Source organism: Streptosporangium sp. NPDC049644 (assembly GCF_040675205.1).
Lineage (GTDB): Bacteria > Actinomycetota > Actinomycetes > Streptosporangiales > Streptosporangiaceae > Streptosporangium > Streptosporangium fukuiense.
Genome location: NZ_JBFAOJ010000053.1, coordinates 20,465 through 63,659, shown reverse-complemented (window position 1 = coordinate 63,659; position 43,195 = coordinate 20,465). Strand labels below are relative to the sequence as shown.

Genomic DNA, 43,195 nt, shown 5'->3' with positions numbered 1-43,195 from the left:
CCCAGCAGAATCGGCGACATCGTCAAAGCCGCGCTTGTTCTCACCCATTTCGAACATGGCTACCTGACGTGAAAGTCGCTGAGATCACCTCAGTGGGAGATCGACCTAGAGCCGGAGGTGGAGTCTTGGCTGGATGGACTTCCCTTTCCGCTCTACCAGCGGGTTATGCGGAACGTGGACGACTACCTCCTCACTGGTGGCATCGCTGATGGGGATCACGTGAAGAAGCTGAAGGATGCCGAAGGCGTGCACGAGCTGCGTGTTGCTCTTGACCGCACGACCTGGCGGTTGACCTTCTGGAAGCCTTCCAACAAGGTGATTGTGGTCCTGACGGTCTTCCGCAAGACACAGGACGGGACGCAGAGTGCCGACGTCGACCGAGCGATCGCTGCTAAGAAGCGGTGTGAGGCAGAGCACGACCTAACCACCACGCACGTGTTCGAGAGGAGCGCATGATGGGTCACAGCCGTTGGGAAACCTACAAGGCGAAGCGTCTGCGCGAGATGGAAGCGGACGCGCAGTCCCACTCCGAATACGAGCAGGCGGGCCGCGACCTGGAGCTCGGAGACCAGTTGCGTGAGATTCGTAAGCGCCGAGGCTTGTCTCAGAAGGTCGTAGCGGAGCGCTCCGGGATGTCCCAGCCCGCCCTGTCTCGCATCGAGGGTGGTGGCGGCATTCCGGATATAACGACACTGCTGCGCCTTGGCGCGGCAATGGGGGTTCGCTTCCGCGTCGAGCTCGTCGTCGACGACGACACCACTGAAATCGAGCCTCTAACGGTGCATCACCGACAGCTCGCGAACGCATAAGTTGCAGGCGGCAAATTCGAGGCTCAGTCCGTAGGCTTCCGCTGCTTCTTCCGTGGTAGCTGTCTTCAGCCGCGACAGGCTTGCTCGGGAGTCGTCAGCGCCAGGGGAACGAGAAAAGGCCCAGCTCTAGATCAGATTCTTGATCTGGGCCTTCGGTCTTGGAGCGGGTGACGGGAATCGAACCCGCGCTGTCAGCTTGGGAAGCTGATGTTCTGCCATTGAACTACACCCGCAGCGGTGTGCCGCCCCACCACTGTAGCGGAAGTTGGGTGGCTCTCGTCCACTGTGGAAAGCGGGATCGTGGGTCGTACCGGCGCTCCCGGGACGGGGCTGCGTTGGTAGGTTGCCTCACGTGCTGCTTTCCGATCGTGACATCGTTGCCGAGATCGAGACGGGGAGGGTGAGGATCGATCCCTTCCAGCCGGAGATGATCCAGCCGTCCAGTGTCGACGTACGCCTGGACCGCTACTTCAGGGTCTTCGAGAACCACCGGTACCCGCACATCGATCCGGCGGTCGAGCAGCCCGATCTGACGCGGATGGTGGAGCCGGAGAGGGACGAGCCGTTCATCCTGCACCCGGGGGAGTTCGTGCTGGCGAGCACGTACGAGGTCGTCACGCTGCCGGACGACATCGCCTCGCGGCTGGAGGGGAAGAGTTCGCTGGGCAGGCTCGGCCTGCTGACCCACTCCACGGCCGGGTTCATCGACCCGGGCTTCAGCGGGCACGTCACACTTGAGCTCTCCAACGTCGCCACGTTGCCGATCAAGCTCTGGCCCGGGATGAAGATCGGCCAGCTCTGCATGTTCAGGCTCAGCTCGCCGGCCGAGTATCCCTACGGTTCGGAGAAGTACGGATCCCGCTACCAGGGGCAGCGGGGGCCGACGCCGAGCCGTTCGTACCTCAACTTCCACCGGACGCCGATCTGAGGCCCGGGAGGCGGATTCTCCGCTCAAGGTGAACTAACGGTGAATTCAAAGTGAACTTTCATGCCGGAGTGGGTGGGGTGAACCCTTTGCGGAAGGGGGCGCCCGGGGACTCTGAGGGGCGAGCGGCCACGGGAGGGGGGCTGCGGACGAAGCTGCTGTGAGCAGCCAAAACGCGGTTCAGCGGGCTACCGTGATGGAAATCACCCTGATTCCTCGCGGAGCCCCGCGAACCCTGGCGACCTTGGTGAACCGTGCGGGAAGCGCACCGGAAGCGGGGGTTTCCGGGGGGAGTACGGGGAAGGTGCCGGATGGCGTTCAGGGGTGGAGAAGTCCCATACTTGGCCTGTCTTCGTCATACTGTGGCCGAAAACCAGCAAAACGGTCATCGGAAAGATGCCCTCAAGGCTGCCTCAAGCTGTGTGTCGCCGGGTAGCGACATCGGGAAGAGTGCATGTCTAGCGGGTGAAGTTCGTATTTCCGCTGGTAACCCGTACCCTTCTCTGCGGACCATCCCCGCACATCTGGAGAACGACGTGCGCCTCCGTCTCACACCAAGTGAGGACAGCTACTACGACTTGTTCGCGGATTCGGCGAACAACCTCGTCACAGCGTCCCGTCTGCTGGTAGAGATCATCAGTGACGGATCGGACAGGGAAGCTCTGGCCGAGAAGATGCGCGCATGTGAGCACGCCGGCGACGAGCGTACTCACGCGATCATGAACCGGCTCAACGAGAGCTTCATCACCCCCTTCGACCGCGAGGACATCTACCGTCTCGCCTCGAACCTCGACGACGTGATGGACTACATGGAGGCGGCCGCCGACCTCATCGTCCTCTACCAGATCGATCACCTTCCCAAAGAGGTGGTCCGGCAGGTCGAGGTTCTGGAACGTGCCGCCGAGCTGACCGCCGAGGCGATGCCGCGGCTGCGCTCGATGAAGAACCTCAACGAGTACTGGATCGAGATCAACCGGCTTGAGAACCAGGCCGACCAGGTCTACCGCCGCCTTCTCGCCAAGCTCTTCGGCGGGGAGTACGACGCGTTGACCGTCCTCAAGATGAAGGAGGTCATCGATCAGCTCGAGATGGCCGCCGACGCCTTCGAGCACGTGGCCAACACGATCGAGTCGATCGCGGTCAAGGAAAGCTAAGTGGATCTCACGCTCGCACTCGTCATCGGCGTGGTGGTCGTAGCGTTGGTGTTCGACTACACCAACGGCTTCCACGACGCCGCGAACGCGATCGCGACCTCCGTCTCAACGCGCGCACTGACGCCGAGGGCCGCGCTCTTCATGGCCGCGGCCATGAACTTCCTGGGAGCGCACCTCGGTACGCAGGTGGCCGCGACCGTCGGCAAAGGCATCATCGACGCTCCACAGGGAAGCCACGGCCTCGTCATCGTCGGCTCGGGCCTGGTCGGCGCGATCACCTGGAACCTCGTCACCTGGTACTTCGGGCTCCCCTCCTCAAGCAGTCACGCGCTGATCGGCGGCCTGGTCGGCGCCGCGCTCGCCTCGGCGAGCAACGTCCACTGGGACGGGGTGGTGGAGAAGGTCGTCATCCCGATGATCCTGTCTCCGGTGATCGGCTTCACCCTCGCCGGGCTCATCATGATCGGCATTCTGTGGGGGTTCCGGCGCTCCCAGCCCTCGAAGACCAACCGGGGCTTCCGGCACGCGCAGACCATCTCCGCGGCGGCGATGGCGCTGGGCCACGGCCTCCAGGACGCGCAGAAGACCATGGGCGTCATCTTCCTGGCCCTCGTGGTCGGCGGCTACCAGCATGACGGGGACCCGATCCCGCAGTGGGTCATCCTCGCCGCCGCCACGGCCATCTCGCTCGGCACGTACGCGGGAGGCTGGCGGATCATGCGGACGCTCGGCCGACGGATCATCGCGCTCGACCCCCCGCAGGGGTTCGCCGCGGAGGCGGCCGCCGCGACGGTGCTCTACACCGCGGCCATCGGCTTCGGTGCCCCCATCTCCACCACCCACACGATCACCAGCGCGATCATGGGCGTCGGCGCCACCAAGCGTCTCTCCGCCGTGCGCTGGGGCGTCGCGGGCAACATCGTGACCGCCTGGGTCCTCACGATCCCGGCCGCCGCGTTCGTCGCCGCGCTGTCCTACTTCGCGCTGCACTGGATGATCGAGTAGTACTCCAGGTGGACCAGATCCCTCGGGGGGGACCTGGTCCACCTCAGGTTCGTCAGGCGGTGTCCTTCCGGTACATCACGTCGACGTCCCACCGGGTGAAGCCCAGTCCCCGGTACAGGCGGATCGCCGCCGAGTTGCTCTCGTCGACGTACAGCATCACGTGGGTCAGGCCTCGCGAGCGCAGGTGGGCCAGGCCCGCCAGGGTCAGCGACCTGCCCAGGCCGCCGCCCTGCTCGGCGGGGTCGACGCCGACGACGTAGACCTCGCCGATCGGCTCGTGCGCGTGGTCGCCGTCACCGTGCACCTTGGTCCAGTGGAAACCCACCAGCCGGTCGCGGCCCTCGGGGCCGCCGGGCCGTACGGCGAGGAAGAACCCGGCCGGGTCGAACCAGGGTTCCCGCTCGCGCAGCCCGAGGTCGTCAAGCGTCCACGCGCCCTGCTCCGGGTGGTCGGCGAAGGCCTTGGCGTTGAGGGCGAGCCAGGCCTCCTGGTCCGAGGTGCCGGGTTCGAAGGTGCGGAGCCGTACGCCTTCGGGGAGGTCGAAGGCACCGATGTCGGCGGAGAGCGGGCGGCGCATCTGCCACAGCGACCTCGCCCTTTCGAACCCCTCCGACAGGGCGAGGGCGTCGGCCGCCGGGTGTCCGCCGTGCGCCCACAGACGCAGGTGCCCGCCGGCGCGGTCGAGCACGGCCCGCAGCAGCCGCCGTCCGTATCCCCGCCCGCGGAACGCCGGGTGGACGACCAACTCCCCGCTGGGCCCCTCGACGGGGTCTGTCGGGTCCAGGTGGGCGTAGCCCGCGAGGTCGTCCCCGGCGTACAGGAGCACGGCTCCGGCCCGCTCGTCGCCGCCGTAGCGCAGGTGCAGCATGACATGTTCGTTGAGTGGCCGGACCCCGTCGGCCTTCGTGGCCGCATCCACCACCGTGAGGACCTCGGACACCTCTTGTTCGCCGAGTGCTCCCCGGTGTTCAACACGCGCGTTCATGTTCTGGACTCTAGGCGGGGGCACGTCTCGTGAGAGCACCGGGGACTGGCAAAAGCCGCCAGCTACCGGTCGGGTTAATCGTTATCTCTCGGACATTCCTTGCACAGATAGTCCCCTTAGTGTCGTGGACCATGATGTCTCGTTCCTTCCTGCGGCTGGCCATGGCGTGCGTGCTCGCCGGGGCCGGTGTCACGCTTGCGACAGGGCCGGCCGAGGCGGGCAACAAGCCCGCCAAGACGGTGCCGGTCCGCCTGCTCTCCCTCAACGACTTCCACGGCAACCTCGAACCGCCGACCGGCTCCTCCGGCCGCATGGTCGACGAGACCGGCGCCACGGTCGAGGCGGGAGGTGCCGCCTACGTGGCCACCCACCTCAAGCAGCTGTCCGACAAGAACACGCTGAAGGTCGCCCAGGGCGACCTGATCGGCGCGACCCCCCTGATCTCCGCGGCCTACCACGACGAACCGTCGGTGGAGTTCCTCGGCAAGGTCGGCGTCACCGCCTCCGCCGTGGGCAACCACGAGTTCGACGAGGGGTACGCCGAGCTCAAGCGGATCATGAACGGTGGCTGCCACCCGGTGGACGGCTGCTCGCCCGCGGGCAGGTGGAAGGGCGCGGGCTACAGCTACCTCGGCGCCAACGTCGTCTTCAAGCGGCCGGCGCAGGGCGCGGAGAAGCAGGCGCTGGACGCCCTGGGCGGGACGAACACCGCCTCGCTGCGCGCCCTGCTCAAGGACTACGGCATCCCGGCCCTGCCCCCGGTCGCGATCCGCTGGATGAACGGTGTGCCGATCGGCTTCATCGGCCTGGTCACCGGTAGCACCCCGAGCATCGTCACCTCCGAGGGCATCAAGGACCTCGACTTCATCGACGAGGTGAAGGCCGCGAACGTCGCCTCCAGGCTCCTCAAGATCGTTGGCGTCAAGGCCCAGGTCGTGCTCGTCCACGAGGGTGACCAGGTGACCGCGGGCCAGTCGCCCGACAGCTGCAGCGCCCAGCCGGGCGCGGGCAACCGGATCGCCACGCAGGTCGACGCCGAGGTCGACATGATCCTCAGCGGCCACTCCCACCAGGCCTACCTGTGCACGGTGACCGACCCCAAGGGCGCCGGCCGGCTCTACAGCCAGGGCGGTTCCTTCGGCCGGGTCATCACCAAGGTCGACTTCCAGGTGGACGTCAAGACCCGCGACGTCGTGCGCTCCTCGGTGGTGGCCGACAACCAGGTCGTGACCAGGACCGTCACCCCCGACCCGGAGATCAGCGCGTTCGTCCAGACGTGGAAGGACCGGGTCGCGCCGGTGGCCAACCGGCCGATCGGCAAGATCACCGCGGACATCACCAACACCGCGTCCGCGTCCGGCGAGTCCTCCCTGGGCAACCTGATCGCCGACGGCCAGCTCGCCGCGACCAGGACCGGCGGCAACGCCCAGATCGCCCTGATGAACCCGGGCGGCGTGCGGGCCGGCCTCACCTATGCGGGCTCACCCGCCGGTGAGGGCGACGGGGTGGTGACGTACGGCGAGGCGTTCACGGTCCAGCCGTTCAACAACCTCATGCAGGTGGTCACGCTCACCGGTGCGCAGCTCAAGACCGTTCTGGAGCAGCAGTTCACCGGCGGCCCCAACGCCCAGGCGTTCACCAAGATCCTGCAGCCCTCGTCGAACTTCACCTACACCTACAGCACGAGCGCGCCGTGGGGGTCGAAGATCTCCGCGATGAGGATCGACGGTGTCGACGTGACGGACACCCAGACGATCAGGGTCGCGGCCAACAACTTCCTCGTCGGCGGCGGTGACGCGTTCGCCGCCTTCACCGGTGGCACCGACCTGTGGAGCGGCCCGCTCGACATCGACGCCTTCGCCGCCCACTTCGCGGCGAACCCGTTGATCACGCCCCCGGTTCCCAACCACATCACGGTCGCTCCGTAACAGGGGCGAAAGGCGCGACGCGCGCGTCAGACCTGCCGGACGACTCCGGTGGGTCTGGCGTGACGCCGGGAACCCGTGCCCACGGGTCTCGCGGGCGCCTGTACGGCCGCGGACGCGCGGACTCACCGGCCGGCAGCCGACCTGCCAGCTCAGAGAGGCCGGTGCCGATCGCGGCCGGAGTGCCCTGTCCTACTGGCGGGCGGGCTCGCGCTCCTCGACGGCCTCGTTGCCGCGCTCGGGGACGAACCGGTAGCCGACGTTGCGGACCGTTCCGATCAGTGCCTCGTACTCGGCGCCGAGCTTGGCGCGGAGCCGTCGGACGTGGACGTCCACGGTACGGGTGCCGCCGAAGTAGTCGTATCCCCAGACCTCCTGGAGGAGCTGGGCGCGGGTGAAGACCCTGCCCGGGTGCTGCGCCAGGTATTTCAGGAGCTCGAACTCCTTGAAGGTCAGATCCAGCGCGCGGCCGCGGAGCCGAGCGGTGTAGGTGGCCTCGTCGATCGACAGGTCACCGTTGCGGATCTCGTCCGGCACCTCCTCGGCGGCGGCCAAATTGAGCCTGCCCACGGCCATCCGCAGGCGTGCCTCGACCTCGGCGGGGCCGGCGCTGTCGAGGAGGACGTCGTCGGCACCCCACTCCGCGGTCAGCCCGGCGAGACCGCCCTCGGTGACGATTACCATCAGAGGGCAGGAAACGCCCGTGGTGCGGAGCAGCCTGCACAGGCTCTTGGCCTGGACGAGCTCGCGGCGCGCGTCCACCAGGATCGCGTCGGCGGGCGGGGCGTCGAGCAGGGCGGACGCCTCCGCGGGCACGACACGTACCGAGTGCAACAGCAGCCCCAGCGCCGGGAGCACCTCAGTCGAGGGCTCAAGGGCGTTGGTGAGCAGTAGGAGATTGCTCACAATGCCTCCTTCCCGCGTCATGTCGGCGATAGCCGTACAAACACGTAAGGACCCGGGGGCTACGTTGCCCAGGTCCCGTAGTACGTGAGGATAACCCACGAGGAGTAAGCGTCCAGCGAAGGTCCACCTGGTGAACACCGGTTCTCCGAGTGGATTCGCCGTAATGGCATGGTAACCCTGTGTATGTTCGAGGAGTTGGTTCACAGGTGGCGACGGGCACTGTCAGATATTGGGCCGCGGCCAAGGACGCGGCGGGCATCGCGGAGGAGTCTTTCGAGGCCGAGACCCTTGCCGAGCTGATGACGAAAATCACACCGGGTCGTGAAGAGCTGGCTCGCGTGCTGAGGCGGTCGTCGTTCCTGGTCAACGGGGACCCGGTGGGCAGGCGGGCGCACGAGGCGATAGTCCTGGCCGAGGGGGCGACGGTGGAGGTGCTCCCGCCCTTCGCGGGAGGTTGATCGGGTGCTCGCCGGCACGGAGTTTCGTACAGGATTACAGGGGGAGAGCACGCGAATGGGCACCCCTCGGGCCGGAGAATGAACAGGGAGTCGGATGCGCAAGCTGATCGCTTTTCTGGTCCTGCTGCTCGTTCTCGTCGCGATCCTGGACAGGGTCGCCGTCGCGGGGGTCCAGCGTGAGATCGCCACGCAGGCGACGGCCAAGTACGACCTGGAGTCCCCGCCCGAGGTCACCATCGAGGGCATCCCCTTCCTGACCCAGGCGGTCGCCGGGCGCTACGAGGAGGTCAAGGTCGCCGCGGGCGCGATGACCGTCTCGGGTGTCGCGCTGTCGAGCGTCGACTTCACCCTTTACGGGGTCACCGCGCCGCTCGCGGACCTGGTGCTCCGCCCCCAGCAGGTCGACATGCGCGCCGAGCGCGTGGTGGGATCGGTGGTCGTCCCGCTGGAGACGCTCAGCCGGCGGGCGCCCCGCGGGATCAAGGTCGGTGTCGCGGGCGACGCGCTCAACGTCAGCGGGGAGATCACCGTGCTGGGGCAGAAGGTGCCGGTGAAGGCGGCGCTGAAGGTCGAGATCGTCGAGGGCGGCCTGAAACTCGTCCCCGAGAAGGTGACCCTGGGCGGCGGCATCCCCGTGCCAGAGCCCGAGCGGTTCATCAACTTCCGGATCCCGCTCGGAAAGCTGCCGTACGACGTCAAGCTGACCGACATCAAGGTCACGCCCGAGGGCCTGCGCATCTCGGGTGAGGCCTCCGACGTGCCTCTGCGGGGCTGAACGTGCCCCGTGTCTGAACCGGATCGTCCCGCCGTACGTCGTGGGGATGTGAGTCAAGCCGGAACCGCCGACGAGCAGCTCGTCAGAGCGCTCTTCGACGAGCACGGCGGGCCACTCTACGGTTACGCGCTGCGGCTGACGGGCGACTCGGGGAGAGCGGAGGATGTCGTGCAGGAGACGCTGTTGCGGGCCTGGCGCCATCCGAACGCGTTCGCCGGCCGCTCCATCCGCGCGTGGCTGTTCACCGTGGCCCGCAATCTCGTCGTCGACCAGCATCGGGCCCGGAAGGCACGCCCGCCGGAGACGGGCGACGAGGCGCTCGCCGTGGTGCCCGCCGATGACGAGCTGGAGCGGGCGGTGGAGTCGTGGGCGGTCGCCGAGGCGCTGGCCGCACTGCGGCCCGAGCACCGTGAGGTGCTGGCCGAGGTCTACTACCAGGGGAAATCCGTCGCGGAGGCGGCCGCGTCGCTCGGCATCCCCGCCGGAACGGTCAAGTCGCGCACGTATTACGCGCTTCGGGCGCTCAAGCTGGCGCTGGAGGAGCGGGGGCTCGCGCCATGATGACCTGTGACGAAGTACGGATGTCGCTCGGGGTCTACCTGCTCGGAGCCCTGGAGCCGGACGAGCGCGTGCTCGTCGAGGCCCATCTCGCCGAGTGCACGGAGTGCGCGGCGGAGCTCGCCGAGCTGAGCGGGGTGGCGACGTTCCTCGGCAGGGTGTCCGAGGACGATGTGGCGCAGGTGGCGAGCCCGCCCACGGCGGTGCTGGAGCGGCTGCTCAGCGCCAAGGTCAAGCGGCGTCGCATCACCCGGCTGATGCTCGGCCTGGCGGCCTCGGTCCTGGTGGCCGGGCTCGGCGGCGGGACCATCTGGGCCGTCGTCCAGTCCCCGGATGACGTCATGACGGCCGCCGGACCCGCCGCGCCCGAATCGTCGGCGGCGGACCGGAGCTCCCAGGAGCAGGGCGTTCAGGAACATGCCGAGCCCTTCTCGGCCTCATCCGTGCCCGACGCCAGGGCCAAGGCCGCTCCCACTCCCAGCGCCGACTCGCAGCTCCTGCTCGCCCCGAGCGACCTGCGGGTCACGGGGAGGGACAGCGACGGCACGGTCCGCGCGGTGCTGACCGCCTCCGCCGGGCAGGGGGCGACCACGGTCAAGGTCGTGCTCACCGGTGTGGCCAAGGGCACGCGCTGCCGGCTGGACGTGATCGGGGACGGCGGTGTCAGGGAGACGGCGGGCAACTGGACCGTCAACCGGGCCGCCTATGACGAGTCGGGCGCCTTCACGGGCACCACGACGATCCCGCCGGAGCGCATCACGTCGTTCGAGATCTCCACCGCCGAGGGACGGGTGCTGCTCACGGTCGACGCCCGCTGAGCCTGTCCGGCGCCGCCGGGGGCCGCGCGGCGGGCCAGGGCGGTCCGTGCGGGAGCGTTCCGGGCGAGGGGCGTTCCGGCGGGGCGCGGAAACGGGGCCGGATACGTGAGCGGCGCGGGAACGGCCCGGGAATGGCTCGGGGCGCCCGCCTGTTGTCGTGTTCCGTGACCGGATTGACGGTGGTGGTCGTCACCCTCGCCTTCGCCACGCTCGTGGGCGTGGCGGTACGGCGGCGGAACGGGGTGGCGCGGGAGGTGAGGGGCGAGGTGGAGCGGCTCACGTCCGGCGACATCCACGCGGAGCTGGGGGAGCGGGCCACGCTGGTGCAGTTCTCCAGCTCCTTCTGCCAGCCGTGCCGGGCGACCCGGCGGATCCTCGACGAGGTGGCGGGGATGGTGCCCGGCGTCGCGCACGTGGAGATCGACGCGGAGTCCCACCTCGATCTGGTCCGGTCGCTGAACATTCTGCGCACCCCCACCGTCCTCGTCCTCGACCCGTCGGGACGGGTGGTGCGGCGAGCCTCCGGCCAGCCCAGGAAGGCCGACGTCATCGGCGCTCTCGGTCTGGTGATCGAGTGATGAACGGGGCACCCTATCGTTCCTCGAACGATCACGTCTCAGAAATTGGACAGGGATGTGACAGATGGCGGGACACCGGGGTACTGTCGTGGGCATGAACTCCACGACAGAGCTGCTCACAAAGCGGCGCGCGGTTGATTTCTGCCGCGTGACCACCGCGCTCTGTCGTATTTCCTAAAGGGCGATCTCAAGCGGCCGCCGAGCCGCACCGATCTGCACGACCCTTCAGGAGCATCAAGCGATGCAAGCTGATCCCCGAGCTCTCCGCTTCACCGCGGCCGTCACGACAGTCGTGCTCGCGCTCGTCCTCGTGACGGGCAGCGCGTGGCTGCTGGCCGCACAGGCCGTGGTGTTCGCACTGGGCGTTCTTGGCCTCTCGCCGTACGGGATGGTTTTCAAAGGGATAGTGAAAAGCCCTCCGAAGGAGCTGGAGGACGCCCGCCCGCCGCGCTTCGCGCAGGGAGTCGGACTCGCCTTCGCCCTGGTGGGCCTGGTCGGATACGTCGCACAGATCACGCCGCTGGCCCTCGGGGCCACCGCGGCGGCACTTTTCGCCGGATTTCTCAACGCCGCCTTCGGCTTCTGTCTCGGCTGCGAGATGTTTTTGATCATTCGCCGCCTACTACCCGCCGCACGATGATCCTGGAGGATCAAAATGAGCCGCTCCGCCGTCCTGGTCGACGCCGACTGGGTCGAGGCCAATCTCGACACTCCCGGTGTCGTTCTCGTTGAAGTGGACGAGGATGCCAGCGCATACGACAAGGGCCACATCCGTGGTGCCGTGAAGGTCGACTGGAAGCAGGACCTGCAGGACCCGGTCCGCCGTGACTTCGTCGACCGCGAGGGCTTCGAGGCGCTGCTGTCCGCCCGGGGCATCGCGAACGACGACACCGTGGTCCTCTACGGTGGCAACAACAACTGGTTCGCCGCCTACGCGTACTGGTACTTCAAGCTGTACGGCCACGAGAACGTCAAGCTCCTCGACGGTGGCCGCAAGAAGTGGGAGCTTGACTCCCGCGAGCTGGTCAAGGACGTTCCCAGCCGTTCCGCCACCACCTACAAGGCCACGGAGCAGGACCTGTCCATCCGTGCCTTCCGCGACGAGGTCGTCGCCGCGATCGGCAAGCTCAACCTGGTCGACGTGCGCTCGCCCGACGAGTTCACCGGCAAGCTGCTCGCGCCCGCCCACCTCCCGCAGGAGGCGGCGCAGCGTGGTGGCCACGTGCCCACCGCCCGCAACATCCCGTGGTCGAAGACCGCCAACGACGACGGGACCTTCAAGTCCGACGAAGACCTCAAGGCCCTCTACGAGGGCGCCGGTGTCGACTTCGCCAAGGACACCATCGCCTACTGCCGCATCGGGGAGCGCTCGGCCCACTCGTGGTTCGTGCTGCACGAGATCCTCGACCAGGCCAGCGTCAAGAACTACGACGGTTCATGGACCGAGTACGGCTCGCTCATCGGCGTGCCGATCGAACTGGGAGAGGCTCGATAATGACTCAGGGTTGCGCTGCTCCGGAACAGACGGTTGCCCTTCCGGCCGGGATCGATCTTGCGAGCCAGGCCGTCATCCAGGGCGTGGTCACGGGCGCGGGCACGGCCTACGCCCGTCTGCTCGACCACTCCGGTGAGTTCACCGGCGAGGTCGTGGTGTCCGAGGAGGGAATCTTCCGCTTCTTCGCCGCCCCCGGTGACTGGACCGTCCGCATCATCGCGGGCGGCGGCGTCACCAAGGACATTCCAGCCCAGGCCCGCCTGGGTGAGGTCACCCAGCTCGCCGTGTCCGTCTGACCCTCGGGTCCGACGCACGCCGAGCCGGCTCGACAAGAGGGACCGGCACTCCCCCAGGGGAGTGCCGGTCTTTCTGTTAAGGCAGGTCAGCCGGCCAGCCGGTGCTCGACGCGGTGGAGGGTGTCGAGATATTCGGGCTCGGGGGACATGGCCGCGGCCAGACGCAGGTGTGGCAGGGCCTCGGGGTGGCGGTTGGCGCGTTCGAGGGTCCTGCCCAGCAGGAACCGGGCGTAGTGGTCACCGGGAGTGCGCTCCAGCAGCGATTCCAGCGTCTCGCTCGCCCGGCCGAGCTGGGCCGAACCGAAGTAGGCGCGGGCCGCCAGCAGGCGGACGGCGGGATCGTCGCCGTGCTCGGCCATCAGCGGCTCCAGGGTCCGCAGGGCACCGAGGGGGTCTCTGACATCCAGCAGGGCCTCGGCCTGGCGTAGCCACCTGACCTCGTCGGGGAGTTCCCGCCGGGGGGCGGCGTGCCGCACCAGGTCGGCGAGGACCTCGGGCGGCTGCGCGCCCGCGACCGCCGTGTCACCCACCACGAAGGTCGGCGAGGTGGCGATGCCGACGGCCTTGCCGCGCAGCAGTTCGGAGCGGACCTCTGCCGCCCCCTCGCCGCGCTCCAGCGCCTCGGTCATGCCCCCGAGTCCGGCCTCGGCGGCGAGCGCCGCCAGCGTGTCGCGGTCTCCGATGTCGGAGCCCTCGATGAAGTGGGCACGCAGGATCCGCTCCACGACCGCGCCCTGGAGCGCCGCGCCGCCGCGGCCGTAGGCGAGGGCGATGACCCGGTGGGCGTCGAAGGTGTTCGCCCGCCACACGGCTCCCCAGCGCCGCCCGCCGTCGCCGGCGTGCTCGCCGATCCGCTCCGCGGCGGCGACGCGTGAGACCCGGGCCCGGTTCTCGGCCGGGGTCAGGACGGGGTGGCAGGCCCGCAGGGCCCCCTCGGCGACCGGGTCGCGAAGGGCGTCCCGCAGCGGCTCGGACCGCGCCGGAGCCGTCGGGTCGATGAGGTACGGACGCCAGACGATCTCCACGTCCTCGCCGAGGTCGGCCTGCTCCAGACGTCGCTTGCCGATGTAGGCCCACGCGCAGACCATGTCGGCCCAGACTTCGATGCGCTTCATGGCCGCCATAACAAACGACAGGCGTCGTTTATTCGACAGGTGTCGTTTAAAGTCGACGGTGTGCCCGGAGACGATCCCAGAATTCGCAGAACCCGCGCCCTGCTGCGCTCCGCCGCCCTGGAGCTGGCCGCCGCACGGGATCCCGACTCGGTCACCGTCGCCGAGATCGCCCAGCTGGCCGGGGTGAACCGGGCCACGGTCTACGTTCACTACCGTGACCGCGACGATCTCGTGCTCGACGCCATGGAGGTCGCGATCAAGGAGTTGGCCGCCGAGGCCGCGCGGTGTCCCTACCGGGAGCCGGGGCCGGTGCCGGCGCCGCTGGTCGCGCTGTTCGAGCACGTCGGTGAGCGAGCCCCGCTCTACCGGCGGATGCTCGGGCCATCCGGCAGCGCCCGCTTCTGCGCGCGGCTGCGCGAGGCGTTGGCCGCGGAGCTGAGCGGTCCCTTCGCGGCGGGCTCCCGGCCCCCTGGGCACGACGAGGTGCCACCGGAGATCCACGCCCATCATGTGGCGGGCGCGCTGGTCGGGCTCTTCACGTACTGGCTGGGAGAGCGTCCGCCCCGCCCGGCCGAGGAGATCGCGGCGATGGCATGGAACCTGATCCGCTGATCCGGACCCCGGCGGCCGGGAGCGGACGACACCGGTCCGGCGATCCTCGGCGCCGGCCCCTCGGGGAGGAAGCACGGGGGCGACGACGGTGATCGGTGACGTCCGTCCCACCCGGCTCGTCGATCCCTCAAGTGGTGGTAAAGCTGGGGAAAATACGGCGGATTGACGGGAACGCTGCCCGAATATGATGTCGAACTCTTACGCTGTCTCAGAGGCTTCCGATGAGCCCGACGGCGGAGGGGTTCCGTGGCGGACGTGCATCCCGAGCATGCGCAACTCCAGGCGGACCGGATCTACCTGGGCTGGCAGTATGCGCTGTTGCACCCGGATCCAGGTCCGGCTCCCAAGCGACCCTCGCCGGTGGAGAGTCCCGCGGAGCCCGTCGACCCCGAGTGGGTGCGCAGGGAGCGCCTCAACGAGGACCTGCTGAACCGGCCGGTCAAGATCGTCCGTGCTTTCATGGCCGCGCTCGCCACGCTGATCCTCGTCCTCGGCCTCACCGAGATGCTGAGCTGGTCGTTCGCCGCCGTCGGGGTGATCGCCGCCGGTGGCATCGCGGTGTTCTGCAGCTACGCCGTCCACCAGGGCGACCGGGCGGTCCGCCACCGCATCAGGGAGCGGGAGGTGGCCGGTGACCGGCTACGGGAGGAGCGGGACAGGGAGCTCTTCGCCGCCCAGGAGGAGCACGCCGCCCGCTACCGGGAGTGGGCCGAGAAGAAGGAGCGCCACGACCGCCAGCTGACCTGGTACGCGGTGGCCGTGCCCGACGAGATCGACCGGATCGACGTGGCCGGCGGCACGCTGCCCGGCTGGTCGGCGCTGATCACCCTGCTCGGCGCGACCCGCCTCTACAGCGGTGGCCACCTGACCGTGCTCGACCTGTCCGAGGGGGCGATCGCCAAGGACCTGATCGAGCTGGCGCGCAGGGGCGGTGACGACCCGCTGGTCTGGGTGCTGCCGGTCGACCTCGCCAAGCTCGACCTGGGGGCCACGCTGGCCCCCGAGGCGTTCGCCGACGTCCTCGCCCACGTGGTGAGCGTCAGCGAGGAGCACCGCACGACCAGGGACCTGTCGTTCGACAACGCGATCCTGGAGCGGGTGCTGGAAGTCCTCGGTGAGAGTGCCACGATCAACCAGGTCACCGCCGCGCTGCGGGCCCTGGCCCAGGTCGGCGACCCCCGGGAGGACCTGCGGTGCGGACTGATCACCGCCACCCAGCTGGAGCGGATCGGCACGCTTTTCGGCCGCGGCGTCAGCGACCGTGTGGTGATCGAGCGGGCCTGGGCGCTGGAGTCGCAGCTGCGCAAGCTGGAGACCCTCGGCTCGGAGGCGGTGCGCCTGCCGCCCGCCCGCCTGCGGGTCGTGTCGATGGACCGCCAGGCGGGCGTGTTCGGCAACCGTGTCCTCGGCACGTACGTGGCCACCGCGCTGACCCACATCCTGCGCCAGTCGCCCGCCTCCGAGCGGCCCTGGTATCACACGATCATCGTCGCGGGCGCGGACAAGCTCCGCGGTGACGTGCTGGACCGGCTCATGGACGCCTGCGAGACCTCCAGGACCGGGCTGGTGCTCACCTATCGCTCGCTGACCCCGACCGTGCGGGAACGGCTCGGGCGCGGGCACGCGGCGGTCGCGTTCATGCGGCTCGGCAACGCCGAGGACGCCCGGATCGCCAGCGAGCACGTCGGCACCGAGCACCGCCTGGAGCTCGCCCAGCTCACCGAGACGATCAGTGCCGCCGGGGCCGGCATGGACGGCGGCTACATCTCCACGGTCGGCCAGGCGGAGGAGGGCGACGACGAGCGCGACGTGAGCCGCGCGGACCTCAAGGAGGACATCACCTTCTCCACCGAGTGGGGCCGTCGCGCGACCAAGGCGATGGGGGAGACGGAGCGGGTGTTGCACCGCTCCCGGGAGTTCCTCGTCGAGCCTCACCAGCTCCAGCAGCTTCCCACCACCTCGGTGATCGTCACCGACGCCACCGCCCAGGGGCGCAGGGTCCGTCTCGCCGATGCCAATCCGGCCATACTGACCTTCCCCAAGACGACGCTGGGCGAGTTCGACGAGATCAAGGAAGCCGTGCTGGAGCGCGTGCAGGAGAGCAAGGCCGAGCCACGCGAGCCGAGCCCGTTCGAGGACGCGCCGCCCAACCTCGGCCCGCCCCCGGCGAGGCTCGACTGGCGCCGCCGCCAATGAGATCCGGGCCCGCGCCGCCGACGAGTCGGCGGGCGGGGATTCGGCCGGTGGGGATCCGGGTAGCGATGATCCCGTCGGGGACGGTATCGCCGGGCATGCCAACGGGGCGTCCGTATGTCGTAATGGGATGGTCAATGTGGAGGTGCGAGCCCCGAGTCAGGTTCGACCGTGGTTACGGGGGTGACCTACCCCCGATTACGCGTCGGCCGGTATGGCGGAGTGATCCGTGAAGCGTCAACCCTCCGGCCTGGAGCCGGGTCCCCCGGGTGGAGACCAAATGCAGCCAAGTGTGTCCCGTCCGCCCAACGCCCTGACCGGTCCCTGGTACAGAATCCAGGCGATCACAGCGCCCTCGCGCAGTTCCTCCGCCGAGTGGGACTTCGTCACGGTCCTGCCCGCCGTGCTCTCCACGGCCCAGCGCAACCGGCCCTTCGTGGTCGGCTGGCTCTCCCGGGGATCCGGCGCCCCGCTGGAGCTGATCACCAACGCGGGGCCGCTGACTCCGCCGCGCCCGCCCCGCAGGGCCGCCACCGAGGTCGAGCACGCCCCCGGCGGCCCCGAGCCGCTGCTCTTTCCCAGCGGTGCCCGTGGCGTCCGGATCGGCGACGAGTGGCTCCGCGACCTGTCCGACCTGGTGTGGACCGTCTGCCCCGGCCGGCAGGCCCCGCCGCTCGGCGGCCGTCGCGAGCCGGACGCCGACGAGATCAGGCGGCCCACGCTTTTCGAGTCGACGCTGGTCACGCTCATGTCCCGGCCGTTCGCCTGGCTGGTGGTGGCCGAGCAGACCGACCTGCTGGACGCCGAGGTCGCGCACCTGCGCACCCAGCTCAACGTGTTGCGGCAGTACGGCGACGCCTCCGAACGCTCCCGCTACGACGCGGAGCGGGCCGAGCGGCGCATGCAGGAACTGGACGCCTTCCGCGAGGCGGGGCTGTGGAACGTCCGACTGCTGGCCGGGGCCGCCGGCCCCGAGGAACTGCGCCAGATCGCCCCGGTGCTCGTCGGCTCCGCCGAGATGAGCCACCACCCCTACCGCCTGCGCAGCGCGCTGTCCGGTCCCGTACACGGTTTCGCCGAGGCGCTGGCGGTGACCCTGCAGGATCCGGCGGACGGCGCCGCCGCCCCGTTCGCGGCCACCGCCGGGGCGCTCGCCGCTCTCGCCGGGCTGCCGCACCGGGAGGTGCCCGGGGTACGGGTGCTCGACGCAGGCTTCTTCGACGTGACCAGCGAGGCCGACAGCGCGCCCGGCGCGACGGCCGTCGAGCTCGGGGCCATCCTCGACGGCCAGGACAGGCCGGTCGGCTCGTTCAGGGTCCCGCTGGCCACTCTCAACCGGCACGCGTTCGTCACCGGCGCCACCGGCTCCGGCAAGTCCCAGACCGTCAGGCACCTGCTGGAGGCGCTCACCGGCGCCGGCGTCCCGTGGCTGGCCATCGAGCCGGCGAAGTCCGAGTACGCCTCGATGGGCGGCCGGATCGAGCACCTCGCCCCGGTGACCGTGATCAACCCGTCCGCCCCGGAGAGCGTGCCGTTCAGCGTGAACCCGCTCGCTCCCGAACCCGGCTATCCGGTCCAGGCCCACATCGACATGGTCCGGGCGCTGTTCATGGCGGCCTTCGACGCCGAGGAGCCGTTCCCGCAGATCATGTCGCTCGCCCTGCAGCGGGTGTACGAGGCCAACGGGTGGGACGTGGTCACCGGCTGGGCCGCTCCCGGCGCCGCCGTGCGGCCCGCCGTGCCGACCCTCGAACAGCTGCAGCGGCACGCGATGGAGGTGATCAAGGAGATCGGCTACGGGCGGGAGGTCCAGGCCGACGTGGAGGGCTTCATCTCGCTGCGGCTGCGGTCGCTCCGGGTCGGCTCCGCCGGCCGGTTCTTCGAGGGCGGACACCCCGCCGACATCGGCGACCTGCTCCAGCGCAACGTGGTGCTCGCGATCGAGGACGTCGCCAACGACGAGGACAAGGCGTTCCTGATGGGCACGCTGATCATCCGGATCGTGGAGCACCTGCGGATGCGGGCCAGGAAGGAGCGGAGCAGCGGGCTGAAGCACGTCATCGTGATCGAGGAGGCGCACCGGCTGCTCCGCGACCGGGGCGCGGGGCGGGCCAGCACGCACGCCGTCGAGCTCCTGGCGGGCATGCTCGCCGAGATCCGCGCGTACGGCGAGGGCATCGTGGTCGCCGAGCAGATTCCCACGAAACTGGTCTCCGACGTCGTGAAGAACACCGCGCTGAAGGTCATCCACAGGCTCCCCGCCGAGGACGACCGCCGGTTGGTCGGGGCGGCGACGAACCTGAGCGAGGAACAGTCCCGGCAGGTCGTCTCGCTCCCGCCCGGCGTCGCCGCGGTCTTCGCCGACGGCATGGACCGGCCGCTCCGCATCCAGGTGCCGCTGGGCGAGGACCGTGAGCGCCCGGTCCCCGGCCACACGCCGCCCATCTGCGGCCGCCGCTCGGCGGCGTGCGGGCAGGAGTGCCGCAACGGCCGGGCGTGCACGCTGGTCGAGCTGCGCGAGGCGGACCTGCTCGCCGAGGCGCCCGAGTGGGCCTGGCTGCGGATCTGGACGGACACGCTGGTGCTGGCGTTCTGTACCAACAGGCCGGCGCCCGGGGTGCCCCGGGCGCTGGCCGACCTCTGGGCGGAGCTCCCGGCACGACGGCGCGAATGCCTGCTGGCCACCACCGCCGAACGGTGCGTGGGCCGCCGCGCGTGGTCGCTGCGCACCGTCCACGACCCGGCCACGCTGACCGAGCAGGTCGCCGCGATCGCGACCAGGCTGCTCGGTCCCGACCGCGACCCCGGCGAGCGTCCCGGGCCCGCCTGGGTCATTCCGCAGGTCCGGTGGCTGCACGAGGTGGACCGGCTCTTCCCGCACGGCCAGCCCGCGCCCAACCCGCGCGGCTCCGCACCGGTCATGGAGTACGCCCTGTTCAACCGTCCCGCGGGTGGCCCCGAGCTGCTCGGCCACCGGGCCAAGGCGCTCCGCCACCACCCGCTCTCCATGGAGGTGGACCGCAACCGGGAACTGGCCTGGCGGGTGATCCTCGGCGACGACGAGCGCGAGAGTGTGGAGCGCGACATCCTCACGGTCACCATCGGCATCGACCCGGCCGAGCGGCTCCGGCACGTGGCCCAGACGATGGGGGCGGGCTGGCTGGAGAGCGTGCTGTCCTGGCCACACCGGTTCGTGCTGCCGTTCGACGCCGATTCGCAGGAACCCGTCGAACTCGTCTTCGCCGAGCAGTGAGATGTGGCCGGGGGACATCCGGCCACATTTCCCGCTGTGGAGCCTGGGGAGTTCGTTCCCGCCGTATGGTGAGAACGGTCTGGTCTGCGGCCTTCACCCCGCACCGGCCGGGGCGTGTGACGTGCCGCCCGGGGGTTGGGGTGCCGAAGCCCGGCTAAGATCTGCGGCATGAACGATTCGGCGATTCCGGCTCCGCGGCCGGGCCGGCAGGCCGCCGGGTCGTCCCGCGAACGGTCGCCACGCGAGGAGACGGCATGACTCAGCTTCCGCTGCGGGCGCAGCTCGCCACCGCTCTCGGCCGGACGGCCGCGACCCTGTCCCGGGTCACCGGACGCGGAGACGGGTCGGTGATCGGAGGCCGGGTCAGCATGCTCCTGGAGCCCGACCTGCTGCGCAAGCTGGCACGCGACCGCAAGCTCGCGCTGGTGAGCGCGACCAACGGCAAGACCACGACGACCCGCCTGATCACCTCCGCACTGTCGGATCTCGGCGACGTCGCCACCAACGCCTTCGGCGCCAACATGCCCGCCGGGCACGTCTCGGCGCTGTCGTCGGCCAAGCACGCCCCGTACGGGGTGCTTGAGGTCGACGAGAAGTACCTGCCCGAGGTGATCGACACCACCGGCGCCGGGGTCATCTGCCTGATGAACCTCAGCCGGGACCAGATGGACCGGGCGGGCGAGATCTGGCTGCTCGCCCAGAAGTGGCGGCGGGCGCTGGCCGGCAAGAACACCCATGTGATCGCCAATGCCGACGACCCGCTGGTGACCTGGGGCGCCTCCACCGCGGCCTCGGTCACCTGGGTGTCGGCCGGGCAGCCGTGGAAGGAGGACTCCTGGTGCTGCCCCGAGTGCGGCGGCCCCCTCGACCGCAAGGGCATGGAGTACGTTCCGCCGGGCAGCCTCGGCTCCGGCGCCTCCTCGCAGGCCGGGGAGAACGACTGGGCCTGCCGCGAGTGCACCTTCCGGCGGCCTGAGCCGTCCTGGGTGCTCGACGACGACGCGGTGATCGACCCGCGCGGACAGCGCTGGGTGCTGGACATCCAGCTCCCCGGGCGGGCCAACCGGGCCAACGCGGCGATAGCGCTGGCCACCGCCGAGGCGTTCGGGCTGCCGGTCGAACGGGCGCTGCCCCGGCTGCGCGAGGTCAGGTCGGTCGCCGGCCGTTACACCACCGTGGAGCGCGGCGGACGGCACGCCCGGTTGCTGCTGGCCAAGAACCCGGCCGGCTGGCTGGAGGCCTTCGACGTGCTCGACTCCTCGCTGCCGGTGATCCTCTCGGTCAACGCCCAGGGCCCCGACGGCCGCGACACCTCATGGCTGTGGGATGTCGACTACCGCGTGCTGCGCGGCCGGCCGGTCTTCGTGACCGGCGAGCGGCGGCTCGACCTCGCGCTCCGGCTGGATGTGGCGGACGTGCCGTTCCAGCTGGCCGGATCGTTCGAGCAGGCGCTCGGCGCGCAACCGCCGGGCAAGGTCGACGTGATCGCCAATTACACCGCCTTCCAGCAGATTCGATCGGAGTTCGGTCGTGCAGTCTGACAGCGCTCTACGCCTTGTCTGGATCTATCCGGACCTGTTGAGCACGTACGGCGACCAGGGCAACGTCCTGGTCCTGGAGCAGCGCGCCCGGCGCCGCGGCATCCCGGTCGAGACCGTGCATGTGCGCTCGGCCGACCCGGTCCCGGAGAGCGGTGACATCTACCTGATCGGCGGCGGCGAGGACCGGCCGCAGATCCTGGCCTCCGAGCGGCTTCGGCGTGACGGCGGCCTGCACCGGGCCGTCCAGCGGGGCGCGGCCCTGCTGGCCGTGTGCGCGGGCTACCAGATCATGGGCACCACCTTCGGCGGCGAGGAGGGGCAGCCGGTCGACGGCATCGGCCTGATCGACATCTCCAGCGGCCGTGGCGCGGGCCGGGCCGTCGGCGAGCTGGCCGGGGAGGCGGACCCGGCGCTCGGCATCCCGACGCTGACCGGCTTCGAGAACCACATGGGCGTCACCCGGCTCGGACCCGGCGTCCGGCCGCTGGCGCATACGGCGGTCGGCACGGGTAACGGCGACGGCACCGAGGGCTGCTACACCGGCAAGATCGTCGGCACCTACCTGCACGGTCCGGCGCTCGCCCGTAACCCCGGCCTCGCCGACCTGCTGCTCACCTGGGCGGTGGGTGCCCAGTTGCCGCCGATCGACGACTCCTGGTTCGAGCGCCTCCGTGAGGAGCGCCTGGCCGCGGTGCTACCCGGCTGACGCCGGAAACCGGCCGTCCGGCATTGCCGGGTGGCCGGAGGACGCGTTCAGTAGACGAGAGCCTGGACGCCTTCGCCCAGGACCTCCTCGACGAACGTGGGGGCGCCCGCGATGCGAATGCCCTGGATCACGTCGTCGACCGTTATGTCGCGCCGGGCCGCGCACTGGGTGCACAGCGTCACCCTGCCGCCGGCGAGCACCGCGTCGAGCAGGTCGCCGAGCTGGACGGCGTGCGGGAGGGTGAACTCCTTCGCCCGTCCGGGGAGGGCGAACCACGAGGACTCGCCGGTCAGCCAGAGCGAGACGGGGACTCCGCTCGCCAACGCCGCCGTGGCCACCGTGAACGCCTGGTTGCAGCGCTCGGGTGAGTCTTCGCCGGCGGTAACCTTGATCACCAGTGATCGTGCCATGCCCGAAGCCTATGCGGGTCCGCCTCGCGGGCGCGAACCATATCAGGGCGGCTCCGGGCCGTGTTTCCCGGATTTCTCGCCCACTCGCCGCATTGTCGCCGGTCGGCGCGGCACGCCGCCGCTCCCTTCGCCGCCCTGCCGGTGCCGTGACCGGAAACGATCAATGGGTTCGAAGGAGCCGTGGACATCCTGATCGGCACCAGGACGTGCGGAAGCCACGGTGGATCGTGCGCCGTCGGAGCGGCCGATCACTCTCACCCGTAGCCGGACGGTTACCGGTCCAGTGATCGTTTCGGTCGCAGCGGCGCGCAGCCGCCGCGTTCCGCGAAACCCGTTGAACGGACGGCATGCGAACGACCACGATGACCCTCATGGACCTCGTATCCTCCCTGCCCGCCTTCGTGCTGGCCGTGGTGCTGATCTCCGCCTCGCCCGGCCCGGCGATGGCGCTGATCCTGCGCCGTGCGGCCCTGCGCGGCTTCTCCGGCGCGGTGCCCACGGTGCTGGGCCTGGAGGCCGGCCTGTATCTGTGGGCGTTGCTCGCCGCCGCCGGGCTCGCCGCCCTGGTGGCCGCCTCCGAGGTGGCCTTCCTCGTCCTGCGCGTGGTGGGCGCGGGCTTCCTGCTGTACCTCGGGATCAGGGCCTGGCGCTCGGCGTGGCGCGGGCGGGGAACGAGCGGGGCGGCCGAGGAGGTCGCGGTCGCGGACCCGGCGCCCGGGGCGGCGCCGACCTGGTGGAAGGCGTTCGGCGAGGGATCGGTGGTGATGCTGGCCAACCCGAAGGCCGCCGCCTTCATGATCGCGTTCTACCCGCAGTTCGTACCGGCCGGCCGGCCGCTGTTCGCCACGACCGCGCTGCTCGCCGTGCTCCAGGTGGTCATCGAGACCCTCCTGTATCTGGCGCTGGCGGCCGTGGTCGGGCGGGCCGGCGCGTGGTTCCGCCGCCCGGTGGTCCGGCGTCGGCTGGACGCGGTCAGCGGCACGGTCCTCGTCACCCTCGGCCTGCGGGTGGCCGTCGAGAGCCGTTGACGCGCCCGCGCCGGAGCCGGGCGAGCGTCCGACCGGCCCTCGCCACGGCGAGCGTCGCGTGACAGGGCCTAGGCTCGGACCCATGGACGTTCCCGAACTGCATCCCGATCTTGAGCCGATCGCCTTCCTCGTGGGCGTGTGGGAAGGCGCCGGAGTCGGGGGATATCCGACGATCGAGAGTTTCAACTTCGGCCAGGAAATCGTCTTCGGCCACAACGGCAAGCCGTTCCTGACCTACAGCAGCCGCACCTGGCTGCTCGACGAGGCGGGCGAGAAGGTCCGTCCGCTGGGCGTCGAGACCGGTTTCTGGCGTCAGCTCCCCGGGCGCCAGCTGGAGGTGTGCCTGTCACATCCCACGGGCATCGTGGAGGTCTACGTCGGCGAGGTGGTCTTTCACAAGATCGAACTGCACACCGACGTGGTGGCCCGCACCGCCACCGCCAAGGAGTACACCGGAGGCCACCGCCTCTACGGCCTGGTCAACGGCAACCTGATGTGGGCGTACGACATGGCTGCCATGGGGCAGCCGCTCCAGTCCCACATCTCGGCCGAGCTCAAGCGGGTCGGTGACTTCGCTCCCGACGCCGGATGAATCCCCGAAGGGGCGAGCCGGGCGCCCGATGAGCGCTCCTGCCCGCACCCGGGGGTGGCGGAGGCGGGGCGCTGACTAGGCTCTGGGAAATGAGCACTCCCTTTCCTCCCGAAGCGGTCGAGGCCATCAAGCGCCACATGAACGACGACCACGCTGACGACGCGCTACTGATCTGCAGGGGCCTCGGCGGGCAGCCCGAGGCCACCGGCGCGACGACGACCGGTGTCGACGCCGAGGCGATCGAGTTCGCCGCCGTGGTCGGCGGACGTGAGATTCCGGTCCGGGTTCCGTGGAGCACCACACTGACCGAACGCGCGCAGGTCCGTACGGAGGTCGTCCGCCTCTATCGGGACGCCTGCGCGGCCCTTGGCGTCCCCGCCCGCGGCGAGCACTGACCGGGAGTCCCTTCGGTCCGGGACCCCGCCGGGCCGACGCCTGGCGTGGCGATGGTGCGGATCGGCGGCGGACCGGTCACCGGAGCCGATCCCGGTCGCGGACCTTCGCTTTCCGCTGCCTCGGGGCACCGCCCGGAGACGCCGGTCGGGAGCCGGGGCCGGTGATTACGGCGTCGGCCGGGGGTTTTATTCGGATGACCTTATTAGTGGGATTTTCCTGGCCTTTCTCACCTTGAATGTATTTTCATCCGAAACCTCCAGCTGGAGGAGCTTGCAAAGGGGCGAGTCCGAAAACAGGAGAGGCTGATGGGGCGTTGGTGACAGTCGGGTCAATGTCAGGACTGATCGCAGCATTCGTGGAAAGCTCCCAGATGCTGAAATTTCCTGAAATAAGGAGGCGCGGTGAAACCGCGAGCCCTTGTGCTGGCGCCGATGCGAGGTCCGGAGTGGGACCGTCTGAGAAAGCTGATCGACGTCCACTACGACCCGGCTGAGCACAGTCCGCACCAGGCCGCCGATCTCGCCCGGCAGCTCGTGGACACCGGGGCGCGCATCCTCATCACCGAGTCCGACGAGGTCGCGGGCCCGGTACTGGATCTTCCCCTGCTCGTGGTGGGCTGTGCCCGCGGCGACGCGGGGAACGTGGACCTCGGCACGGCCACCGACAGGGGGATTCCCGTGGTCTGCGCCCCGGGGCGCGACGCCGACGCGGTGGCCGAGCTCACCCTCGCCCTGATCCTCGCGGTGACCCGCCGGGTGGCGGTCGGCGACCGGGAGATCCGTTATGGCACGGTCTCCTACCGGCGGCACCGCGCGTGGGAACTCGCGGGCCGGACCGTCGGCCTGATCGGCTACGGGGCGGTCGGCCACGCGGTGGCCTGGCGGATGAGGGGGCTGGGCATGCGCGTCATGGTCTACGACCCCGAGGCGGCGGAGAACCGGTACGGTCTCGACGTCCTGCTGGCCCAGGCCGACGTCGTCTCGGTACACGCCTCCGCGTCCGCGGGGCCGCTGATCGGCGCTGTGGAGTTCGCCGCGATGAGGGCCGGGGCGATCTTCGTCAACACCTCCGACGCGGCCCTGCACGACATGGACGCCCTCGTCGGAGCGTTGAGGGCGGGCCATCTGGGCGGCGCGGCCCTCGACAGGTTCGCCGGGGACTGGCTCGACCCGTCCCACCCGCTCGCCGACATGGACAACGTGGTGCTCACCCCGCACCTGGGCTCGGGGACCTACGACACCGAGATCAACCACACCCGGATGATCTGCGAGGACATCGTCAGGATCCTGGGCGGGGAAGGCCCGCTGCACTGCGCCAACCCCGGCTTTCGGCGGTGACCTCAGGCCCCTTCGCCCCGGGGTGTCACGGTCCCGGGTTCGTGCGCCGCGGCCTGACGGGAGGCGTACGAGAAAAGAGGGTCTGGAAAGAAGAGTGCCGGAAGGGGAAACCCCGGGCCACTTCCTCCTGGCTGAGCAGGAGGGCCGGTGGACCAAAGGCGGGATTGCCCGCCCCCGGCGGCCCGGGGTTCCGGTGATTGTCGTGGATTCGCCGAACGTCGCCAGACGCCCGGACAGAGTCCGGTCGCGGCGTCCTAGCGGACAGCCACCTCGCTAGCCCAACTATGATCAACCATTGTTCGGACCACCTCCTTTCGGCGTGCCTGTACGTTATGAAATCTCACGCCGCCGAGGCAAATGAATATTCTCCGTCCCGCCGAGCTGAGGCTCCGGCCCCGAAGCCGATCCCCTGACCAGGCCCGACACGGGCTGGTAGGAGCGGGGGCGGGCAAGCGATAACCGGTCGGTGAAGCGCTCGGCTCGCCGGCACCGGGAGCCCTGACCGATCGCGCGCGGTTCTGGGACGGGCTGCGGGGGCTGCGGGAATCCCTCGACCAGTCGATGACGGAGCGGGTGGAGAAGGTCGCGCGGCGGCTCCAGGACCTGGACCAGCCCCTCGGAAGCCGAAACGGTGTCCCGGCCCCGGCCTCCGGGGCCGTCCGGCGTACCTGCCCCGTGGCGGAGGGCGTTCACCGGCATGACGACTGCTCTTAGACTCTGGACATGACCGAGACGTCGTGGCATGAGGAACTGCGGGCCCGTGGTTACCGGGTCACTCCGCAACGCCAGCTGGTGCTTGAGGCGGTCAAGGCCTGCGAGCACGCCACCCCGGAGGAGATCTGCAACCGGGTGCGGGAGACCGCTCGCGGAGTGAACATCTCGACCGTCTACCGGACCCTTGAGCTCCTTGAGGAGCTCGGCATGGTCACCCACTCCCATCTCGGGCACGGTGCCCCCACCTACCACCTGACCTCCGAGGCCGATCACGTGCACCTGGTCTGCCGCGGCTGCGGGGAGATCAGCGAGGTCAGTCCGGACCTGGTGGAGAGCTTCGTCGGCAACCTCGACCAGAAGCTCGGGTTCGTCACCGACGTGCACCACCTGACGGTCTTCGGCCGCTGCCGGAACTGCCGCTAGCGGCGGGAACCCGGCCGCCACCGCCACCGCCGCGGCGGAGGCGTCGGACGCCGGGAACCCGGATCGAGGTGTGATCAGCGGAGCGTCGGCACCTCGCCGCCGTCCACCCACTCGACGTCGACTCCGCGCAGGCCCACCGCCCACGGAGCGGTCGTCTCGGCCAGCGTGGCCGCGTCCGGCGGCGTGCGGCCGAGCCCAATCGCGAACCGGGCCGTTCCCGGCCCGGCCTCGAACGGCCTGGGCCAGGCGTGCGCGTCCCGTACCCCCGCGCGTTCCAGGGAGGTGAGCAGCGCACGCACCCGGCCCCGGACGCGGCCCAGTGTCACGGCGAACCTCTCGGCCCGCTCGTCCCGCACGGTCACCACCGCCCACGCGGCGTGCCGCCGGTGCGACGGCGGCGCCGACAGCAACTCCTCCCGGGGGCTCCGGCCGGTCCGCGCCGCCTCCTCCACGATCTCCCAGGCGGTGTAGAGCTCCTGTGCCAGCAGATCCCGCCCGCCGGCGCCGACCTGTTCACTGCACAGGCGGACGGGGGCCGTGGGGGTCGTGACCGACACGGCCGTGCCGGCTCCCCCGTCCGGTGGCCCGTCCGGTGGCCCGTCCGGTGCCTCCGGCCACAGGCCGACCGGCCGGCGCCAGTCCCACGCGGCCCAGGTACCGAAGAAGTGCCGGAGCAGGTCGCCGGGAGGAAGATCCCCGGATTCGCACACCGTCCGCGCCGCGAGGATGGTCCAGGCCAGGCCCGGCAACCCGCCGAACGGGGCCGAGTCCAGCCCGCGCGCCCTCGCCCATGCCTTCACCTCCCGGGCCAGCCCGGCGAAGGCGGCGCGGTTCGCGCCGACCGCGGCGAGCACGGCGTCGGCGTCGCTGACCGCGCTCAACGCGATCGCCGAGGCCTCGTCCAGCTCCGTACGGCGCGACACCGCCTCGGCGGGGAGGACACCCGTCACCGCCACGACGGCCAGATCGACGTCCAGTCCGTCGATCCGCAACCGGAGGCCGGGCACCCTGGCGCCGGTCACACTCCGCAGCCCGGTCGCCTCCGGCAGTGCCGCCCGCACCCGTGCCTCGACGTCCGCGGGGGCGACCGTCGCGGGCAGCGCCGCCACCAGGTCCAGGTCCGCGTCGGCCAGGGCGCAGTCCAGGCGTCGCGACCCGGTGACGTGCACGACCCCCTCGGCCAGCGAGGCCCGCAGCCGCGCCACGACCTCCCGTGCCACGACCTCCCGCGTCACGGCGTCGCCGTGACGCTCCCGTACCTTGGAGCCGTCCTGCGCGCGGGGGCCGTCCTTCCCCGACCCCGGGGCGTCCCCGGGGGTGCGCGCCGGGCCCGGCGGGGCGTCGGGCCCGGGTGTCTCACGGTCGAGCCAGCGCACCTCGCCCGTTCCGAGAGCGACGGTCGCCCGGGGCCGCATGGGCTCCTCACCCCGGCGTGACAGCAGGACCAGCTCGCCGACCCGCGCCAACCCGCCGCCCAGCCGTGCCGCGCAGTCGGCGACGAGCCGTTCGGGATCCCGGACCCTTCCCAGGGTCAGGTGCGGGGTGTAGCCCTCGGAGCGGCCCCGGCAGCGGGGGAACCCGCGCTCCAGCGCGCCGCGCAGCGCGGCCCACGGTTCGGCTCCGCCCGCGGCCGGGTCGAGCCAGACCGTGGAGCCGTCACGGTGGGAGAAGGCGTGCACGCCCTCCAACCGGGCGGTGAACGGGGGGATCGCGGCCGCGGCGGCGGCCAGGAGAGGGGCCGCCTCCTCGAAATCGGCCTCCGGTACGAAACCGAACATCACCGTGACGTGCGGTGGCCACCTGTGGATCTGCGGATCGTGCTTCCGGCGGATCTCCTGGATCGCCGGCCAGAGCTCCCGCGGCGGGATCCAGGCCAGCGCGCTCCGTGCCGTCGGGCGCGCGTCGAGGACGCCGGAGACGCCGGAGACGCCGAGGGCATCGTGCTCGCCGATGGCGACGTCGGCGGCGACGGCGTAGTGGTCCGACACGAACAGGCCGTCCGGTGTCGGAACGTCACCCCGTACGGACGCGGTCGTGACGCGCAGGTCGTGACCGCGCAGCAGGACGCGGTCGAGCCGGGAGGCGCGGCCGGAGAGCGAGGAGAGGGCCGCCAGCGGATTGACCCGCGGATCGAAGGTGGCGGTCGCGTCATCGGGGCCGTGGACCTCGGTCCAGGCGTCTCGCAGGCCCAGCACCTCGGCGGGCCGGCCCCCGCCGTCGTTGAGATCGCCCAGCAGGATCACGTCCCCGTCCACGCCGAGCAGCGCCTCGGCGAGCCGGGCGAGTTCGGCCTCGCGCCGGGCGGGGCCGTCGTCGGTGTGGTCGCTGGTCAGATGCGTGGCGGCCACCACGACCGGCCCGGCGGCGGACTCCACCGTGACGGCCACGACGGCCTTGTGCGGGCCGAGGACGTGCAGGCCCACCTCTCGAACGGGCAGGCGGGTCAGCAGGAGGAGGCCGGCCTCGTCGACGTCCTGGCCGGCCGGGTCGGTGCTCAGCGTGTAACCGGAGCGGATCCACGGGGTCCGCAGCAGCATGCCGAGCAGCTCCGCCTCGACCTCCTGCAGCGCGATGACGTCCGCGTCGGCCCGCTCCAGCTCCTCCAGCAGCAGCGGCCGGCGCCGCGCGGTGTCCAGCCGGTCGCTGTCGTAGCGATCCCACAGGGTGTTCCAGGTCAGCACGCGCAGGTGCGCCGTCGTGGGCGCGGCCCCGGCCGGCACGGGGGGCGCGGGACGCCAGCCCGCGACCGGATCCCACCCGAACGGCGTCCTGGCCGCGAAGAACGGCGCCCGGAGCCTGCGCGGATCCCGTACCCGGCCGGCCTGCGACGAGTCGATGCGGTCCAGGCCCGCCGACCGGTCCCAGACCCTCTCGCCGTCGGCCTCGACGAACAGGATCCGGTGCCACGGGATGTCGCCTCCCGGCACGAACGCGGGCAGTGGCACGCGCTTGGGCGAGGCCCCGCGCACCCTGATGCCCAGGACGAACCGCGCCGGGTCGAACCGCGGATCCCAGTGGATCCGGTGGAAGATCTCCTCACTCGTCCGCATGATCATTCCTCATCGCCGTCGAGGGCTCCGGCGACGTCGAGGACGTTCCCCTCCGGCCCGATGTACCAGGTGCGGTGTGCCTCTCCCGGATAGGGCGGGGAGAAGCGGTGAAGCTGGGCGGAGAGCACCTCCGGCGGCACCGGGTGCGCCCTGCCCACGTTACGCCGGGCCAGCACGTCGCCGGGGACCAGCATGACCGCCTGCGTCGTCAGCGCGTCGCGCCCGCGGGCCACGGTGCGCACCAGGGAGCGCTGGTGCCGGTTCAGGGCCGTGGCGTCCCACACGACGGTTCCGCCGCTGGCCAGCAGCGCGTCGAGCCGGTGCAGACCCTCGCGGAGGATCGCCGGGTTGGCCCGCTGGTCGGACCGGGACCCTCGGGCCTGGCGCAGGTCGTCGAGCGCGACGACGGCCCCGGCGCCCGGGAGGCCGCGGGCGAACGTGCTCTTCCCGCTGCCCGACGGGCCGACCATCACGACGAGCCGGGGAAACCGGCCGGACCGCCAGCGCCCGCTCACCGCCAGGCCCCCCTCGGCCGTGGTGATCCGGCCCAGCGCGTAGGACTCCCGCGTCTCGGCCCAGCACCGGTCCGCCACGTCGGGATCGCACCCGCCGAGCGCCTGACGCACGCCCAGGCGCAGCGGCTCCAGCGGCGCCTCGCCGAGCAGCCCGGCCTCGTCGGCGTGGAGCTCGGACCAGCCGACCTGCTCGCGCGCCTCGGCGGCCTCATCGTCGGCGCGCCCGGTCAGGGTCGCGGCGGCGACCGCGTGCAGGACCCCAAGGTCCGCCGCGGCCGTCAGCCGTACCAGACCTGTCCTGCGCTCCTCGTCGGGGAAGGGGCGGTGCAGGCGGGTGCTCAGCCCGGCCAGGTCGGCGACCCGCCGGGCCAGGGGCATGCCGAGGGGAGCCGCCAGGGCGGACGCCAGCCAGGCCCGGCGGGTGCCGCGGAACAGGGTGGCCAGGACGCCCGCCAGCCGGGCGTCCCCCGTCCGGCCGAGCAGGTCGAGCCTGGCGGAGACGTCGGCCACGGCCGCCTCGACGCGCTCGGCGGCCGCCGGAATCACGGGCCCCGCCGGGGCACCGGTCGCCGTGGCCGACCGTCGTGCCGCTTCCGGGGAGCCCGCCCCAGGTCCCGCCGGGTCACCGGCCGTCATCCCCGTCGCCGCGATGAGCGCCGGCACGTCCGGATCGGCCCCCGAGCGCACCCCCCACAGTGCGGCGGCCGGTCCCAGGCCGTTCTCGACGACAGGCGCGAGCATCCAGTGTCCGGTCGTCCGGACATGTCGTGGACGCACCCATTTGGCGATGCGGTGGGCGAATGCCTCCCGATGGAATCCGGCGGTCGTTCGTACGACGTACCCTTCCCGCCGCGCCGTGTCCAGGCGCAGGGCCCGTAGCGCCCGCTCGTCGAAGGTGCCGCGCCACAGCACCGGCGGAACCGGGATCCCCAGCCGCCGGGTCAGGCGCACCGTCCTGTCCCAGTCGAGGCAGTGGTCACCGTCCCAGACGGAGAAGGCGTAGAACCAGCTCTCCAGGTCCCGGTACTCGATCGAGTGCCGGGCGTAGAGGTTCTCACCGCATATCCGTCGGCCCGGTGGGAGGAACCGGGCGATCCTGCCGTGCAGGGCCTTGACCCACGCGCGGGACGGATGGTGCGCCGAGTCCAGCGAACGGGCGTGCACCCCGTCGGAGTACACGGTGGTGTTCTCCCCGTCGAGCTTCTCGGTGACGACGACCTCCCGGCCGGCCAGCCCCGACAGGCCGTCGGCGCGTACGTCGTCCGAGGCGGCCCCGGGAGACCAGGGCAGGTGGGGGGTGCGGGGATAGTGCACTCGCATGATCCGCTTTCGATGACGACGCCGCGTTGCGGCGACTGTACGGGGAGGGGGAGGAGCGGATCCACCGGATAACCGCGTGGCCCGGCCTGGCCCGCGCCTGGCCCGCGCCTGGATCGCGCCGGTCGGCATGAGTCGGCCTCACCGCCGGGGTACGCGCGCCCGTTGATCCTCCGGAGGCGCTTCGCCCCTGGGCCGCCCCGATCCGCGGGCGCCCCTGAATCCCGCGGACCCCCGGATTCCGTGGACGCCTCCGGAATTCCGCCCCGGGAGCTGGCGGAGCCGCCACCGCCCCGCTCGGTGCGGCCTCGTAGGCTGTGTACATGCGAAGCCCTCTGCTGGACACCCCCGGCGCGGTCGCGGCCGAGGCCCCCGACGCCGATGTCGCCGGACACTACGGCGACCCGTTCGCCGAGCAGCGCGCGCTGCTCGCCGGAGAGGCGATGGTCGACCGGAGCAACCGCGAGGTCGTCCGGATCTCCGGGCCCGACCGTCTGAGCTGGCTCAACAGCCTCAGCTCACAGAAACTCGACGACCTGAAACCCGGTCGGCCCACCGAGACGCTGCTGCTGGACGCCCAGGGCAGGGTGGAGCACCACCTCGTCCTCGTCGACGACGGCGCGGCCGTCTGGGCGCATGTCGAGCCGGGCACCGGCGCGGAACTGGCCGGGTTCCTCGACAAGATGCGGTTCATGCTGAGGGTCGAGGTCACCGACGTGACGGATCGCTACGCCGTGGTCTCCGTGCTGGGGGAGACGCCGCCCGATCTGCCCGAGGGGGCCGTCGTGGTGGGGCGTGACATCCTGCTCCCGCGCGCGGAACTGGCGCGGGGGCTCGGGCTGAGGCTCGCCGGGCTCTGGGCGTACGAGGCGCTGCGGATCGAGGAGCACCGTCCCCGGCTGGGTTTCGAGACCGACCACAAGACGATCCCGCACGAGGTGGGCTGGATCGGCACGGCCCTGCACCTCAGCAAGGGCTGCTACAAGGGGCAGGAGACCGTGGCCCGCGTCCACAACCTGGGCCACCCCCCGCGCCGCCTGGTCTTCCTGCACCTGGACGGCAGCGTCGACACCCTGCCGAAGCACGGTGCCCCCGTGACGTACGACGGCGCGGAGGTCGGCTCCGTCGGCAGCGCCGCGCGCCACCACGAGCTGGGCCCGATCGCGCTGGCCGTGGTCAAGCGGACGGTGCCGGTGGACGCCACCCTGGAGGCCGGCGGGGTGGCCGCGTCCCAGGAGGTCATCGTGCCGCCGGACGCCGGGCGCAACGTCCAGATCGACCCCGCCCTGCGCCGCCGCATCCGCTGACGGCACGGCGTCATCGGCTCACCGGGGCCCGGGAGGTCTTCCCGGGCGCCGGGTTCCGGTCTCGCCGGGGAGTCCGGCCGGCCCCGGGGTCAGACGTCCAGGATCAGGGTGATCGGGCCGTCGTTGGTCAACCCGACCTTCATGTCGGCGCCGAAGACCCCGGTCTCCACGCGGGCGCCCAGCCCGCGCAGCTCCGCGCAGACCGTCTCGACCAGCGGCTCGGCGACCGGGCCCGGCGCGGCGGCCTGCCAGGTGGGGCGGCGCCCCTTGCGGGTGTCGCCGTACAGGGTGAACTGGCTGACCACCAGCAGGGGCGCGCCGATGTCGGAGCAGGACTTCTCGCCGGAGAGGATCCGCAGGCCCCAGAGCTTGGCGGCGAGCCTGGCCGCCTGTTCGGGGGTGTCGGTATGGGTCACGCCGACCAGGACCAGCAGTCCCGGCTCGTCGATCGCCCCGACCGTCACGCCGTCCACCACCACTGACGCGGAACTCACCCGCTGCACGACCGCACGCATGCCTCCCATCATCCCGTGCCTCCCGACCTCCCTAGACTCTGGGCGAAAGGAGACAAAGGTGTCTGCTGAGTCATTGTTCGTCGAGGTCGTCCGCTCGGGGTTCGTGGAGTCCACCCATCGGGCGCGGATGCTCGCCGTCGCCGCCGACGGCTCCCTGGTGAGGGTGCACGGGGCGGTGGACGCGCCGGCCTCGCCGCGCTCGTCGATGAAGCCCCTGCAGGCGCTCGCCATGGTCCGCGCCGGACTCCCCCTGGAGGGGGAGCTGCTCGCGCTGGCGTGCGCGAGCCACGCGGGCGAACCGTTCCACGTGGACGGGGTACGCGAGATCCTGGCCGGGGCCGGGCTGGACGAGAGCGCGCTGGGCTGCCCGGAGGACCTGCCCGAGCACGCCGCCTCCCGGGAGGAGGTGCTGCGCTCCGGAGGAAGCCGGGCCGGGGTCTACATGAACTGCTCGGGCAAGCACGCGGCGATGCTCGCCACCTGCGTGGTCAACGGCTGGCCGGTGGAGACCTACCTCGACCAGACCCATCCGCTGCAGCGGGCGATCCGCGCCACGGTCGAGGAGCTGACCGGCGAGCGTGTCGCGGCCGGCGGGGTGGACGGCTGCGGCGCCCCGCTGTTCTTCGTCTCGATGCTGGGTGTGACCCGGGCGTTCCGCGCACTGGTCCTGGCCGAGCCGGGCACCCCGGAGCGCCGGATCGCGGACGACTTCCGGGCCCACCCCGAATGGACGTCGGGCACCACCCGCCCCGAGGCCCGGCTGATGCGGGCGATTCCCGGGCTGATGGTCAAGATCGGCGCGGAGGCGTTCGACGCCTTCGCCTTCGACGACGGGCGTTCCGGGACTGTCAAGATCGAGGATGGTGGCCAGCGCGCCCGGGTTCCGGTCACCGTCGCGGCCCTGCGGGCGCTCGGCTTCGAGGGCCCCGAGCTCGACGAGCTGGCCACCGGGGTGCTGCTCGGCGGCGGGCGCCCGGTCGGGGAGATCCGCGTGCGGTAGTGCCCCGCGCAGGTCTCCCCGGCGCCCCGCCGGCGAGGTCACAGGGAGCGGAACTGGCGGGTGGTGGAGATCGCGCCGGAGGTGGTCATGGTGAAGGTCCGCATCGAGTCGGCGAACCTGGACAGGTCCCACTCGGCCGGGCCGTGGTACCAGTACAGGTTGTCGGCCTGCCGGCCGTCGCCGGTGACCGAGGAGACCACGCGGGCCCAGCGGTCGACGCTGTCGAAGATCACGGCGTAGGGCAGGTAGCGGGAGAACAGCTCCACCCGCTGGGCCGCCGGCACGTCGTCGGAGATGTCGCCGCCGGACAGGTACTCCCTGAACCCCAGGGTGTGGGCGAGGGCTCCCGCGCCCTTGGCGGTCTTGGCCGGCATGTACTGGCCGCCCACCGCCAGGGCGGCACCGGCGATGATCAGGGCCAGGCCGAGCAGTCCGTACGTGGTGAGCCAGGCCAGCGCGAAGGTGGTGAGGACGCCGAGCAGGGTGAGGAGCACGCCGAGGGTCGTCCAGCGGGTGCGGACGGCGTCGGGGCGGCGGGCGAACCAGCCCTGCTTGACCACGTCGCGGTAGAGCGCCTCGCGGACCTTGCCGAGCTTGGCGCCGAACGATCCCTGGAGTTCGGAGAGCAGCACCGTGTCACGGCCGTCGAAGATGGCGTCGTAGAGCTCCAGTTCGTAGGCCATCAGCGCGGAGACCGGGGCGGTGGGCAGCCGTACGAGCCTCCAGTCGGGTGTCTCGTACGTCTGCCGGGGCTGCTCGTCGATCCTGAGGTAGCCCCGGACGGCCAGGTCGACGATCGTGGCGGTCACGTCGATCACGTCGGCCTGCTCGTCCATGAGGGTGCCGATCTGACCGGGGCGGACGCCGTCCGGCGGGGCGAAGTGGCCGTTCTCGACACCGTTGAGCGTCCCCGACTCGTGGCCGACCACGCGGGCGTCCCGGCCTCGCGTCCAGTAGAGGAGGGCGAGGCCGCCGAGCATCAGGAGGAGCAGGGCGGTCAGCGCGCCGCCGGTCACGGTGTTGAGGGTGAAGGCATTGGACAGCTCGAAGCGGCGCGCCAGGACCGGCGCGCCCTTGGTGGCGGTGGCGGGGTAGCCGATGACCACGGTGAGCACCTCGCCGGCGCCCAGGCCCTGCTGCCCGAACTCGGCGGCGACGCCGGTGTGGTCCATGGACGCCTCGGTGCAGGCGATCGCCGAGGTCAGGGGGCCGGCGAAGCACGACAGGTGCTGCACCGCGGCCGGGCCGCTCACGGTGACCCTGGCCTGCTCGACCGGAACGGACCAGCCGCCCACGGCGTACCAGCGCAGTTCCTGGGCGTCGGCGAGCGGAGTGACGGCGCCCCTGACGTCGTACTCCAGGACGGCGCTGCCCATGCCCTTCAGGGTGATGGTGCCGCCGGTCAGGGTGGCGTCCCCCTTCAGGTCGGTGACCTGGTAGAGCCGGTCGCTGCGACTGTCGTAGCGGGTCCGGTCGACCAGGTCGCGCGACGGTGCGTCGCCTTCGAAGACGACCTCTTCCTTGACATGAAGCACCCCGTCCTGCCGGAGCTCCATCCGCACCGTCGTACTCGTCACCTTGCCGTCCTGCGCGGCCTGGGGGGACGCGGAAACGGTCGCGAGGGCAGGGGAGGCGCCGACCAGCAGCGCGAGGATGGCCGTCGCGGCCAGGCTTCCGGCTGCTCGGTGCGAGAAAGATGCCGCCATGGGTCGGGAGCCTATCGAGAAGCACCGGGCCATGATGATCGGCCCCATCTCCATTTCTTCACACCCGTAAACCCATATGTGTATGTATCCGCTAGATTGCCGCCCGGAGATCCACTCTTTGGAGAGGCGGTTGCATGCGCCCACGGAGGTCGAACCCACTGGCCTTTGGCTTCCTGGGCATTCTCGCCCTGGTGTTCGCCGGGGTCGTGGTGATCGCGGGCCTGGCCGGTGGCGAGGAGGCCGAGAGTCCGGCCGGTCCCGGGACCGGCCCGGTGGCGACCGGGAAGGCCGTTCCCACGCAGACCGGCGAGGTCGAGATCACCCCGCCGGCCTTCACCCCGCCGCGGGAGCTGAACCTCGGCTCGCTGGGCGACACCCAGATCGTGCCGGCCGCCGCGGAGCGGAGCACGGCCGTCGACCTCCGCCACATGCGCCGTTCCGACACCGCGGCCCGGCTCAAGCGCAACCCGCTGTACGGCACCGGCCTGATGCGCCCCACCTCCTGCCGCGCTCCTCGGCCCTCGACCCGACCCGGCGACATGCTCGCCTACCTCAACGCCGTCACCGGCTGTCTGGACCGGGCGTGGAGCGCGAAGTTCTCCCAGGCCGGAGCGGTCTTCCAGGAGCCGAGCAAGGTCTACTGGTCCCGTGCGGGACGCGGGCCCTGCGGGGTCTATCCCAACCCCGACGCCTCCGCCTACTACTGCCCGGCCAACCGGGGCATGTACGTCGGCCTGAGCCATGTGATCCAGCAGAGCGGTCAGGTCGACCCCGCCCGGAACCACGTGCCCTACCTGACCGTGCTCGCCCATGAGTACGCCCACCACGTGCAGTCCATGGCGGGCATCGGCGGGGCCTGGTGGTGGGAGGTCTCCACCAGGTCCCGGGAGGCGCAGGACGCGCACTCCCGTCGCCACGAGCTTCAGGCGCAGTGTCTCGCCGGGGCCTTCGTCAGAACCGTGCGGGTCCCGCTGGGCGTCACCGGCGCCCGCTGGCAGCAGGTGCTGCGGACGGAGTACGGACGCGGCGACGACCAGAACGGCGCCCCCCGGCGCGACCACGGCACCGGCGAGCACTACGCCGCCTGGCTCCACCAGGGCTGGAAGTACGCCCGGATCGGCTACTGCAACACCTGGGTCGTCCCTCCCTCCCAGGTCGGCTGACCCGTTCCCGCCGAACGGGCGGGCCGCTCGGAGCGGCTTCCTGACCCCGTGGCGCCGCCGGGTCCGGCTTTTCCGTTTTCCGAGTCCGGCTACCGGCGGACATCTACCATCAGGTCGGCAGTCCGACGTCCCCAGAGGTGGCATGCGCACGCCCGTACGTAGACGACCGTGGGCGTTCGCGGTCGCGTTTGTCGTAGCGATTTCCTGTCTTATTTCGGGATGTGTCGCTGAGGGCGGTACGGCCGTACCGGTGACGCTGGGTGCCGAACCCCCCGCCTCGGCCACTCCGTCGCCCCCGAGCCGGGCACCGCTCGTCATGATCATCGGTGACAGCTTCACGGTCGGGTCGGGGCCGGTACGGGGATGGGACGGCTACGCGGCGCAGGTCGCCCGGCAGCTGGGCTGGCAGCTGATCACCGCGGGCGCCGCGGGAACGGGCTTCGTCAATCAGGGCAGGGTGGGCCGGACCTTCCAGCAGTCCTTCGTCAAGGAGCTCTCCTGGCGTCCGGAGCCCGACATGCTGATCATCTCCGGCGGGCGTAACGACCGCCGGGTCGGGGCCGCCAGGATCGAGGGAGCGGCGGTCCGTCTGCTGGAGCTGGTCAGGCGGCGGTGGCCGCACACCAGGATCGTGCTGGTCGGCCCGATCTGGATGACGAGGGCTCCCCGGTGGGCCTACCGGGTGAGGGAGGCCGTCTCGACCGCGGCCGACCGGCTGGAGGTGCCCTTCCTCGACCCGTTCGAACCGCTCGGCCCGCACGGCCGGGGCTGGGGCAGGGGGGCGGTGCTGCCCGACGGGGTCCACCCCACCCTCGTTGGCCATCTGCGCCTCTCCCGCTGGATGGTCACCAGGCTGCACGAGTACGGCATCGAGCCCCGTCCCCTCTGACCCGTACCGCCCGCCGCCCTGGCCGGCGGTACGAGAAGCGGTCCGTCCGTTCCCGGCCGCGGGACCGGGATTCGCGGGTTCGGTGGCCCGCCTGGTCCTCGTGGATTGCGGCCCCTCGGGGTGCATAAAGGACATTCCATCCCAAAGCGACTCATATTAGTTTAATGTCCGCCATAACTAGACAACAATAGCGTAAAAGCCTTGAATCGTTGTTTGTAGGCAGACATGGCAGGAAACTATGACAATCAGTGATGGTGCATATCTGGCCATCTCGGGAGATTTTCGGCTGATCTAGGAAATGCCGGAAATTAGGGTAACTGAACCTTTCGAGGGGAAACAAAATGCCCAAGTCCAAGAGTGTTATCGCAGGGCTCGCGATCAGTGCGGCGCTGACCGGTGGGGCTGTCGGTATGGGTGCGGCGACCACCGCCACGAGCGCCGGCGCGGCGACCACCGCGGTCACCGCCGCCGCCTTCCCGACCTGGGGCGGTGGCTGCGGGCGCGGCTGCGGCTGCGGCGGCGGCTGCGGCGGCTGGGGACGAGGCTGGGGCCGGCACGGCCACAGCCGCGTCAGGGTGATCATCAACAACCACAACAACAACGTCAACCGTCTGAACAACAGGAGCGGTGGTTCCGGTCTCCGCGGCTTCGACGACGACGATGACTAGATCTTTCGGTCGTCCAGCCGTGGTCGCGCTCTGATCGGGGCGCGATGCGGGCCGAGGTGTCCGGGACGTCCAGGACATCCGGGATGTGAGTCCACTCGCGGCCGGATCCGCGATTTCGCGCGGCTCCGGAAGCGTTGCCAAGAGATGGGATCCCGTATTCACCGGGACCGTGTTTTTCCACAGAGAAACGCCGCCCCGAACTGAGGGCGCGGAAATCCGGGAGAGATCTCTTCGGGATCCTGACTCTCAATACAGTGCGAGTTGTTGTTTCTCACAGGATTACCGGCGGCGGCGCCGTGGTCTTCGAACCGCGGTGCCGCCGCCTCGCGCTGTCCGCCCTCCCGCCGTCTTCGTTCCCCGGCCGACGGCTCAGGTGGGGAACTCGCCCACGGCGCCCCCTTTCGCGTCCTGATCGGGCCCGGTCAGGGGGGAGACGCAGTGGCTTTCAAGCGCTTTCCAACCGGGTTTCTCCAGGATCGTCTTCCGGGGCGGTGGTGAAAGGGCGGCCGCCGTGTCCGGGTGGCCGGGAACGGCCGGCCCAGGTGTGAGTGGAGGAAGAATGAAGGCCGAGCGTCGTGTGCTCACCAGGGAGGAGCTCGAAAGGGCCGCCAGGAAGAATGCCCGGCTCAAAGATGTCGCCGCGACCGGCCTTGATCTCACGGGTGCCCGTCTGTCCCGTCTCGCGGGGGACTTCATGGACCTCTCGCGGGCGAACCTGTCCGGGGCCGGTCTCTTGAGGGCTCACTTCATGGACTGCGACTTCGTCGCCGTCCGGTGTGACCGGGCGGACTTCGGCGGGGCCACGTTCTTTCAGTGTGATTTCGGGGATTCCAGCGGCGAGGGTGCCGACTTCGGCAGCGCGCACGCCTCGATCACCTGGTGGGACCGGGCGAACCTTCCCCGCGCGGACTTCTCGGCGGCGTTCATCGCGCACTCTCGCTTCGCGGCGGCCGGGCTTGAGGACGCCACGTTCGACCGGGCCCACGGCGAGGAGGTGGACTTCCGCGACGCCCGGCTCTCCCGTGCGTCGTTCAGGAACGCCACGTTGCCGGACGCGGACTTTCGCGGGGCCGACCTGCGGGAGGCGGATTTCGTCTTCGCGGACCTGACGGGTGCCGATTTCACCGGCGCGGTTCTGGAGGGAGCGAAATTCGGCGGCGCCACGATCGATCGGGCGCGCTTCGACGGAGACCCGCCCGCCACCGAACCGAGGCCGCTCGTCGCCGACCATCTGACCGTCCTGGAGTGCCTGCGTGAAGGAGACGGACAGCGAGCCGTCGAGCTCTACCGCAGCCGTCCCGGAAGCTGGGTCACCTCCGCTCTCCACCATTGCGAACATCTGGACAGGGCCGCGACCGAGGTGCTTGTCCGGCATCTGCTCGGGGAGGACTCCTTGCTCGTGCTTCACAGAACCTGCCGTAACGCGGCGTCCCTCATCCAGCAGGGTGTGGTGTTCGACATCGTCGGGCCGCTGTCCGCGCTGCTGGGCGGTGGCACCGCCGTGCACGTACCCGGGCCCGGAGAGGCCCGGTTCACCATGAACCCCGGCCTGGAGGCGGCGTTCGCGCTCGGCTCCCTGATGTGCCGTCCGGACACCGGATCACCCGCCGAGACGTCGCTGCGCGCGGGCCTGGACGGCAAGGCGGTCGTGGTGGAGCGGTGTGCCGCCGGGTTGACACTGGGGCTCGCGTTGGAAGAGCGGTGGACCGAGATCGAGGAGCTGCTCTCGTCCGGCAGGCGGCGCGTTCAGCAAGGCGTCCTGCGGGGCCTCGAACGGCGTATCGAGGCCGCGAGGGAAAGTGCGCGGAAGCGTCGACCGTGGGGAGACGTGTACCCGGTCTTCGCGATCTTCGACGAGTTGCACGGGCATCCCGACGCCGAACTGGCCAAGTTCGCTCAGGTACGTGGACGGTCCATCCAGTCCATGCGCAGGTCGCTCACCGGTACACCCGTGAACCGGGCGGGTGCCTGAGTCGCCGGGCGGGGAGCGGTGACGGGGCCTCCGGCCGGGCGGGGACGGTGTCTCCACCGAGGCCGGAGGTCCCTTCTGGTCGGGTACGGCTAGGGGATGGTGGGCGGTGTGATCGTGCGGGGCGGTGACATATGTGTCGCGCCCCTGGGCGAGTTAGGAGATGGTGGGGGTGGGTGGGGTGCCGCTCCCGTTCCAGCTGCCGATGAAGCCGAAGGTGGTGGATCCGCCGGCGGGGATGGAGCCGTTCCAGGCGGCGTTGGTGAAGGTGAAGGCCGGGGGAGCGGCGGACAGGGTGGAGCTCCAGGACTGGGTGATGTTCACCCCTGAGGGATAGGTGAGAACGGTCTTCCAGCCGGTGACGGCGGCGGGACAGCTCACGGTGACCTCGCCCTGGAAGCCGCCCTGCCAGGAGTTGACCGTCTTGTAGGTGGAGGTGCAGGGGCCGCCGGGCTGCCCGGCGAGGGTGGTGAAGGTCACCGCCGCGGAGGCGGCCGAGGTGTTCCCCGCCGCGTCACGGGCGACGACGGTGACGCTGTAGGCGGTCTGCGGGCTGAGGCCGGTCAGCGTGACGGAGTTGGTGGTCGACGAGCCGAGCCTGGTGCTTCCCTGGTAGACGTCGTAGCCGGTCACCGCGCGGTTGTCGGTGGAGGCGGTCCAGTTGAGGGTCGCTCCCGAGGAGGTGACGGCCGAGGCGGTCGGGGTGCCCGGCCTGGTCGGGGCCTCGGTGTCCGGGGTGGTGGTGCCACCGGCCAGCGCGTCGTGCACCGCCGTGTAGGCGGGCTTCTTGGCGTAGTTCGCGTCGTAGATCAGGGCCGCGCCCTCGCTGGGGAAGGTGTCGGGCACCCAGGAGTACTTGTCGGTGAAGCCCCAGAGCGTGATGCCCGCGCACTGGGTCACCGCCAGGCAGGCGTTGACGACGTCGCGGTAGTAGGTGGCCTGCTGGGCGTCCTTGGCCGCGTCGCGGGGCATCTGGATCCGGATGTCGATCTCGGTGAACCTGACCTGGACGCCGAGGTCGGCGAAGCGCTGGAGGTTCTGCTGGACCTGGCCGGGGAAGCCGTACTGGGTGGCCAGGTGCCCCTGGAATCCGACGCAGTCGACCGGCACGTTCTGCGCCCGCAGCGTCCGCACCAGGTTGTACATCGCGGTGCTCTTGGCGTTGACGCCTTCGACGTTGTAGTCGTTGATGCAGAGCCTGGCGTCGGGGTCGGCGGCCCGGGCGGCCCGGAAGGCGTCGGCGATGTAGGTGTCGCCGAGCTTCTGGTACCAGAACGAGTTACGCATGTTGCCGTTGTCGTCGAAGACCTCGTTCACGACGTCCCAGGAGACCACCGTGGGGTTGGCGGCGTAGCGGCCGACGACCTTGGCGATGTGGTTCTGTATCGCGGAGCGCATGTCGGTGGCGCTGAGATTCTGCACCCAGCTCGGCGTCTGGTTGTGCCAGACCAGCGTGTGCCCGTGCACCTGCTGGTTGTTCTGCGTGGCGAAGTCGACGACGGCGTCCGCCCCGGTCCAGTTGAACTGGTTCTGGCTGGGTTCGGTGGTATCCCACTTCATGACGTTCTCGGCGGTGATCTGGTTGAACTCGGTCGCCGCGATGTTGCGGTAGGAGGTCTCGTTCGCCAGCGGGGAGGTGGCGACCGCGGCGCCGATGAACTTGCCGCGTGCGGCGGCGTGTTCGCGCAGGGAGGCGGAGGCGTGGGCCGGGGTGGCGGGCAGGATGGCGACGGCTGCCGTGACGAGCGGGAGCAGGGCGATCGCCCCTGCCGAGATCGCTTTGCGGAGGCTGGACATGAGGGTCCTCTCTGAGGGTGATGGAAGATCCGGCCTGGTGATTAGAAAATTTGCGATAAACTTCCGAAACTTTCGGAAGCGGGCCGGGGGAAGGGGGCACGGCAGGTGAGCCGTGCCCCCTTGCCCGGCCGCACCGGGTCCTCGCGCGGGAGGGTCCTCGCGGGAGAACTCCGGGTGAGTGGGGCCTGTGGGTGAGTTAGGGGATGGTGGGCGGTGTGATCGTGCGGGGCGGTGACATATGTGTCGCGCCCCTGGGCGAGTTAGGAGATGGTGGGGGTGGGTGGGGTGCCGC

40 protein-coding genes and 1 tRNA gene are annotated in these 43,195 nt (G+C 70.6%); 31 read left to right on the top strand and 10 right to left on the bottom strand.

The window, feature by feature from the left end:
• Window positions 1-117 precede the first annotated feature (117 nt).
• On the top strand, window positions 118-456 hold the full coding sequence (locus tag AB0J58_RS26900) for a type II toxin-antitoxin system RelE/ParE family toxin (protein WP_364220334.1): 339 nt from the start codon (window positions 118-120) through the stop codon (window positions 454-456).
• Window positions 453-809 (top strand): helix-turn-helix transcriptional regulator, encoded by a 357-nt coding sequence (locus tag AB0J58_RS26895; RefSeq protein ID WP_364220331.1) that lies wholly within the window; start codon window positions 453-455, stop codon window positions 807-809. The genes AB0J58_RS26900 and AB0J58_RS26895 overlap by 4 nt, the downstream gene beginning before the upstream one ends.
• Before the next feature lie 159 nt (window positions 810-968).
• Here AB0J58_RS26895 and AB0J58_RS26890 read toward each other — a convergent pair.
• Window positions 969-1,042 (bottom strand) — tRNA-Gly (locus tag AB0J58_RS26890).
• Between the two features lie 119 nt (window positions 1,043-1,161).
• Between AB0J58_RS26890 and dcd the strand changes: the two genes are divergently transcribed.
• The 3 genes from dcd to AB0J58_RS26875 all read left to right on the top strand — a co-directional run bounded on the left by dcd (window position 1,162) and on the right by AB0J58_RS26875 (window position 3,893).
• On the top strand, window positions 1,162-1,737 hold the full coding sequence (gene dcd, locus AB0J58_RS26885) for a dCTP deaminase (RefSeq protein WP_364220328.1): 576 nt from the start codon (window positions 1,162-1,164) through the stop codon (window positions 1,735-1,737).
• A 533-nt stretch (window positions 1,738-2,270) separates the two neighbouring features.
• Complete coding sequence (locus AB0J58_RS26880; protein ID WP_030924556.1) at window positions 2,271-2,888, top strand: DUF47 family protein; 618 nt, start codon at window positions 2,271-2,273, stop codon at window positions 2,886-2,888.
• Window positions 2,889-3,893 (top strand): inorganic phosphate transporter, encoded by a 1,005-nt coding sequence (locus AB0J58_RS26875; protein ID WP_343981679.1) that lies wholly within the window; start codon window positions 2,889-2,891, stop codon window positions 3,891-3,893.
• 52 nt (window positions 3,894-3,945) lie between these two features.
• On the opposite strand, the gene mshD is transcribed toward AB0J58_RS26875, so the two are convergent.
• Window positions 3,946-4,878 (bottom strand): mycothiol synthase, encoded by a 933-nt coding sequence (gene mshD / locus AB0J58_RS26870; protein ID WP_364220325.1) that lies wholly within the window; start codon window positions 4,876-4,878, stop codon window positions 3,946-3,948.
• Between the two features lie 131 nt (window positions 4,879-5,009).
• On the opposite strand from mshD, the gene AB0J58_RS26865 reads away from it, so the two are divergent.
• On the top strand, window positions 5,010-6,806 hold the full coding sequence (locus tag AB0J58_RS26865; RefSeq protein WP_364220322.1) for a bifunctional metallophosphatase/5'-nucleotidase: 1,797 nt from the start codon (window positions 5,010-5,012) through the stop codon (window positions 6,804-6,806).
• Window positions 6,807-6,995: 189 nt separating this feature from the next.
• Here the strand turns inward: AB0J58_RS26865 and AB0J58_RS26860 are convergent, their stop codons facing one another.
• On the bottom strand, window positions 6,996-7,709 hold the full coding sequence (locus AB0J58_RS26860; RefSeq protein ID WP_364220319.1) for a response regulator transcription factor: 714 nt from the start codon (window positions 7,707-7,709) through the stop codon (window positions 6,996-6,998).
• 206 nt (window positions 7,710-7,915) lie between these two features.
• Here AB0J58_RS26860 and AB0J58_RS26855 point away from each other — a divergent pair, with 206 nt between their 5' ends.
• The 9 genes from AB0J58_RS26855 (at window position 7,916) to AB0J58_RS26815 (ending at window position 12,687) form a co-directional block, all read left to right on the top strand.
• Window positions 7,916-8,167 carry a MoaD/ThiS family protein gene (locus AB0J58_RS26855; protein ID WP_364220317.1) on the top strand — a complete coding sequence of 84 codons (252 nt, stop codon included), beginning with the start codon at window positions 7,916-7,918 and terminating at the stop codon, window positions 8,165-8,167.
• Window positions 8,168-8,261: 94 nt separating this feature from the next.
• Window positions 8,262-8,942: a DUF2993 domain-containing protein gene (locus tag AB0J58_RS26850; RefSeq protein ID WP_364220314.1), complete on the top strand. Its 681-nt coding sequence runs from the start codon at window positions 8,262-8,264 to the stop codon at window positions 8,940-8,942.
• Between the two features lie 48 nt (window positions 8,943-8,990).
• On the top strand, window positions 8,991-9,503 hold the full coding sequence (locus AB0J58_RS26845; RefSeq protein WP_030924537.1) for a sigma-70 family RNA polymerase sigma factor: 513 nt from the start codon (window positions 8,991-8,993) through the stop codon (window positions 9,501-9,503).
• Entirely contained in the window at window positions 9,500-10,318 is an 819-nt protein-coding gene (locus tag AB0J58_RS26840) for a zf-HC2 domain-containing protein (RefSeq protein ID WP_364220311.1), read from the top strand. Before AB0J58_RS26845 ends, AB0J58_RS26840 begins: the two co-directional genes overlap by 4 nt.
• A gap of 242 nt (window positions 10,319-10,560) precedes the next feature.
• Window positions 10,561-10,896: a thioredoxin family protein gene (locus AB0J58_RS26835; RefSeq protein ID WP_364220337.1), complete on the top strand. Its 336-nt coding sequence runs from the start codon at window positions 10,561-10,563 to the stop codon at window positions 10,894-10,896.
• A gap of 64 nt (window positions 10,897-10,960) precedes the next feature.
• Window positions 10,961-11,074, top strand: coding sequence for a putative leader peptide (locus AB0J58_RS26830; RefSeq protein WP_364220308.1), 114 nt, complete (start codon window positions 10,961-10,963; stop codon window positions 11,072-11,074).
• 63 nt (window positions 11,075-11,137) lie between these two features.
• Window positions 11,138-11,536 (top strand): DUF4395 domain-containing protein, encoded by a 399-nt coding sequence (locus tag AB0J58_RS26825; protein WP_364220305.1) that lies wholly within the window; start codon window positions 11,138-11,140, stop codon window positions 11,534-11,536.
• A gap of 15 nt (window positions 11,537-11,551) precedes the next feature.
• Window positions 11,552-12,391, top strand: coding sequence for a sulfurtransferase (locus AB0J58_RS26820; RefSeq protein ID WP_343981707.1), 840 nt, complete (start codon window positions 11,552-11,554; stop codon window positions 12,389-12,391).
• Window positions 12,391-12,687, top strand: coding sequence for a DUF1416 domain-containing protein (locus AB0J58_RS26815; RefSeq protein ID WP_343981710.1), 297 nt, complete (start codon window positions 12,391-12,393; stop codon window positions 12,685-12,687). The genes AB0J58_RS26820 and AB0J58_RS26815 overlap by 1 nt, the downstream gene beginning before the upstream one ends.
• Window positions 12,688-12,773: 86 nt before the next feature.
• On the opposite strand, the gene AB0J58_RS26810 is transcribed toward AB0J58_RS26815, so the two are convergent.
• Entirely contained in the window at window positions 12,774-13,802 is a 1,029-nt protein-coding gene (locus tag AB0J58_RS26810) for a DsbA family protein (RefSeq protein WP_364220302.1), read from the bottom strand.
• A 60-nt stretch (window positions 13,803-13,862) separates the two neighbouring features.
• Here AB0J58_RS26810 and AB0J58_RS26805 point away from each other — a divergent pair, with 60 nt between their 5' ends.
• From AB0J58_RS26805 to AB0J58_RS26785, 5 genes are all read left to right on the top strand, one after another.
• Window positions 13,863-14,414, top strand: a complete 552-nt coding sequence (locus tag AB0J58_RS26805) for a TetR/AcrR family transcriptional regulator (protein WP_364220299.1) — start codon at window positions 13,863-13,865, stop codon at window positions 14,412-14,414.
• A gap of 246 nt (window positions 14,415-14,660) precedes the next feature.
• Complete coding sequence (locus AB0J58_RS26800; protein WP_343981719.1) at window positions 14,661-16,610, top strand: hypothetical protein; 1,950 nt, start codon at window positions 14,661-14,663, stop codon at window positions 16,608-16,610.
• A 277-nt stretch (window positions 16,611-16,887) separates the two neighbouring features.
• Window positions 16,888-19,860, top strand: a complete 2,973-nt coding sequence (locus AB0J58_RS26795; RefSeq protein WP_364220296.1) for an ATP-binding protein — start codon at window positions 16,888-16,890, stop codon at window positions 19,858-19,860.
• 254 nt (window positions 19,861-20,114) lie between these two features.
• Window positions 20,115-21,401 carry a MurT ligase domain-containing protein gene (locus AB0J58_RS26790; protein WP_343981725.1) on the top strand — a complete coding sequence of 429 codons (1,287 nt, stop codon included), beginning with the start codon at window positions 20,115-20,117 and terminating at the stop codon, window positions 21,399-21,401.
• On the top strand, window positions 21,391-22,107 hold the full coding sequence (locus AB0J58_RS26785; RefSeq protein WP_364220293.1) for a glutamine amidotransferase: 717 nt from the start codon (window positions 21,391-21,393) through the stop codon (window positions 22,105-22,107). The genes AB0J58_RS26790 and AB0J58_RS26785 overlap by 11 nt, the downstream gene beginning before the upstream one ends.
• Before the next feature lie 47 nt (window positions 22,108-22,154).
• On the opposite strand, the gene AB0J58_RS26780 is transcribed toward AB0J58_RS26785, so the two are convergent.
• Window positions 22,155-22,517, bottom strand: coding sequence for a DsrE family protein (locus AB0J58_RS26780; protein WP_364220290.1), 363 nt, complete (start codon window positions 22,515-22,517; stop codon window positions 22,155-22,157).
• Window positions 22,518-22,888: 371 nt separating this feature from the next.
• On the opposite strand from AB0J58_RS26780, the gene AB0J58_RS26775 reads away from it, so the two are divergent.
• From AB0J58_RS26775 to AB0J58_RS26755, 5 genes are all read left to right on the top strand, one after another.
• On the top strand, window positions 22,889-23,545 hold the full coding sequence (locus AB0J58_RS26775) for a LysE family translocator (RefSeq protein ID WP_364220287.1): 657 nt from the start codon (window positions 22,889-22,891) through the stop codon (window positions 23,543-23,545).
• Between the two features lie 82 nt (window positions 23,546-23,627).
• Complete coding sequence (locus AB0J58_RS26770; protein WP_343981739.1) at window positions 23,628-24,137, top strand: FABP family protein; 510 nt, start codon at window positions 23,628-23,630, stop codon at window positions 24,135-24,137.
• Window positions 24,138-24,226: 89 nt separating this feature from the next.
• Window positions 24,227-24,532, top strand: a complete 306-nt coding sequence (locus tag AB0J58_RS26765; protein ID WP_343981742.1) for a DUF2470 domain-containing protein — start codon at window positions 24,227-24,229, stop codon at window positions 24,530-24,532.
• Window positions 24,533-24,934: 402 nt separating this feature from the next.
• On the top strand, window positions 24,935-25,870 hold the full coding sequence (locus AB0J58_RS26760) for an NAD(P)-dependent oxidoreductase (protein ID WP_364220284.1): 936 nt from the start codon (window positions 24,935-24,937) through the stop codon (window positions 25,868-25,870).
• 723 nt (window positions 25,871-26,593) lie between these two features.
• Complete coding sequence (locus tag AB0J58_RS26755) at window positions 26,594-27,007, top strand: Fur family transcriptional regulator (RefSeq protein WP_343982195.1); 414 nt, start codon at window positions 26,594-26,596, stop codon at window positions 27,005-27,007.
• A 74-nt stretch (window positions 27,008-27,081) separates the two neighbouring features.
• On the opposite strand, the gene AB0J58_RS26750 is transcribed toward AB0J58_RS26755, so the two are convergent.
• Both AB0J58_RS26750 and AB0J58_RS26745 read right to left on the bottom strand, forming a co-directional pair.
• Window positions 27,082-30,057 (bottom strand): poly(A) polymerase, encoded by a 2,976-nt coding sequence (locus tag AB0J58_RS26750; RefSeq protein WP_364220281.1) that lies wholly within the window; start codon window positions 30,055-30,057, stop codon window positions 27,082-27,084.
• A gap of 2 nt (window positions 30,058-30,059) precedes the next feature.
• On the bottom strand, window positions 30,060-31,892 hold the full coding sequence (locus AB0J58_RS26745; RefSeq protein ID WP_364220277.1) for an RNA ligase family protein: 1,833 nt from the start codon (window positions 31,890-31,892) through the stop codon (window positions 30,060-30,062).
• Between the two features lie 320 nt (window positions 31,893-32,212).
• On the opposite strand from AB0J58_RS26745, the gene AB0J58_RS26740 reads away from it, so the two are divergent.
• On the top strand, window positions 32,213-33,196 hold the full coding sequence (locus tag AB0J58_RS26740; RefSeq protein ID WP_343968547.1) for a glycine cleavage T C-terminal barrel domain-containing protein: 984 nt from the start codon (window positions 32,213-32,215) through the stop codon (window positions 33,194-33,196).
• 89 nt (window positions 33,197-33,285) lie between these two features.
• Here AB0J58_RS26740 and dtd read toward each other — a convergent pair whose 3' ends face one another.
• The gene (gene dtd, locus AB0J58_RS26735) at window positions 33,286-33,711 is read right to left on the bottom strand and encodes a D-aminoacyl-tRNA deacylase (protein ID WP_364220274.1); all 426 of its coding nucleotides are present in this window, start codon (window positions 33,709-33,711) and stop codon (window positions 33,286-33,288) included.
• Window positions 33,712-33,769: 58 nt separating this feature from the next.
• On the opposite strand from dtd, the gene AB0J58_RS26730 reads away from it, so the two are divergent.
• A complete protein-coding gene (locus AB0J58_RS26730) occupies window positions 33,770-34,711 on the top strand; it encodes an asparaginase (RefSeq protein ID WP_364220271.1) in 942 nt (313 codons plus the stop codon).
• 38 nt (window positions 34,712-34,749) lie between these two features.
• On the opposite strand, the gene AB0J58_RS26725 is transcribed toward AB0J58_RS26730, so the two are convergent.
• Entirely contained in the window at window positions 34,750-36,417 is a 1,668-nt protein-coding gene (locus tag AB0J58_RS26725; protein WP_364220268.1) for a DUF2207 domain-containing protein, read from the bottom strand.
• 134 nt (window positions 36,418-36,551) lie between these two features.
• Between AB0J58_RS26725 and AB0J58_RS26720 the strand changes: the two genes are divergently transcribed.
• The 4 genes from AB0J58_RS26720 (at window position 36,552) to AB0J58_RS26705 (ending at window position 41,109) form a co-directional block, all read left to right on the top strand.
• A complete protein-coding gene (locus tag AB0J58_RS26720; RefSeq protein ID WP_364220265.1) occupies window positions 36,552-37,580 on the top strand; it encodes a neutral zinc metallopeptidase in 1,029 nt (342 codons plus the stop codon).
• Between the two features lie 250 nt (window positions 37,581-37,830).
• Complete coding sequence (locus AB0J58_RS26715) at window positions 37,831-38,469, top strand: SGNH/GDSL hydrolase family protein (protein ID WP_364220262.1); 639 nt, start codon at window positions 37,831-37,833, stop codon at window positions 38,467-38,469.
• 341 nt (window positions 38,470-38,810) lie between these two features.
• Complete coding sequence (locus AB0J58_RS26710; protein WP_343968535.1) at window positions 38,811-39,137, top strand: hypothetical protein; 327 nt, start codon at window positions 38,811-38,813, stop codon at window positions 39,135-39,137.
• 559 nt (window positions 39,138-39,696) lie between these two features.
• On the top strand, window positions 39,697-41,109 hold the full coding sequence (locus AB0J58_RS26705) for a pentapeptide repeat-containing protein (protein ID WP_364220259.1): 1,413 nt from the start codon (window positions 39,697-39,699) through the stop codon (window positions 41,107-41,109).
• Between the two features lie 153 nt (window positions 41,110-41,262).
• On the opposite strand, the gene AB0J58_RS26700 is transcribed toward AB0J58_RS26705, so the two are convergent.
• Window positions 41,263-42,903: an endo-1,4-beta-xylanase gene (locus AB0J58_RS26700; RefSeq protein ID WP_364220256.1), complete on the bottom strand. Its 1,641-nt coding sequence runs from the start codon at window positions 42,901-42,903 to the stop codon at window positions 41,263-41,265.
• Between the last annotated feature and the right edge of the window lie 292 nt (window positions 42,904-43,195).

Bases quoted from the DNA above. Each gene is read 5' to 3' on its own strand.
- AB0J58_RS26895 (WP_364220331.1), top strand. From the start codon at position 453: ATGATGGGTCACAGCCGTTGGGAAACCTACAAGGCGAAGCGTCTGCGC.
- mshD (WP_364220325.1), bottom strand. From the start codon at position 4,878: ATGAACGCGCGTGTTGAACACCGGGGAGCACTCGGCGAACAAGAGGTG.
- AB0J58_RS26865 (WP_364220322.1), top strand. From the start codon at position 5,010: ATGATGTCTCGTTCCTTCCTGCGGCTGGCCATGGCGTGCGTGCTCGCC.
- AB0J58_RS26850 (WP_364220314.1), top strand. From the start codon at position 8,262: ATGCGCAAGCTGATCGCTTTTCTGGTCCTGCTGCTCGTTCTCGTCGCG.
- AB0J58_RS26840 (WP_364220311.1), top strand. From the start codon at position 9,500: ATGATGACCTGTGACGAAGTACGGATGTCGCTCGGGGTCTACCTGCTC.
- AB0J58_RS26830 (WP_364220308.1), top strand. From the start codon at position 10,961: ATGGCGGGACACCGGGGTACTGTCGTGGGCATGAACTCCACGACAGAG.
- AB0J58_RS26825 (WP_364220305.1), top strand. From the start codon at position 11,138: ATGCAAGCTGATCCCCGAGCTCTCCGCTTCACCGCGGCCGTCACGACA.
- AB0J58_RS26820 (WP_343981707.1), top strand. From the start codon at position 11,552: ATGAGCCGCTCCGCCGTCCTGGTCGACGCCGACTGGGTCGAGGCCAAT.
- AB0J58_RS26815 (WP_343981710.1), top strand. From the start codon at position 12,391: ATGACTCAGGGTTGCGCTGCTCCGGAACAGACGGTTGCCCTTCCGGCC.
- AB0J58_RS26810 (WP_364220302.1), bottom strand. From the start codon at position 13,802: ATGAAGCGCATCGAAGTCTGGGCCGACATGGTCTGCGCGTGGGCCTAC.
- AB0J58_RS26795 (WP_364220296.1), top strand. From the start codon at position 16,888: ATGCAGCCAAGTGTGTCCCGTCCGCCCAACGCCCTGACCGGTCCCTGG.
- AB0J58_RS26790 (WP_343981725.1), top strand. From the start codon at position 20,115: ATGACTCAGCTTCCGCTGCGGGCGCAGCTCGCCACCGCTCTCGGCCGG.
- AB0J58_RS26780 (WP_364220290.1), bottom strand. From the start codon at position 22,517: ATGGCACGATCACTGGTGATCAAGGTTACCGCCGGCGAAGACTCACCC.
- AB0J58_RS26775 (WP_364220287.1), top strand. From the start codon at position 22,889: ATGGACCTCGTATCCTCCCTGCCCGCCTTCGTGCTGGCCGTGGTGCTG.
- AB0J58_RS26770 (WP_343981739.1), top strand. From the start codon at position 23,628: ATGGACGTTCCCGAACTGCATCCCGATCTTGAGCCGATCGCCTTCCTC.
- AB0J58_RS26765 (WP_343981742.1), top strand. From the start codon at position 24,227: ATGAGCACTCCCTTTCCTCCCGAAGCGGTCGAGGCCATCAAGCGCCAC.
- AB0J58_RS26755 (WP_343982195.1), top strand. From the start codon at position 26,594: ATGACCGAGACGTCGTGGCATGAGGAACTGCGGGCCCGTGGTTACCGG.
- AB0J58_RS26750 (WP_364220281.1), bottom strand. From the start codon at position 30,057: ATGCGGACGAGTGAGGAGATCTTCCACCGGATCCACTGGGATCCGCGG.
- AB0J58_RS26745 (WP_364220277.1), bottom strand. From the start codon at position 31,892: ATGCGAGTGCACTATCCCCGCACCCCCCACCTGCCCTGGTCTCCCGGG.
- AB0J58_RS26740 (WP_343968547.1), top strand. From the start codon at position 32,213: ATGCGAAGCCCTCTGCTGGACACCCCCGGCGCGGTCGCGGCCGAGGCC.
- dtd (WP_364220274.1), bottom strand. From the start codon at position 33,711: ATGCGTGCGGTCGTGCAGCGGGTGAGTTCCGCGTCAGTGGTGGTGGAC.
- AB0J58_RS26725 (WP_364220268.1), bottom strand. From the start codon at position 36,417: ATGGCGGCATCTTTCTCGCACCGAGCAGCCGGAAGCCTGGCCGCGACG.
- AB0J58_RS26720 (WP_364220265.1), top strand. From the start codon at position 36,552: ATGCGCCCACGGAGGTCGAACCCACTGGCCTTTGGCTTCCTGGGCATT.
- AB0J58_RS26710 (WP_343968535.1), top strand. From the start codon at position 38,811: ATGCCCAAGTCCAAGAGTGTTATCGCAGGGCTCGCGATCAGTGCGGCG.
- AB0J58_RS26705 (WP_364220259.1), top strand. From the start codon at position 39,697: ATGAAGGCCGAGCGTCGTGTGCTCACCAGGGAGGAGCTCGAAAGGGCC.
- AB0J58_RS26700 (WP_364220256.1), bottom strand. From the start codon at position 42,903: ATGTCCAGCCTCCGCAAAGCGATCTCGGCAGGGGCGATCGCCCTGCTC.